The organism is Hazenella coriacea, assembly GCF_004341825.1.
Classification (GTDB): Bacteria; Bacillota; Bacilli; order Thermoactinomycetales; family Thermoactinomycetaceae; genus Hazenella; species Hazenella coriacea.
Genome location: NZ_SMAG01000008.1, coordinates 1 through 57671, shown reverse-complemented (window position 1 = coordinate 57671; position 57671 = coordinate 1). Strand labels below are relative to the sequence as shown.

Genomic DNA, 57671 nt, shown 5'->3' with positions numbered 1-57671 from the left:
CCTTCGTCAATTTCCCGGGAAATTTGTCAGCTAGGTTGGACAGATCTTGTCATCACTTGTTGAATCGCCGGTCCTATAGAGAGTAGTAGATCCTTTGCTGCTATACTATGAGCTTCACCAGAAGCCCATTCGGCCGCTTTTCCATGAAGATAAACCCCCATAGGAACTGCCTGATCTGCAGGAATTCGCTGTGCTAATAATGAACCGATCATTCCAGTTAGCATATCTCCAGAGCCTGCTTTTGCGAGAGATGGACTCCCTGTTACATTTAGCAATTAATTGCCGTTAGGAAAAGCAATAATTGTATAGCGACCTTTTAACACAACAATCGCTCCTATTTTTTTCGTCAGCTCCATAGTTGCTTGAGGTCGAGCTGATTCAAAGGATGAAATGGTTGTTTGTAACAAACGTGCACATTCTCCGGGGTGTGGAGTACATACCGTTACAAGGTAACGGGAGCGAACCGAATGAAACAAAGGATGGTCAGCCAAAATATTTAAGGCATCTGCATCGAGGAGTAAAGGGACATGCACTTGTTGAAATAGTTCACCTAACCACTTTTCTTCCCCATCGAACCTCCCTAGTTAATCTCTCCTCGTTCCCCACTAACCATAGATCTACGATCCATCCCTGAAAATGTAGATAGCGTGTAGCACCCCAACCATCGCCTCCATTATTGCCTGTTCCTAACAAAACAACGACTCGCTTCGGTTCTGGAAAACGCTTCATCACAGCTTCTGCAACTGCTTTCCCGGCATGATCCATCAATATCATCCCAGGCACACCCATTTGTTCAATCGTATATTGGTCGCATTGGCGCATTTCGTGGGCTGTGACTAAATACAAGAATGTCCCTCCTAACTGCGTTATATATGTATGTCCACAAAGAATCGCTTATGCAAACTTATCAATCTGTTCAATCACTGCCATCGCTAATGCTACTTGTTCACTATGAGAAATGGAGACATGAATTTGTACCACTTTGTTATGATATAAACGTTCAAGTGCTTTTTCGGATAGCTTTCCATGGGGGGCTCCTTTTTCAGTCACCCAGATATCAATATCTTGAAAAGAAAGGAATTTCCCAATCCCTGTCCCACATGCCTTAGAAATTGCTTCTTTGGCTGCAAATCGTCCAGCCACATATTCCAAGCGGCGCTTTTCGCTTTGTGGTAGGCTTTCCATCTCAGATTCAGTTAAAATTCGTTTAGCTAAGCGATCGATCCCTTTCTCTCTGATCCGACCTAGCTCGATAATATCTGATCCAACTCCAATAATCATTTTAATATCTCCCCTATTTATAGATGATTTCATGCCAACTGCTTATGTCGGTAGTGACGATGAGACATTGATCCCCTATAATAATTATCATTCTCAATATCTTCAAATGAACTTTATAACATGTCATAGCTCTTTAAAAACTATTTTCTTCAATAATTAGATGGAGGTTCAACAAATATGGAATCAGGAAAAATACTCCTTACTTTAGGTTTTGCTTTATTAGGTGGTACAGTTGGACATTTTCTAAAAATCCCTGCTGGTGTCATGATTGGCTCTATGGCTGGAGTAGCGGTTGCTAATATTGGTGGAATCCCATTAGAAAAGTTCCCTAATTGGACATTTTTTATCTTACAAGTCATCTTAGGAGCAAGCTTAGGCATACAGATTAACCGAAGTACTGTAATGGAGATCAAATCAGCTTGGGCACCCTCACTCCTGATCGCAGTCATGACCATCGTATTTGCCATTGGAGTAGGCTGGATGATTGGCAAGGTTACTGGCTGGAACGGAATGACTAGCTTTTTTGCAGCCGCACCAGGAGGAGCCACCGATATGGTTCTACTTGCACATGGCACAGATGCAGATATTCCAAAGGTTTTAGCCCTACACATGGTTCGCCTTGCCACCGTCATCTTGTCAATTCCGATCATTTTAAAGTTTTTTGCTCGTTAAATCGGGTATATCTCTTTGGCAGGATTTTAACATCTTTTTGTCTATTCCCTTCTTCTAATGGAAAAATGGTATAGTAAAGTAGTAGATCTCAGATTGGAGGAAGATCCTATGTACGTCGTCAATAACCGAATTGACATTGCTTCTCCGGAACAACTCACTGTCTTAAAAGAGAGATTTGGCAACTCCAAGAACTCCATGAAGCAAGTCCCTGGCTTTATCTCCTTCCGACTTTTAGAAGCGGAAGATGGTTCCCATCTAGTTGCTGAAACCACATTTCAAGAGAAGCAAAACTTTCTTGACTGGCTCCAAAGTGAACATTTCAAACACGCTCATGGCGGAAAAAGTGGGGAAGAAAGCAGACCCAATGCAAACGTTTCCAGCTACTTTGTCGCTGTTCAATCTTAGTGGCTATTCTCCACGGGGGAGCTTTTTATATGAAGCTCTCCTATGGGAGAATTGATCATAAACTTCTCTACATTTTAAAAAAACATAAAAGGAGTTGAACTTCATGGATGTGAAAATCGCTCTATTTATTCACGTCGTTTGTGTCGCTACCTGGTTTGGTGGTACCGCATTCATGGCTATGTATCTACGTGATTCTATTCGTTCTAACAGCTTGGAAACCATGTCTTACTCCCTAGGTAAAGCACAGCGCTGGAACCTTATGATGATGATTCCAACTGCAGTACTCGTTCTGGCTACTGGGATCTACATGCTAATGCAATTTGCGAGTAAAGATCAACTATGGATTGTTGTTAAAGAACGTTTTGGAAGCTTAGTCATTGTACTATTCATTGTACTTATCGCTTTCTATGGTAAAAAACTTCTTAAAAAAGTACAAGCAAGTGGCATCGATCTATCCAAAGCTCAAGCACATGTTAAACGTTACATCCTCATCCACAATATTTCTCTTTTGTTCATGATTGTACTTATTTTCTTTGTAACTGTAAAAATCGCTTAAAGAAGCGTATCGTCGTGCAAACTTAATAAACTTATCTGGCAAGAATCTATGTTATTGTTCAAGTAGATGCTTGCCTTCTTTTTTATATCAGATGGAGGATTTTTATGCTTGATTTTTTTGTCTCGTTGTTCAAAGAGTGGGGCTGGCTTGCTATTCCGATCAGCCTCCTCGTTAACACAATCATCAATATCATCGGCTTTATCCCTTCTTTATTTATAACAACAGCCAATGTGATTGTCTGGGGACCTTGGTTGGGTGGATTTCTTTCATGGTGTGGAGAAATGCTTGGCTCGATCATCGCTTTTATGGGATTAAAAAAAGGGATTCACAAGAAGAAATTGAACAAGCACGAACAGTGGAAATGGGTTCAAAAAATCAATTCCTTTTCACCTAAACAGCGATTCCTATCCATTCTGTTAGCCAGATTGGCACCTTTTATTCCTACTGGTGCTGTTAACATCACAGCGGCTATTACTCAAACCTCACTACTCACTTTTGTCCTAGCAACTGCGATCGGCAAAATTCCATCCCTCGCCTTAGAAGTGCTGATCAGCTATGATATCATCCATATACAAGAAAACTGGTTTCGCCTCACCATCACCCTAATTTTGATCATCATTGGTTATTTCCTCTTTCGATCCAAGGGGAAAAAAGAAACAACCACCTGAGAAAGTTTTGTTCCAAGGTGGTTGTTCTTAATCATAAGAAGACCCTAATGACGGTGTATGGATGAGTGACTCATATCAACAATTATTTAACAGACAATTTTTTTACGTGAGAAAAAGAATAAAAGTCCACCAACAACTGCAACAGCCAAGCCTATCAAAATCATCATTGGATATTTAGTTGCAGTATCAGGTAAGGAAAATCCCTCTTTTTCTTCTGGTTGTTGAGTTCCTTTATTATCTGGATCTCCGTTACTAGTATCTCCATTGCTAGGTGTGTCTCCATTAGGATTGTCTCCGTTGCCAGGTGTATCCCCATTACCTGGATTGTCTCCGTTGCCGGGGGTTTCTCCATTACCTGGATTGTCTCCGTTGCCAGGAGTCTCTCCATTACCTGGATTGTCTCCGTTGCCGGGAGTCTCTCCATTACTTGGATTGTCTCCGTTGCCGGGGGTTTCTCCATTACCTGGATTGTCTCCGTTGCCAGGCGTATCACAAGGTCCAGAAACAGTGATAGTCCCACTCCATAGCTCTCCCTTACCAGGATGCCCTTCACGCTGGTAAGCCTTAAACATATAGTTTCCTGCTGCACCATTTGGATTGGTGGTTGGATCAAACTTCAATTGAAAAGATTCACCTGATTGCAAAGGAGAAATTTCCCCTTCAGCTACGATTTGACCTGATTTTGGATTGCCAGAAGCGATCCAATATACCTCATACTTTGAAATTCCTTGCATTACTTTAGAACCAGATCCATTTTGGACTTCCGCCCAGATTCCTTCACAGTTTCCACCTTCTGAAATAAAGCTGAGCGAACTCTTATCCCAACTAGCACCACCTTTTTGTGCATCTGGATTTCCCTTCGCCCCCACGAACGCAGGACTACTAAGTACAAGTACAAATACTGAACACAAGAGTAACCATTTATGTAATAGATGTTTCATCTGCTCTCCCCCTCATCTTATAAATTCGAGAAGGGGATTCATATTTCGTGTATCTAAAATAAAAAAGTAATCTTTTGAAATGACTTTCTATTATGAAGTAATGATCAGATATCACTCAAACAAGGCAATCACACCATTTTTACAACATGCTCTTTAAAATAAAAAACCCTTCTTCAGAGAGTTATTGAAGATCTCGAAAAAGGGGATTGATCATAAGCTGATTGATTATATTTCATAGTGTGAAGCATTGATTACTTCATCAAACCATCCATGATGGAAATTTCAATAGTTACTATACTCTGTTATTCTCTTTCGGGATTCAAATCACAATCTTGCAAAGGAATCACTTGGGTTCTTTTTACAAGCTTATATCCGAACCATAACAATAAGAAAATCGGAAGCCCAATATAAGAAACTAATATTTCATACCAGAGAATCGAGTCTCCTACAAAAGCTGAGGTGTTTTGTCCTAAAATCACGATTAGGCAGAGAATGAATGCAAAGATTGGACCAAACGGAAACCATTTTGCTTTATACACAAGCTCATCTAAGTTCCGTCCTTGAGCCGCAAAGGCACGACGAAATCGGTAATGGCTGATGGCAATTCCCACCCAAGCGATAAACCCGGATAAACCAGAGGCATTGAGTAACCAAACATATACGCTGCCTTCGCCAAATAAAGACGAAAGGAAAGCTGTCATCCCCACTAAAGTAGTTAAGGCTAGTGCTGCCACAGGAATCCCTCTCCGATTAACTCGGGCAAATATTTTAGGTGCTTGTCCTTCCTTCGCCAATTGCCATAACATACGGGTAGAAGCATACATGCCTGAGTTTCCTGCCGATAATACTGAGGTCAAAATCACCGCATTCATCACAGATGCTGCAAAAGCTAACCCTGCTTTTTCAAATATAATTGTAAATGGACTCTTCGCAATATCTTGAATCTCACCGCCCGCTAAATTTGGGTTGGTATAAGGGATTAAAAAGCCGATGATCACAATCGCCAAGATATAAAATAAGAGAATACGCCAGAAAACTTGTCGAATCGCACGTGGTACTGTTTTACTTGGCTCTGTACTCTCTCCAGCGGCCACCCCCACTAACTCCGTTCCTTGAAATGAAAAGCCTGCGATCAAAAAGATACTGAGAATAGCAAACCATCCACCCTTAAATGGAGCTTCTCCCACTGTGATATTTTGGAACCCTACTGCTTGTCCACCCATAATTCCAAAAATCATGAGAACCCCAACAACGATAAAAATAATGACAGTAGCCACTTTGATAAAAGCAAACCAATACTCTGATTCACCAAAGCCTCTAACGGACAAATAATTAAGTCCAAACATGAATCCTAAAAAAAGCGCACTCCATAGAATGGAAGGAGAGTCAGGAAACCAAAATTTCATGACCATCGCTCCTGCGGATAGCTCTACCGCAATCGTGATTGCCCAGTTATACCAATAATTCCAACCTAACGCAAATCCTAAAGCAGGATCGACAAATCGCGTGGCATAGGTGCTAAATGAACCTGATACAGGCATAAAGGTAGCCATTTCTCCTAGACTGGTCATTAAGAAGTAGACCATGATTCCAATCGCTACATAAGCAGCTAAAGCACCACCAGGTCCTGCTGTTTGAATCGCTGATCCACTTGCCAAAAAAATACCGGTTCCGATCGAACCACCAATTGCAATCATGGACAAATGGCGTGATTGTAGCCCACGTTGTAATTGGTTTCTTCCTGTTTCACTCATAAAAAAACACCTCTCTTAGTTTTGCGAGGTGGTTTGGGAAAATAAAAATACCGCCATGACAGACAAGACGGTATGTAAACACCCACACCATACCTTCGCTGAAGATAGCTCATCACGTCAATCAAACGTGACAGTTCTGTCCCTATTCGAGAACAGCCCCAACCCATCTCAAGCAGAGAACTTAGATGGACTTCGGCGATTTATCCTTTCTGTGTGGGATCTTTGGTGTTCTCCGCACCTTCTCCAACATACTCATAAAAACCGCGACCTCTACCTCACCGAGATCGATGAGGGTTTAATATTCGATTGATTAAGCATTATTATACTTCGATCATGATCATGATGCAATCGCTAAATTTTGGATAGATGGAGATCATTTACAGCCAGATCACGTAAAATCATAGAGTTAATATTAAAAGGGAGCTTAAAAGAGATTCCCTGATATTTAAAATGTGTTTTCTTTAGATATTCCGTATAACTACCCGTAATCCCAAACCAATCCATTGGGTCCTTGAGATACTGCTCGAAGATTAACTTAGTCGCATATCCCTTACGTAACACTTTATGAACTGTTCCCTGTTTCCATTTAGGAACATGTTGATATATTACCTTTTGAGGTTGTTCAAAATAGTCAGGGTACATCCGATGTAAGGTGAGATCATATAAGTATTTATGGAAACGTAATTCCACTGGAACACTTAAAAAGAAATCCATGATCTCATGATCCCAAAGTGGAACAGCCCATTCTTTCCCGAAAAACTCGTACGTACGTAAAGAATTTAAGATGAATTTCCCTTGCCGTTCTTTCATACCCCAATATTCATAAGCGGAACTTGCTTGCTCTCGGTCATTAATAGGAACTTGTATAAGTGAGCGTCTGATTTCCTCAGCAACCTCATCCAAGACTCCTTTTTGTGACGGCTCCCATAAACGATGATGTTTTTTCATAATCTGTTCTACCACATCATCCACTTGATAATTCTGTTCAATAGTCAAGTTAACAGGTATATGTCCACCAGATACAAAGTCACCAGTATGACCAGGTATGAAAAGTAAAGGTTCCTCATGCTTTTGCACCATCTGGTAAATAGCTGGCCAATCTTGTAAATGAGGGATAGATGTATAATTAAATGCATAATCCTTATACGCATTCCATGAATCAGAATGATACCATTTTAACCAATCCGACTTAGAGTAAGCATAAAATTCCCAAGGGAATCCTAAGCGATCAGCGATTTCTTTACTTTTAAGTGCTTCGGCATTTTGAGGTTTTCCATATGTAAAACTAATGATCGGTTTCACATCAAATTCTTTGAGTAATAGTGCTAAAATCCTTGAGTCTTTCCCACCACTTAGAGGTAGCATGACTGTCTGTCCTGATAAACGTTGATAAATACGTTCAAAGACACGATGGAATACTTCTGTTAACTTTTCCACACCACTTTCCTCATCCATCTGGGGATCCACTTGATGAAGATATTGGAAATAAGTATGTTTAGTTAATTGCTGATCATAAAATCGAAGATATTGACCTGCTTCAATTTGAAATGTGTCAGTTAGTAATGTTTTTTCATTCGCTACATAACCAGTGAGAATCCACTCGTAAATCGCTGTTGAATTCAACTTATGTTTTTGATTTTGAAGAGAGAGATGGTTGGTTAACATCCAATCGCCAGTTGCATCTTGTTTATAAAATAAGGGGATTGAGCGCTTTCGATCAACGATCGCAACCGTTTGGGTACCTTTTTGCCAAATGAGAGCAAACTCACCATTCCAAGACTGAATGATCTCAGGGGTAAAGTCTTCCTTTTGAAATAGATTAACTATATTTTCTTTATGATAAAATTGCCCATGGTACATAAATGTTCCTGCAAACCAAACGTCTTGACCTTCAACTTCAATATGATTAAATAAATCCCCCTTCATTTGAACCTGTACCAAACTCCATCACCTCTACAGTTTATACTTCAATAGCTCCATTTTCTGTTTACGATCTATCAACTAATGATCCACAGTCCTAGATGAAGAGACTGTGGATGATCATCACTAGATACAAAATTTTGGAACTATACCTATTTTAATTCACTTTCTCAAATGGTTTGTACTATTTTTTCCTGCCCCCATACTTTTCCGTATAACTGAAGCATCCGATTTGCATTCTCTTCCCAATCATATTCCTGACGAACATGGTGTGCCCCTGCTTCTCCCATACGAAGACGAAGCTCTGGATCTTGAATCAATCGTTCTAATGCAGGTACTAAATGTTTGGGTTCATTATTAGGGATAATTATGCCTGTTTCTCCGTCCTCCACAACTTCAGGTAAACCACCTACCTGAGTCACAATGACTGGAACCCCACATGCTTGTGCTTCAATTGCGGCAACACCAAAACTCTCACTATAGGAAGGAAGGACAAAAATATCCATTTGATTCATATAATGGACCACTTCTGAGTTAGGAACTCTACCAGTAAATGAAACTTTATGTTCCACACCTAGTGAACGTGTCAGTTCTTCATATTCATTGCGTTTGGGACCATCACCAACAATAAGTAATCGAACCTGAGGATAAATCTTTTCAACTTCTGCAAAAGCTTGAATCAGCTTGGAAATTCCATAAACCTCATGTAATCCTTTGGCAATTCCAATAGTTACAATTTCATTACTTTTGACTAATCCCAAGGGTCTAAACCATTTGGTATCCACACCAAATGGAGTGATCTCCATAGATTTACTTGTGTATTTACTTGTCTCCCTTGCCATATCCTCACTTGTCGAACAAATGAGATCCGCTTTACTTAAAGCAGTTTGAACCATGTAACGATTTAATCGCCCTTTTGTAGGAAATTGATAAATATCTGTTCCCCATACTGAAACAACTAACGGTTTATATTTCGTTAATGCAGCTAAAAAGCCATAACTAGAAACATAGTGAGCATGAAAAATATCAGGTTGTTCATTAGCCAAAATTTTTTTAAGAGCAAATAAACTTGTTGGGTAAGACAGTTTTCCAGGTAATAATTTTGGCAAAGCCAAGGTAGGAACTTCTTCTGCATGTTTTTGCGAAAAGTGATCAGCAAATGTAACTACTTTTACTTCAATACCTTGTCGCTGATAAAACAATGCCCACTTATGTGTATGAATAGAGTTACTGGCCGCAAATAAAAGGATTTTCATTACAGATCCTCCTGTAGTAACTCTTGATAAACTGTTTTAGCACGTGCAATCCAAGAGTGGCGTTCAGCAAAACTTCGTTTTATTTCTTCCACATATTTTGGCTGTTGTTCAATCATTGTTTGGATCGCTTTAACAAGATCATCTACATCAGGTTTACAAATAACCCCATAAGGTCCAGACTGGATGATCTGGGTCTGAGCTTTGCATTCGGTAGCGATAATTGGTAATTCGTTAGAAAGATATTCAAATAATTTAAAGGCAACAGCAAAATCATTATATTTATTTGGAATAAAAGGGATGAAACCTACATCAGCTGATTGATATTCTTCTTGAAGTTCAGATCCGCTAATGTGTTTTACATTCACATATAAATTCGAGATTCGCTCTCGCAGTTCTTTGGGCAAAGATTGATATTCTTGCTCTCTACAAACTATGGTTAACCCAAATGGAAGTTTCTGTTCTTGAACTTGTTCCATAGCTTGAATCAGTATTGGAATTCCAGTATCTTCACGAATCCCACCTACATAAATCCCACGCAGTGTATGGTCCTTAGAAGGTCGCTTATGGATGATGACCTTTTTTCCCCCTGGTGGAAGTGCTACTTTAGGCTTTTGAATGTTGACATAAGGAAACATAGGTTCACTTGGCAAAAAAATAGTTTTCGCATAAGTTTGATAAAATCGCTCTTCCAAACGATAAATCATCTTCATTATCGCTTTTTTTACACCTTTAAGAGGATAAATTTCATCAAACTTCCAATAAGCATCTCTATAGAACACACCAATGGGTACTTCTTTACTTTTTAAAAACCGAAACACTTTTAAGTCAATCAATGGCTGTTTAGGAAAATGCCCTGAATCAGTTAACCAAAGCGGGATGGTTTGGTTTTCCATATAGCAAAAAAGTAAGTCATTTAAGTCTCCAGACTTTCGTAAACGGTCAAATTGTTGTTCTCTTTCTTTGGAATCCCCTGTAATGGTAATCACACGAATCCCTTCTTGTTCTCCCCACTCTTCAAAAGCATGGATCATTTCAATCGGTCTAGATTTCGAAGCGCTATCTACTTTTTGGGCTAAAGAGAACGGATAATAGACTAATAAGCTTCCCACTTTCATTCCCTCCCTTTTGCATCTGCCGTATAGCGACTCCAACTGTCACGCAACGAAATAATTAGATAGGAACCAGCCACAATCAATGTTAATAAGATCCAGATTGGATTAACAAGCAAGTCGGAAAATCCTCCTACCAATGCCCTAGGAATATTTACTATGAAAAATGTAAATAAACTAATATAAACGGGATGTTTTGGAAGACGTAAAAAAATGATATACAAGATCTGAATCATAGCTGCAATATAAATCGTACCAAGGATTACTCCTGCTACTCCAAATGTAGCATAAGCCTCACCTACATACAGTGTATTCAAAACCCCAGCGGTCCCTTCTACTACTTTTTCTGGGAAAAGGTCTTCCATCAATACACGTGCAGAACGAACAGGATCTATTCCATAAACCTCTAAGATCGATTCAGGTAATCCTTTCTCATATAAAAATGGATATACATCACCGTAACGATCTACATAAACATACATGGGAGCGATTTGCGTCAATATAACCCGACCAATAGGTCCTGTTGAATACGATAGAAATTGATCGGAACCTTTCACACCTAACGTGGAATACATTAATAATAAATATGAAATGACAGCTCCGACTAAGACTAATAATAGCTTTGGATTTAATCGAGTTTTACCTATATACATTCTAACTAGAAGGAACATAGCAAAGTAAAAGATAACCGGAGACTTTTGAAAATCATAGATGTTAATTAAGATCGCTCCAATAAATAGGAGATAGAACAGAATACTCCATTTTAAATCCTTGGTTTTCACCTTATATATATAAGCGATTAGCGATAAAATCGGGGTTAATGCGATCGCAAAGATATTCCGGATAAACACATTTCCAGTAAACCCTGATTTCGCTTCAATCCGTAGTACAGCTAAGTCAGTAGAAGAGTTAAATAATGCAGCAAAGATCGGAACCTCTTCAATGTGAGCAAATGTATAAATAATCGAGCCTAGACTGAGAAAGGTAAGACCAAGAAATACCCAGAAAAACTCTTTTTCCTTCCCTTTACTTGAAAAACCGTGATCAATCTCTTTGTTCCAATATAAATCAAACTCTTTATTTGCACGGAATCCTAGAAGTTTAGAGACAAGGAACATGACACAAGGAAATAGAACCATAACAATACAAACAAATGTAAAACCAATGATTCTTGACTGCTCTGGAAAAATTAATTTAGCTATGATATAGGATTCATCTATTTCTAACACAATCAGTAGGGAGCCAATAAAACTAGAAACAAGGAAAGAATAGTAAAAAATAATTGAGTGTAAGTTTAATTTAGTTAGTGAAAGTGTACCTGAAGCCTTTTTAAAAAAGTAGATAGAAAAACCAAGAACGATCAACCAGATCAGTACATAAAACACCATTCTTCCCTCCTACTGATAATTTAAGTTCACTTCACTGTAAACGAAAATCTCGGTCAATTCGGCTGATCAATAGTGTAACCAATAGATAAGCAATAGGAATCAATTGATAATATCCTGCTAATTGAGGATTTACTTGGATATATGTTAAGCCAGCTAACGCTATGCAAGCCTGAATGAAGATAAAGAGGAGTTTTCCTGTAGAGACAGGAATGTAATATACCTTTTGACTTCGATAAAAGATATAAGCAGTAGCAAAGACATAAGTAAGTAGATTGGCAATAATCGATCCCCATAATCCCAATAACGGTATCATTGTGATATTCAGTACGAAGCTAATCACGGCTCCTAAGCCAAAAGCGTAGGAGATCTGCTTAGTCTCTTTCTTAAAGAGTAATCCACTAGAGATAATCAGATAGTAGAAGTTAATAAAGGTAGCCAGAGATAAAAATCCGACATAAGGATAAGCGGCATGGAATTTTTCATTCAAGATTTGAATAATCCAAGGCATACATAAAGCAACAATGAAAATCCCTACAACTCCAACAGCAAAGATGATGATATAAATTTTAGCAAACATCTGCTCACTATTTTCTTTATTTTTCAATTGCATGGAGTAAGGACGCCAAGCCATTTGAATCCCATAGGTAAGCAATGAAATCATCGAAGCAAAACGAAAAGCCATTTCATAAATTCCTACTGCCTCTGTCCCCTCTGGGTGTAAAGCGGCTAAAAGAAAACGATTAGAGTTGCCAATTACCCAGAAAGCAATTGAAGCAGGAACGAGTGGTGCAGAGTATTTAAGGATATCGCGTAATACTTCTTTATTAAAAGTAATTTTGAGATATTTGAGGGCTGACTTTCCACACAAAAGTAGAACAACACCAACCCCAATCAAACGAGCATAGAAAATACTATCAAGTGAATGAGAGGCATAGACTAGCATCAAATAAGTGAGTACAGCAATAAGTCCCATCTTTAGGATGGTAAAAACAACTACTTGTACTGATTTCATTTCGTATCGCAATACGGTTAATACTAGGACAATGATTGTATCTGCCAACAAGGTAAACATACTTATATTAAGGGCATGGATAAAGGAAAGAGTCGTTTGTGAAGTAGTTAAAACTCCGGTTTCTTGTAGTAGACTCATCAGTGGGGATCCAATCACCCAAACTAAAAGAAGAAGAACTAAAGCGATGAACAATCGAAATCCCATCACATTTCGAACATATAGTAACTTACGTTCCATATCTTTTTCTTCAAAGTAATAAAAAGCTAACGCTGAGTCTGTTCCAAAAATGATAAGGAAAGTGAACATGGCGATTGTGGAATCAACCGTTCCCACAATCCCCACTTCACTCCGATCCAAATATTCACTATACAAAGGCATCATTATGAAAGCAATTAGCTTTGTACTAAGACTCATAAAAGCATATAATACAGAGTCTCCTAGAAAACGTTTTAACTTTGCAAACAAGGTCACCGCTCCCTACTTCTACGGCTGTTGTCTTATTCTTTCAGTGAAGGATAGTGCTTTTTGGCATCATCAATATATTTCCAGAATACTAGTACAAGAATCATCACCACAAAACTAAGTGCAAGCGCAACAGCTAGATTTGAAACAATAGGTGAGCGCTGTTTGGTTACTGTAGGTTCAATCGTATAACTAGGTGCTTCCAGATAAAGAAGATCTATATTAATCACTTGTGCACTATCTTGGGCTCGTGATAGTTCTTTTTCATTTTCGATCAATAATTCACCAGTCACTATATCAGCCGGATTTTTATCCACTTTGGAGCGATAAAATTCGGTTGCTTTGCTTAACTCCTCGATCCGCTTATTCAAACCCTCAATCTGCTTTTTATACATATCAGAACGGTTTGTATATAGTGCTTGCAGAGAACCAAGATAAGCGTTAGACACCTTCTCAATATTTTTTTGTACAACTTCTTGATCTCCGCCAGTTACTTGTAAACGAACCTGCCCACTTTTAGGTACTACTGCTTGAAAAGAAGACTTTATCTTTGGATCTAATTCTTTTTTATAACTACCTTGAATAATATCCGGATTAATTAATGAATCTGTGGTAATACTCCCAACTGCGACAACAGCTTGACCTGTGTATACACTTGGCTGGAGAAGCCCAAAAAGTAATGCTCCAATCACAAAAACTACAGGAATGAGTAAAAATATCTTCTTTCGTTTCCAAAAAAATAGCAAGTACTCAAAAAAGATATAGCGATTTTCTTCTTGCAATTGCTCGTTTGACACAATGACACCAACCTTTGCTTCAGTGAATTGAATGAAAAACGGGACTTATTAAAGATCCCGCTGCTTATGTTTTATTTTATAGAGTTTCATTTTTACATAGAGTCATAGAATAACAAAATACACTCGTCTAACATAGCTTATAAACCTGAAAATATCAAGGGCTCTCCATCGATTCCAAGCCATTTACAAACACTATTTTTTTGGCTTTACCCTCTATATATACTATTCGTTTATGAAGTTGAAACTTAGTGTAGTCATTCTTGACAATAAATTGAATACCGTTTATTTACATATAAATAATTGGATAACAAAAATATGGTGACTTGAAATATAAAACATCCCTAACTGACAACAAATATTCATCATTTTTCGAATTAAATTTCAATTGATTTGGTATGATGGATTTGAAATAGTATTTCTCTTTGTGAAGGCATAACAAAGGGGGGCAAAAAATGATGATCCGTTCCAAGTGTACCAAGTGTGGCAAAAGTGATTGTGGTGGTTGCTAGTAGTCATTTGAACCAACTAACTTCATTTAGAAGTTAGTTGGTTATTTTTATACGATATTCCTTCTAATAAACAAATAATAATGACGGTTACCATAAGTCTTTAATCTCTGTTCCATCCTCATGAAACTTTAATTTTTTTACATCTAATTTTTCGGGGAAATCTTTCCATTCAGTATGAGTCTCAACTATTTTCCAATTAGAGCCCAGCTTCTTGAATTTATAAATATTCCAAGACCAGTCACGATGAGTAACTTTATAGTAATAACTCTGATCCTTACCCAGTGCTTCTTCAATGACTTTTAGTTCACCTGGATCTTCCTTTCCAGTACTATTCCAATCAATCTTGTTCCACCAAGATTCCCCTTCAGAATATTTCTTTTTCACTTCAGGTGTTATGTAAGTTTGAAATTCCTGATAATCCTTATCCACCTCGGCTTGTAAAGCTTTTTTTGCAATTTCTGCTGGAGTTACACCATTTACTTTAGGAGCACTAGGCGAGAAATACTTTCTATATTTTTCTTTAGCCACTGTATCAGCTTTTATGTCTTCTTCCAGTATTTCTTTAATCAGGTTTTCATGAACAGGAACATCCACTGTCTTTTTGATATTTGTAGCATAAAACCTCGTTTTTCGGATCTTTTCAATCTCTTCCTCTGAGAGACCACGTTCTTTGAGATGTTCACCTTTATAAGTAACACCTTTTGATTTGTATAAACTTAAGAATTCATCAGATGCATCATTTACTACTTTCCAACCTCGTGGGGTTCGAACAATTTTATATGGAAAATTAAACAGCGAATCATCATCTGTATTTTCAAACTGATAAAAGAAAGTATTATCATCAAACTTATATTCTGTTAATTTATAATCTGGCTTGATCGAATTCTGATTTTCGGGACCGAAGTCCTTTTTAAAATTAAGATCTTCAACTCCATGTGTGACTTTATCTAGTAACTCTGGCCCAACTAAAGCCATTTGTCTACGTAAATTCTTTTGGATCTTCGCCGTTTGATAAAGAACAGCTACTTGATCTGGAGTCATTCCATTGATAACATCCCCTTCCGACTTCTGTAGATTAGCTTTTTCTTCTGCTTCAGTTGTACATCCAATCAGTAACATACTAATAGTAGCGATGAGTAGCCATGTAGATAATCTTTTCACTACAGATCCTCCTAATTTTATAATTACTTATTATAAGTTATTTCAAATGGTAATTGTTTGAAGAGATTATATTAAACTAAATATTAAATCAAAACAAGCCTGTGAGACTTACGTACATGGTCACACAGGCTTTAGATGCACTATTGAGATGGGAATTGTGGTTATAATCGCCATTTATAGTTGTGTTTTAAGCTGTTGGATTGATCAGATAAACATCATATAGGATTTTTTTAGATTTATTTCTATGAAAATAACTAATCTATCATTTGATTTAACGAAACGATACAATAATCTCCCTGATCAGTATTGATATAGTAAAGATCATGTCCATCAGCTTTTTTTTGCTTCCGCGGAATTAGTTTACGGATCGACTTCCTTGAAATATATAAGCCTGTGATCTTCTGATTTTCTAACATCCAAGTCATGACTACTGCATCTTCATAAATCCCTTTGTCAAAGTATTGAATGTGAAAGTATCTTCCCTTACTCTCTTTTAAGGTTGTAAATTCGCCTGTGTGCTCGTCAAGCTTCCCTTCTTTAACAATCACCAGGTGATTTTTAAAAGATAATAAATCGTGGGTAATGATTCGATGCTGCTGTCGATCTGGGTCTAAGAACAAGCCAACTTCTTGTAGTAAAGCTTTAAGAGATTTGATCATAAAGTGTCACCTTTATATACGATGAGTTGTTATTATTTAGAATCCGCTTTGATGATACAATAGTCACCATGAATCGTGTTGATCCAATAAGCAACCTGTCCATCTATTTTTCTCTTCTTGCGATACAACTTTAATATCGAATCATCATGGATATATCTGCCTACAACCTCACCTGAATCAAGAACCCAGCTCAAGATTAAACAATCACTATATGCTGGGTAGATGACCTGAAAATGTCTCCCCTTCATTTCTTGGGAAGAAATAAACTGACCTGATTGATCATCGATTATCCCTTCTCTAAAGATAACCGAACTATGTAGAAACTGATATCTCTCATCAAGATCAAAGGCAACTTTGACATGTTTTTGAGTACGTTCACATTCAAGGATATCGAAAATGAAACTAAAGCGGTCTAAGACTAAGCTTAAAGGACGAAAAAGATAGCTATTGATAAAGTCTAACAGCCAGATGAACACAAATAATCTCCTCCGATGGTGTGTTGAAAATGGAAGGATATGCAACATTTTTTATTTTAGGTGAAGATGGACATTTTGAAAATAAGGAGGATTAGTATAAATCTTCTTTTCATCAATAGCATTCATCTAAAATGCCTGTAAGACTTATGTTACATCGTCACTTTCCGAAATTACTTCTCCTTACAAAAAACATTTAGGTTACATCGAGCAAAAAGAGTATTGGCCCGCCTAAACCTATCATTTTCACATAAATATTCTAGTTATGTATTATAGATATTTTTCAATCTGATCTATTCGACACAATCCCTTTAAGTCTCGCTAATGTACTTTTACTCTACTTTCGCTCCCAGCGAACGTGCTACTTGGATCGCCTGAGCCACATCAATCCGTGCATTCTTTATATTTAAGTTTTTCATATCAATCCCCTCTAAGTTGGCTCCTCGAAGATCAGCTCCGCTAAAAGAAGCTCCACTTACATTTGCATAAGAGAGGTCAACATTCTGTAAGTTCGACTTGGCAAAGTCACACTGGTACAGATCGGCTTCTTTAAAAGATACCTCCGACAAATCACATTTATATAATCGTTGATGACGCAAAACAGTATACGACCAGTCTCCACCTTGAATGGAAACACCTGTAAAATCAGCCTCATCAAAGTTAGAGCCCGTCATTTTACAACCTTCAAACTTCGCCACAAAAAAATTAGTTTTCCCAAATCGACAATTAGTAAAAGCGGATGCCCGATGAACCGAGCTATTAAGCGCAGAATTGGAAAAATCGCAATCGATAAAATGGCAGTTTTCTGTCTCGAGCTCCTTCAAATCTGCAAATTTAAATTGACACCGAATAAACTGACATTGACTTAAATGGAGTACAGGTAATACCTGAGAACTAAAATCTTCTTCAATAAACTCCTTCTTCACCCATTCATGCAAAATCCTCGCCCTTTCCTTTATGTGATACGAACGTATTCTAGGATTGTAGTCATCAAAACCTACATCAATCAAACGCCCCTAAAGAAATAAAAAGAGGTGACAACAATAAAATAGTTCTGTTTATTCTGTTTTCAAGACTTAACATGATGACACTCCATTTTAAGAGATTTGTCTTTGCTCTATAAATATATTGCCAGTACCTAAACTATTCTTCTTAATCCTTTTCTTTCCAATTTAGATAACTCTTTGCCACATTAATTAAGTCCGTCAGATATAGATCTGGGTATTTTATATCTAATTCATCTAAACAGTCAATATACGATTGACTCTGTAAGTTGTACGCAATCTCTTCAAAAACTTCACTAATTAAAAGAAGTTCATCTTTATTACATCTCTTTAAAACTTTTATTGTCTCTTCAGTATTAATACTTAGAGCATCAGTTAATTTATCTCTACACTTCTCAATTTCAAAGTCATTCTCATCATGTAATGATGCTCTTTTTTCCAATATCCTTTTAACATCATTTATATACATATCCTTTCCTGCTTATTAAGGTTGTCTTGTTGTTGGAAACCAAGCTTGATTTATCCCTATTCTTTTAGATAGTGTCTTATGTAAAGGAACTTTTCGCTATTGTAATTTCTTATTGATCATTATTCATTGACTCTTTTGCATATAGGATATCATCTTCCATGTCGATATCAGGAGATTTTTCTTGTAACTCCAAAAGACAATCGATAAGCTTTTTACTTTGAAACTCAAATGATAGATCCTCAAAGATTTCACTTAGCCAATATAGTTCCTCTTTACTACTACTGTTGAATAGAGAGATCGTTTTCTCTTCATTGTCCTTTAAAACTTCCACCATTTCATTCCATATTTCTTGAATAGCAGGGTCATCGGGATGTAAATCTTTTCTTCTTTGAATGAGTTGACTAATGATTTCTGTAGAATCCATTTTATCGCCCCAAAGTCGTTTTAAGTATTAAGAGATAAATCTTACTACGGATTATCAATGATAACTTGAGGTAGATTTGCAGAGATGATCTCAATGACTTCATTTGGAGTGATAAACACATAATGCTCAACTTTATTCGATTCATAAATACCGGAACTGTCTTCAAGAAACCAACCTAAATAGTCTGAGTGTTTTACTTTAAACAAAGTCCATTCGCTGTAGAAAGCTGTATCATAATGTTGATCTAAGTAATATAACTTTTTAATTAAAGAACCTTCGTCAGTATTCCTATAAGATAATACACCCTCTTCAAATTTAAATACAATTTTCTTTGTGTCTGTTAAAGGTTCAGCCCCATCCAATTTCCCATCAACTCTAAATCAAACCCAGTTCAGTTTGTTCTAAGATTATAGACCACCAATTCTCTTCATTCTCTATTGCTTTAGAGTCAATCCTTTTGTATTCTTTGTTTATTTGATCAACGATTTTACAAGCTTCTTCATCCGTAGCATCCTTAAGTGCTGGTAGTTTCTTTTTATAGATCATCATAAACTGAAGCAAGTTGGTAATACTTGAGTTGACAAACCTTGTTGGATATTCAGCCTGTTCATCTATTGAAATAATTTGATCAGAATCTGGCTCTATACAGATCTTGGTACCGAAATCATCTCCAATGGATACAATCTGTTTACTCTCATAAGCCAGTTCCAGTATTTGATCATTTCCATAAAAACTGATAAAAAAATCATCTTGTACTGGTAATCCTATGGAAGTAAGAAATAGCTTTGTTTCTTCTGATAATGGAAATTTATCAATTGTCTTATGATGGATTTTTTCTAATGACTCTCCCCAAAAACCAGTGATTTCCTTGAGCGTTTTATCCAAATTACTCACTCCTATCAATCTAATAGCTTGTTTATAGCATTTTTCAAAGCTTCTATACCTCTAGTACGAGAATCTTTATCCCCATATTCAAAACTATAAGTTACAACAGCTTCAGGAAATGTATTTTGTAAAAACCTCTTACAATACCCACCTGGAACTGAGCATGGTTCAAGTTCAGAATAAATTCTAGTGACTTGATTAGTAGAAACCCCCATATTAGCTAGTTCCTTCGCCACTAGTCTTTCAGCATGCCCAACTCCCCTCTTACTAGCCATAGCCAGAATTTTTAATTCCCTATCTTGTACATATTCAAAAACTGCCACATTTCTTGCTGTGTAAATATTATTGGTACGTCTATAATTTATAACAACCTTACTTAAATCAGTGCTACCGTATTTGATCTGTCCTGTTTCATTAGATAAATCCTCTTCAACTTGTTTTACTTCTTTAGTTATCACTCCGTTCCCTGAAGACCTCGCTCCCAAATACTCCCTTAACACCCCAACCTTCCGATCAATTGACACAACAGCTTTTCCTTGTTTCGCCGCCATTAATTCTTGTTGTTGAAAACCTTTGATACATTCTTGAGCCGCTTGGCAAAACCCTGCAAACAATCGTTCAAACTCTGCCAGTTGTCGTCTTGCTTGTTCATAAGAAACGGGATCTTGGCACATCTAGAGTTGCTTTTTGAGTTCAAAATGCTTTTGTTGCAATTGGTCATGGTTTTTCTTTAAGTGGAGTTGCATCTTCTGAGCTTCTACGCTCATGTTTTTACTAAATTCGGTCAGTAAGTGCTTAAACTTCCCTAATGCTTCCAAAGAAACATGGGCATCCATCGCTTCACCTACTTATGTAAATTACTTGATTAGGTATTTAGTGCGATTATTGTTGTCACTTAACGCTTACTGTTTAAACGAATATTCGTATATTATGTAATATTAGAAATAAAAATCAGAGAGAACAAGAGACATATTTTTTCACCTGAACCGATATTTTCATTTAATTTTTTGAAATAATCATTATTATAACTTGGAAATGTTGTCCCAATATGTTAGTTAATGATAAAGTAAATTATATTTCGTTTAATTAATCTTTTTCAGTTATTGCATCTAATGTTCAGGTACGATCTGATGGAGTGGGGGATTACGTTTGGAATGGGAAACAAAAGATATTGATGGAACCAGGCATATTATAATTCCTAAGAGTGAACATGAAGTTACAGAGCAGACATTTGCGCAAAAACATCCAATTATCACTAACTTATTACAAGCTGAATTAGCAGTTGCTTTTTTAATCATTTCATGGTTTTTGATTAATCTATTTTACCAAATTGGCTACCTTTTGAAATGGAATATCCCAATGAATTATCTAGAGATCGATTTATTACTAAGTGCAAATCCTATTGTAGTATTGATTTATATTACTATCGTTAGTCTTTTTTTATTTTGGTTTTTAGCGAAAAAACCATTGTCCATATTAAGAGAAGTTCCTGACGGACCTTACAACTATAGAAAATTAACAATATCTATTATTGATACTGCACGGTATTTATTTCAGTTGTTAGCTGGGATTGCTATGATTGTGTCACTCCTTATTATTGCTTATAAATCGATGACTTTATTATTATCTAATCAAACCCAGTATACTCAAGAAAATACCCTCTCATTTTTTCAATGGGTTGGTTTGTCATATATCATTTTCACGATCACTACACTGGTTGTTAAAATTCCTCTTCCTCAACAGCTTAAGCCCTATACAAAAACGATCTTTAAGTTTTTATTAGTAAATTTATTCATCATGAGTATAATTATTGTACCTTTTTATATTGGCTATTGTTTTGACTATACATTACACAAGGTTTATTACAATGGGAAAGAAAGTAATCAAGTTTTGATCAACCGATATAGAGATTATTACTTAATTGGCTACCATGACAAAGTCCATTTATATCCATGTTTTGAATTAGTTAAATTAGTCAATGACGAAAAATTGAGTACCATCCATACATTCTCTAAAGATAATACTTCAAAATCATTAGGATATATCGAAGAAAATGTTGTGATATCCAGTAATCAAGAAAAATTAAAGTCATATAAGGGCTCTCATCCTATCAATTTTTCATATCTTTGTTCAAAGCAACTAAAGGAATGAAGTTAAATAAAAAAGACTTGAGATACCAAGTGGGATCTGAAGTCTTTTTCACTCTAAAATACGCTATCAAAAAATGATAGACTTGGTTTTGCCACCATAAACCATAACATAAGAAGTAATAGAGCAATGTAAATAATAGTAGAACGGTGCAATCGTTGAGTTAATGAATCTATATCAGCATCAGGTTTTTTAAATTTTTTCAGTGTGGGAGAAAACGCACGAGCGAGAAAAAATAATGAACTGACCATGATCAGGATCGTCATCATAATCCAGGGTGTTTTCCATGTCCATCCGCTATTCATGACTAATAAAATCCCTGACACTACTAAGACATGACCTGCATGTTTTGCTAATCGCACAGTGAAGCTGAATGAATCTAGATAAGCTTGGATGACTTCGGACGAAGATGCCTTTTGGATTCTTTTTATGATCGGAAACAGGATAAAAAAGGGTCCAATCGATAAGATGGCACTTATGACATGAGTATAAAGAGTAATACGATAAAGAATATCCATTTTTATGTTCCTTCTACATTAGTAAATCATGGTTAGTTTTTTCATCTATAGTTATTACGCTTGAATTTTAATGATAATTATATCTGTATCTTCGATCGCTTCAAGTTGATGCTTTTCCAGTGGATTCATATATAATAATATCTCATTTGTAAGTTCAGTTGTTTCATTTTCAACTTGAAATAAAAGCTTCCCACGTCTTACGATGACGAGAAGGTTTTCTTTTGCATGATGCTCGGGAATTTTCTCTCCTGTTTTAAGTTGAAGATTCATCACTTCTGCATTCTCCAGTTGAAGAATTCTTTCGATATGTTTAGCCTTTAAGTCTAACTGATTCTTGGTTGTAATAGTCTTCAATGGTTATCCACCTCCGTTTATTGTATCCAGCTAGGATCTCTCTTCAGGAAATATTATAGTCAATAACTGAATAAACAGATGTGATTCAAATCACAATATCGTCCATGTTCTCCAGATTGTAAAAAGCTCGCCATCAGTGACGAGCTTCATTAAAGAAACGAGCCTATTTCAAACCTTTTTTCACTTCTTTTACCATTTCAGAAACCGATCCAAGCCCTCCTCCAGAGAGATACCAGTAGTTCGGGTCTAAGTAAATAATCTTCCCCGATTGATATGCTTTCGTCTTTTTAACCAACTCATTTTCCACCATTTGCTTCGCAGAGGATTGTCCACCTACTACAGCTCCACGGTCAATCACGAATAAATAATCCGGATCTTTTTCTACGATATATTCAAAAGAAATACTTTGACCATGATTCGAAACTTCAATTTTATTGTCGGCAGGAGCGAGTCCAAATTCATCATGGATCAGACCAAATCGTGAGTTCGGTCCATAAGCACTCACTTTACCATCATTGGCTAGGATAATTAAGGCTTTCTGATTACTTGCAGTCGCTTGATCTTTGAGCTTTTTCACAGATTCATCGATTTGGGTGAGCTCTGCTTCAACAGCTGCTTCTTGATCAAATATTTTTCCTAGTGTTTTTGCATTATTCTTAAATGAGTTGATATAGTTAGCTGGGTCTACTTCTAAATCAATCGTAGGGGCAATCTTTTTAAATTCATCATATAAACTTGCCTGTCTACCAGAAATAATAATTAAATCTGGTTGAACTTCAACGATTTTCTCAAAATCAGGCTCTTTCAAACTTCCTACATTGACGTACTTATCATTTTTAAATTTTGAAAGATAAGTTGGGATATTGTTTTTAGGTAAGGCGGTTACCTCAATTCCTAATCGCTCCAAAGTATCCAGTGAACCAAAATCAAAAACAACCACTTTCTGAGGTTTTTTCTTTACTTTTGTTTCCCCTAACTTGTGCTTAATGACTATCTCTTCACCTCCCGTTGCCTCCGCTTGACTTGGATTTTCATTCGAACTACAGGCTATGGCTACCACAGCTAAAACTGCAACCATTAACATGAGAGAAAGCTTTTTAAACATTGTTCTCCTCCTCAAAATATAGAAAATTTATCACTCGTTAGATTCAGAGTCTGAAAAGGGTTCCGCTGAAGAGCAGCACAAAGTCATTTTACCCAAAATTCCGACTTGTTACTTATGGTCAATGATTAACTTGTTTTTTTATCTCGACTTAGCAGAGAAACACTGACCCGATGGCTTTTAGACCCACTTAGATAAGATCTATAACAGGATCCCCACCTAGTAGTGGGCAAAATTCTGCCTAAGTAGTATTTTCTAAGTCTAAGAGTAATAAAAACAAAATCTATTCTCATTTACCTTTTCAATCCTGATTTCCATATCATAAATATCTTTTAAGACATCTTGAGTAATGATCTCACCAGTTGAACCTTCTCTGATTACTTTCCCATCCTTAAGCGCAACAATCTGATCTGAATAACAAGAGGCAAAATTGATATCATGGATCACAATCACGATCGTCTTCCCTAATTCATCCACCAACCGTCTTAAGATCTTCATAATTTGAACAGAGTGCTTCATATCTAAGTTATTTAATGGTTCATCGAGAAAAATGTACTCTGTATCCTGAGCAATGACCATGGCAATATAAGCTCTTTGTCTTTGTCCTCCACTAAGTTCATCCAGATATTTATGCTGGAGCTCGGTTAACTCCATATAACGAATGGCTTCATTCACATGCTCTTCATCCTCATTGGAGAGCCTCCCTTGTGAGTAGGGAAAACGCCCAAAAGAAACAAGCTCTCGAATGGTCAGACGAAGGTTGATATGGTTGGATTGTTTGAGAATCGATATTTTCTTAGCTAGCTCACTACTTTTGTATTGGCTGATCTTCTGCTCATCAATATAAACTTCACCTGTGTCTTTTTGAATCAGACGACTCATGATTGATAATAAAGTACTTTTGCCTGCACCATTAGGACCAATCAATGAGGTGATTTTACCTTTTTCTATTTGAATAGAGACATTCTCTAGCACGTTTTTGTGTCCGTATTTTTTTGAAACACTTCGTACTGCTACCATGATCGAGTCTCCTTTAATAGTAGATAGATAAAATAACCTCCACCCACAAAGTTAATAATGACACTCAGTGGTGTAGAAAAGCTAAAAACTCTTTCCACGATCAGCTGTCCTCCCACAAGGGCAATGATGCTGATTAAGATCGAACCTAAGATTAAATATTGATGTTGATAAGTCTTGTAAAACTCATAGGTCACATTCACGACTAGTAATCCTAAAAATGTGATTGGTCCTACCAAGGCCGTTGAGATGGACACAAGGATCACGACAACAACAAGTAACCTTTTCACAACATAATCGTAATCGACACCTAGATTGATCGCCTGTTCTCTGCCCAGCGCTAGTACATCGAGATATTTCATAAATCTTAAAAAGTAAGCGGTAACAACGATGATCAAGAGACTGGCGACCCATAAGATCTCTGTATTGATATTGTTGAAACTGGCAAACATTTTGTCTTGAACGACTTGAAACTCATTGGGATCAATCAGTATTTGCATGAAAGAAGATAAGCTTTGAAATAAAGTCCCAAAAATTAGCCCAATCAATAACATGAAATAGATATTTTGCTGTTCGCTCTTAAAGATAGCTCGATAGAGTAATCCAGCAAACAAAATCATTAAGCTTACAGACATTAAAAAGTCTACATGATTATTCATTCTAGTTATGGTGGTAGCTCCAAATATAAATATGACAACGGTTTGAATCAACAGATAGAGTGAATCTAAGCCCAATATACTCGGAGTAAGAATTCTATTATTTGTGATCGTCTGAAACACAACCGTTGAAAAAGCGATTGAAGCTCCCGTTAAAATGATCGCAAGTAGCTTGACACTTCTTCTTGGCAAGATGTATTCCCAACTATTCCCTATGTCGATCAATAAAAATATGGATATCAATCCCAGAACAATGATTGTAAGAAGCCCCGTTTTCGCTTTAATACCCATACTTTTTTCTCCTCATCAACAGATAGATGAAAATCCCACTTCCGATCACTCCAACAGTTAGACTAATCGAAATCTCATAGGGATAGATGATGATTCGACCGAGAATGTCGCAAAACAATACAAATACTGCTCCTAATAAAGCTGTGTGAGAAAGATTTTTTTTGAGATGATCCCCCTGATAGATCGAGACTATATTGGGTATGATCAAGCCTAAAAAAGGGATCATTCCCACTGTGAGTACTACCGAAGATGTGATTAAAGCTACAATGATCAGTCCTAGATTTACCACATACTTATAGTTGAGTCCTAAATTCTTGGCAAACTCCTCCCCCATGCCTGCAACGGTAAACTGATTGGCAAATATGTAAGCAATCACTAGCAATGGGACACTGATCACCATCAATTCATATCGTCCTTTCATGATCATCGAAAAGTCTCCCTGTAACCATGAGGACATATTTTGAATTAAGTCATATTTATAGGCAATAAAAGTCGATAGTGAGCTAATCATATTTCCCAACATCAGTCCAACTAGCGGTATAAAAATAGCGTCTTTAAATTTGATTCGCTCAAGAATCTTCATAAATAAGAGAGTTCCTAGTAACGCAAATATAAAAGCGACGATCATTTTTTGCAGAGGACTAGCCGTCGTAAAGAGCAGTAACGACACTAAAATTCCCAGTCTTGCCGCATCCATAGTTCCAGCAGTTGTTGGCGAGACGAACTTATTTCTACTGAGCTGCTGCATGATTAAACCACATATGCTCATGCTCATGCCTGCAATAATGATACTGATTAATCGCGGAACTCTACTCACTACTAAGATCTGGGCTTGGTCTTGGCTTAACCTAAAAAGGTCTAAGGGAGAAACTTCTCTAACTCCAATAAACACGGAGCATAGTGACAAGATGATTAGTGCGATGAATAAATATCTTCTTTTCATAACCCACCTATAACCTCATTAATGATAACGATTATCATTCTCGTTAATATACTATACTTAAGCTCTGCTTTTCGTCAACCCTTAATTGAAAATGATTTTCATTTTTAAGGATAAAAAATAAGGACAAATTCCTTAAATTAAATTCCTAAGGGATTTGTCCGTTCTTGATTGGATAAGCCTACTTTTGATTTTGACAGCCCCAATCCCGACTACATCATTGAATATCTACCTTTTTAAAGTAGAGAAGCGTTGCGATCAATCCAATGAGAGATGCAATCAGAATCGCTATATACGAATATTCTGGGGGATACTCTGGTACAAACGCACTGTTTGCAATCACATGTGCAGCTGTCCAAGGAAAGATAGCGATATATTCTGAGTCTGCAACCAATATATTTGCCATCGTAATCACAGCCGTAAAGATGATGGTGGGAACAAAGTTTTTAAATAGAAAGGTGACTAGCATAGTTGGCATCGATAAGAAGAAAAAAAGGCTACCTCCAATAAGATATTGTTTGAGTGATTGTAATAATATAGTTCCACTCAAACCTTCAAACTGTCCGATGAGCCCCAAAATGAGAGTAAGCCCCCACATCACCAAAGTTAATCCAATAATCCAGATCAATAGCAATGCTAATTTGCTTGCAATAATACTTTTTTTTGACACAGGGATCGTTAACAAATTTTTTAATGTGTTTTCCGAATACTCTCGATTAAAAAGATAAGCTGTAATTACTCCATAGAGAAGCGTTCCCATGAGCATCAGAACATACATATTGGTATTGTAAAAAAACACCGAAAACAAAATAGGTTCATCAGGTTTTTTACTTTGTATGTTTAAAAGACTGATAAACATCATGATGGGGGCTGAGGCTGCTCCGATCACACTCACTTGAAACAATTTGGCTCTTTTCAGCTTTAAGAGTTCTGTATATAACAAATTAACCAATGGTCCCACCTCCAATCAACTTAACAAAGTAATCTTCTAAATTATCTTCACTCATGGCAATTTTGGTTACTTCAATCTCATTTTCTACAAATACCTTGTTCAGCTTTCCCTGCTCCCCTAAGTGGGAATACACACGAATATTTCCTTTTTCATGAACTTCATAATCACTAATATGAAAGTGTTGTTCTAAAAGCAGCGCTGCTTTATTCTCGTTAGATACTTGAAACTCAAGGTATTTGCGATTTCTTTTTCTAAGCTCATGGACAGCCACCTCTTCTAGTAGCATCCCTTTATGAATCACCCCAATATGATCAGCCACTTGTTCAATTTCGTTAAGAATATGACTAGAGATCACAATGGTTACATTCTTTTCTTCACATAAGTCGACGAGAAAATTTCGCATTTCTTGTATACCAATCGGATCAAGACCATTGATCGGCTCGTCCAAAATCAGGAGCTCAGGCTCATGCATAATGGCAGCTGCAATACCCAAACGTTGCTTCATCCCTAAAGAATATTGAGATACTAGTTTCCTCGGTTCTTTGTCAAGACCTACTCTTGAAAGTGCATACTGTACGGCATCGGAACGATGAACTCCTCGTAGACGTGCTAAGATGGTGAGATTTTCAATTCCTGTTAGATTTTGATAAAACCCTGGTGTTTCAATTAGTGAACCTACACGAGAGTAAACTTGTTTTGCATGTCTCTGTACGTTCTTTCCGAAAATTTTAATTTCACCTGACGTAGGTTTTACTAAACCCATAATCATACGTAAAGTAGTTGTCTTTCCTGCACCATTTCTCCCCAAAAGCCCATAGATCCGCCCTTTAGGAACATGAATATTAACAGCATTGACAGCTATTTGGCTATCAAATTTTCGCGTTAACACCTTTGTTTCTAAAACCCAATCATGCATTCAAATCGCTCCTAGTCTTGCATTCTATACTTAAGTAGTATCAATGGCGTATTGATTACCCATCTTCGATCACGCCGAAGCTTGGTGTTCATCTCAAGTTCATGCCTTAAGAGATGAAAGATTGTCTCCTCACTCTGGGTAAATGACATGACTGTCTATATCTGTATTCTATTAGGTAGTTCTGACATGGAGCTTACAGACTTCTTACTTTTTCTTACTTTTCGGTAGGGAGATACGTACACACGTTTTCTTATAAGGAGTGCTTTCCATGGAAATGGTTCCATTCATTCTCTGTACTAGCTCTTTGGCAATCGCCAGCCCTAATCCATGTCCTTTCGTTGTCCTTGAAGAATCTCCTTTATAAAGTCGCTCAAACACTCTCGATATCTCTTCACGAGAAAGCCCCGGTCCTTGATCCCACACCTCAAAATAAACATCGTTCACCCCAGTCCATGCTGAGACACCTATATCACCATGACGCCCACCATACCGCAAAGCATTTTGTAATAAGTTACCCAAAATGCGGATCAAGGCCAGCTGATCTCCCATGACAAAATATTCGTCATCGGGAATTTCAACTTCTAATCTCACATTTTCTTTCTGTAACCTTGGAAGCCAACCGATTAACTCACTACGCAATAGCTCGAGCAAATCAATCGGTTCAAAAACAAGCTCCATCTCGTCCGCATCGAGTTGAGCCATCATAAAAAGTTCGTCTATATACTCTTTCAGTGTATAAGCCTTGTTTTTAGCAATTTGTAAATATTCATCTGCTTCTTCACCAGCTGTCCCATCACAAATTGCATCTAAATATCCTAACACGGAGGTCAATGGCGTTCGCACATCATGCGAAAGATTAGTCAACAACTGCTTTCGTGCTGTTTCAATTCGCAAAGCGTTGATTTTATCATTCTGATAAGAATCCACCAATTGATTGATTTTAAAAACCAAAGGGGCCATCAGCTCTTTATCTCCCACATGAATTCTACGATTTTCATTCCCGGCAATGATCTCTTCTAAAATATGCAGAGTCTCGTGAATACGAACCCGACTCCGCCGTTCTCGATCTAGGAAAAAAGCAATCACTAGAACTAGACAGATAACAAACCAGATACTCTCACTACTCATTGCCTGCATCTCCATTAAATTTATAGCCCATCCCCCAAACAGTTAAAATATACATGGGGTTCCTTGGGTCTGGCTCAATTTTTTTGCGCAATCTTCGGATATGTACCATGATATTGTTATCATCGTAAGCATATTCGTCATGCCATACATTTCGGTAGATTTGTTTCTTAGTAAAAACCTGTCCCGGATGAGAAGACAAAAAGTAAAGCAAATCATATTCTTTTCCCGTTAACCCAAGATTTTCTCCTTTATATGTAGCACGCATATGTGTAGGATCAATGACAAGATCACCAAAGGTCATGCAACGTGGCTTTGGAGTAGCAGCCCCCAATACCACATATCGTCGAATTAACGATTGGACTCGTGCCGTTAACTCAGACAAGCTAAATGGCTTCGTGATATAATCGTCTGCACCCGATTTCAGCCCCAAAACTTTATCCATCTCATCACCCTTAGCGGTAAGCATTAACACAGGTGTATTTTTCGTTTTTCGAATGTGAATTAATGTAGAGATCCCATCCATCTCTGGCATCATAATATCTAGTATGATCAAATGATAATCCTGTTTTTCAGTCAACTTTAATCCTTCTCTTCCGTTATAGGCTACATCCGCCTTATACCCTTCTGTTTCCATATATTTTTTAAGTAATCGACATAGCTCCTGATCATCATCAATGATTAAGATATTCGCTTGCATCTTCATCCCTCCCATACTTATGGTTATTTTAAATTAATGATTTCTCCATATCTAACATTGATTTAAAACTAAGACTTTCATAAACTTTTCTAGTCCTAGAACTTAACCATCACCGAGTTCGGTGTGACCCATGGTCTTTGAGCCATGAACAAACTTCATCCATCAATTGGGGAGCTAATCCATTATATTCCGATGCTATGGCAAAGTATAAACAGGGATGATCCAACCAAAAAGAGTTTGCTCCTCACTTAGAGTCTGTCAACCTCCTCCTATCCTTAAAAGTAAAAAAACACATAGTCCTATGCAGACCCTCATGTGTTTTTTACTTAAAAATATAAGTATCATCATTCGTCTAACTTTTTAAGAAATACATAACTCACTTCTTCATAATTCATTTTTTCTTTGTAAAAACGATGTGCATTTTTTCGTTGTAATCCGCTAGATAATGAGACAAGATGATAATCATTAGCTAAGGCCCACTCATGAGTAAATGTAAGTAACTGTTCCCCATATCCTTTAGATCTTTCATTCGAATCTGTAACAAGGTCACAGATCCATATGAACCGCCCATTATACAATGTAACCATGGGCATAAATCCAATCACTGCTTTGATGTTGTTTTCTTCATACAATCCCCAAAGTTTATACTCGTTTTCTTCTTTAGCTTGATGCACCAAGGAAATATATGTCTCTTCATTCAAATGAGTACGTAATTGTTTCATGACTGGAAAAGCTTCTTTCCAATCATTTTCTGTTACTAGCTCTTTGATTGATATCTGATCGTATTGTAACATTTCAATCTCTCACCTTTCACACTGGTGTAATCTGGAATAATTTCATTATAGCGAAGATCTCCCTCTTGTGTACATGATCATCCATTCACCCCGTGAACAAAACAACGAATCGCTTCCAACTCGATCCGTCCTAACTCTCTTCCCAAGTGTACTGAAAGAGCAGTAACCATGTCTTTTTCTACACCATTTTTTTCGGTGGTCAGTTGACAAAGCAATCGTAATAACTGCACATACCCTTGAAATTGACTTTTGGATAACGGGAGTTCATGCGATAAAACATATATATTTGCGTCATAGGATTCAAGTTTATCCAAAAGTGATAACACCTGGTCGACTGTATATCGCGGTTGTTCCGCGTACAAGTCTGGATATAAGCAATCACCTAAAAAAAGAACCTTTTCTTCCTTAACAAAGATTACTGATGAATCGCTAGAATGATCTCCACCCACATGTTCAACCAAGCAATGAATATTTCCTAGATCAATCTCGAGCTTAGATGGAAAAGTAATTTCTGGAGTAACAATCGATATTTCACGATTAGGTCCATACTCCTTTTTGATCATTTCAGCACAAAATGAGCTTTCAACACCCTCTTTCACCCTTTGATCCAAATCTTCATCCGCCCAAGTAAAGGAAACTAACTCTTCTAGTTTCTTCTTTGTAATTTCATGTGCAATCATTAACACATTCAATCGACTTGCACCAAAAGAATGATCCCAGTGCCAGTGCGTCAAAACACCCATATGGATATTGGTGATTTCATGTTTAGAACATTCATTCTGAAATAAGTCTGCATGGACTGGCGAATTCCCCGCATCGATCAAGAGCGTTTGATGCTCCCCACAAATGGCTGCGAGAATGGGGCGATCTGTCTCCGCATCAGGGGTCAAGTAAAAGATCCGATCAGTCAATCTCTGCAAAGTTGACTCTGTCATTGACTAATCCCCTCCCGGTCTGTGTCCTTTTTGGTTACATCTAATAAATGATTAAATATGCGCAAAACTTCCTTCAAATCCTTTAATGGTACCTTTGAATAATATTTCTGCACAAGCAATTCATCGATGTTCGTTAAGACTGAAGCATATTCCTCGCCACGTGTTGCTAACCGGATCAGTGACTCCCTACGGTTTTCTGCATTGATCTGGCGTTCAATTAATTGATGATCTTGTAACTTTGCCAATACTTGACTCACTGCACTTTTAGAAATGTGAAAGTGATGGGCGATTTCCTGTGCTGTCACAGGTTGATGACGAATGATATAAAACATGATGAGCTCTTGCTGTGGAGAAAGATGAAAGTTCTTCAATTGTTGTGCCTCAGTTACTTCTTGTGAGACTATGTTTTGATATCTTTCAAACGCTTGATTGATCTGATCAACCACTTTTATGTATTCGTCCAATCCAATTACACCTCTGTATTCAGTTTAGTTAAGTTAACTAAACTAAATGTAGTCTATTTAAAATAGATTGTCAACTCGGATAAATTACTTTTTCTAATTTCGTTAGCCTAATAATCAAATTTTCACCAATAAAAAAGTATTTATAACACACGAAAGTATAAGTATAATTTAACTTAAGCTTGTAGATTGACAGTTAAAAGCAAGATACAAGCATCAGGAGTATTGACCATTTGATTGTTCCTATGAGGAGGACATGATCATGAAAAGAATGAACACACTAATTGCAGTGATTTTTACAATTCTTTTCGTTTGTCAAACGGGTAGCATTCAAGCTGCATCTGGAAAAGCAGATAAAGAACTGGATGTAGATGAGCTTTTTAAAGGTATTGATGGAACAATGGTTATCAAAGATTTAGACACAGATAACCTCTATATTTACAATCCGGATCGAAGTAAGCAAACATTTACTCCTGAATCTACTTTTAAAGTCCCCCATTCACTCATCGGATTGGAAGAAAAAGCTATAATAGATGAATATGAAGTAAAAAGATGGGATGGAGTGATCAGAGAGTTTGAGACTTGGAATAGGGATCATTCATTAGCTTCTGCTATGAGATATTCAGCTATTTGGTTTTATCAAGACATGGCAAAAGATATTGGCAATGAACGGATGCAACATAACCTCACTAAAATGAACTATGGCAATAAAGATATATCAGGGGGATTGGATACCTTTTGGCTAGACAGTAGCTTGAAAATTTCCGCTCAAGAGCAGGTTGAATTTTTAGAACAACTGGTTGAAGAAAAACTCCCTTATCAAGAACAAAATCTTAAAACAGTTAAAAGAATAATGATTAACGATGAGCAAAATGAATATACGCTGTATGGAAAAACAGGGACAAGATTGTCTGATCTAGGCCTAGGCTGGTATGTAGGTTTTATTAAAACAAAAAATAAGACTTGGGTATTTGCTACAAATATAGATGGCAGTGGAACAATAGCAAAAAATATTACGATCGATTGTTTGAAGGAAATGAAAATCATCCCAACAGAGATTAAATAAAAAATAATCTTCCATTCATGAAACTTGTGCTCGATGTTCAATGAGTACAAGTTTCTTTGATTGGTTGAATCAATAAAAAGAGCCTGAACTAAATCAGACTCAGAACAACAAAACGATTTTATAACTGGACTAGTTGGATCAGGTTACCACAAGTATCATCTAACACAGCAACCGTTACAGGCCCCATTTTTGTTGGCTTTGTGTGAAAAACTACTCCCAAACTTTTCATTCTGTTGTACTCTTTTTGAAGATCCCCCACTGTAAATGTTGTAAAAGGGATGCCATCCTTAAATATAGATTGTTGGTACACCTTAGCTGCGGGGTGCTCATTGGGTTCAAGGAGGAGCTCAATATCATCTGGACCTTCTGGAGAGACCACAGTGAGCCATTTAAATTTCCCCGCTGGTAAATCATTTTTTTTAACAAAACCCAAAACCTCTGTATAAAACTGGAGAGCTTTTTCTTGATCATCTACATATACACTGGTTAAATTGATCTTCATTGAGAACATCTCTTTTCACTCATTGTTTAGAGACCACTTTTGACATTTTTTCATTTAGAAAGAGGTGGTTTCATTGATAGAATGCCCATTATTGTAGATGGTCAATTCGCTCTTTGACAATCATTCCGAAGTAAGGCATATGAACCAATGATTGTGTTATTTTGTAGAGCAATATAAAATCGCGGTAAATCGCTTTTGGGGTCACAGGAATGAGCCATACTTTCAAATACCACAGATACTTCTTTTGATCACTATAGCCACTCAACACTGTATTCTCATAGTTGAAACTTGTAAATATGATTCGCCTGACTTTGAAAAACCGATTTAGGTGTCCACTTCAGTAAACCATTTCTTACTGAGGTTAAAATAGGATTGTCTGCTTGTGCGACTTTCCCAAACATCATGGATTGGTTTGATATTTTCTCGATTCTTTTCCTTCGATGTATATCATATTCTTCAAAGGCTTGACGGAAATCTGTATATTTTTTCATACACTCGGCAAGTACTCGAGTATCCTCGATCGCTTGGCAAGCTCCTTGTCCCATATTAGGTGTCACTGCATGAGCGGCATCCCCAATGAAAATGACACGATTCAGATAAAAACGCTGCATCGGAACAATATCCACGATATCACGGTGAATTATTTGATGACTTTCCGTATTTTTCAACAAACTTGGGATTGGCTTATGGTAATCTTTAAAATGGTCGTACAAATCATTCGGGGTAAAATTAGAAAGTCGAGCATCATTCGCTTGAGAGTTAATCAAGGCGTACCAATAGACTTGATTCTTCGGTAGCGGCACTATACCGAAACGACCTTTCGTTCCCCAAGTCTCAATAAAGTCCTCCGATAATTCAGGAATACCATCTGAAGAAATAACGCCACGCCAGCATGTATACCCAGCATACCGATAAAAATTACCCGTAAAAAGTTGCTTTCGAACAATAGAATGAATGCCATCAGCCGCAACTAGGATCGTGCCTTCTGCTTCACTGCCATCATGAAATGTGATTCGCACGTGATGATCATCTTGTTCAATTTTAGTACACTCTTTTCCCCATACGACAGTGTCTGGTTGGAGAACAGAAAGTAACAGGTGGTGCAAATCTTTTCGGTGAATGGAGTACATCTTTTGAAAACCAGAGGGGATCGATAAATGTGTAAGTGTCTGTCCTTTGTCCGATAACAAGTGGAAACCATCACTTGCTTTTCCAGCACGGACAATTTCATCAGCCATTCCAAATGGCTCAAGTGCCTGTAATGCATTAGGAGCAATGATGATCCCCGCCCCCGCTACTGTCGGCTCTATGCTTCTCTCGTAAACTTTTGCCTCGATCCCTATCTTTTGCAATGCGATGGCTGCACATAGACCTGCGATTCCACCACCGACGATAATAACTTTATGTTCCACGATTCTACCTCCATCAATGATTACTACCATCTGATGATCCTAGCTTCCAATACCTTCCCACACCACATCCAAATGTTGTTGAAAGAGATCACTGATCTTTGAATTCTGGTCATGTAGCGACCATGACATCATGGTATGAAAATAGATGCTAACAATCGTAGAGGCAATGACCTCTGAATTCCAATGATTGCTCAGTTTTCCATTTTGTTTTGCATGGTCGATCATTGCAACTATACTTTGCTTCAGCTGAAGAATGCTTTTCGACTCGTTCTCAATCAGATAAGCAGATTTCATAATTTCCAATACAGCAAGCTTCATAAGCTCACCATGCTCTGTAAACCGAAGTAATAAATCGCTTAAAACACGCTCAATTTGCTCTTTGGGGTGTTGAATCCCCTGATGCCTTTCCATACTTCGGTTGAATAATTCGATTTGGGACTCTCCTAAATACAATAGAATCTCTTCTTTTTTGGAAAAGTAATTAAAAAAAGTTCCTTTAGCTATTCCACAAGCAGAAGCAATCTGTTGTACTGTTACATTTTCATATCCTCTCTCTTTAAAAAGCTGTACCGCTTGTAAAAAGATTTGCTCTTTTAATTCTCTTTTTCGAGTTTCCCTTAACATGAAGATCACCTCCCAATAAAATGACCACGGTCATAATATGACTATGGTCATTTTATTGCACTCTATTGATCTTGTCAACTCTCAGTTTGTTATCGTATCTTTTGCCTTCTGGTTTAAACCTCATTCTGTGATTGGAATGATCTTATTGTGCTGGATCGGTGAGGAGAGGACTATCAATGTGGTTGAATCTCCATACACCCCCATTGAATTAATTAAAGCTTCTAGTGATTGTAGTGATTCAGTTACTACCTTTACCAAGAAGTTATATTGTCCACTAATTCTATGTAACTCCATAACGTCAGGAGTGCTTTGGCAATAATCGACGAAACTCTCACATCCTTTTGTGTGGAATAATAGATAGGCTGTGATGTGTTTATTCACTTTATTAGGAGAAACAATAGCTCGATAATGGTCTATAATCCCCTTTTCTTCCAATCTCCGCACTCTCTCTGTAACTGCAGGCTGTGATAATGCAACAACTTTCCCTAGTTCAGTCATTGAAATTCTGGCATGATCTTGAAGAACCATCAATATTTTTTTATCTAGATCATCCATATCTACAGATCTCCTTTGTTTTAAATACAAAACAACAAAAATAAAAGGATATTATAAGTAAATACATCCTAATAACTTTAATTTCTTATGTTCAATATACCCTATCCCATATACGATTAATTCTAAGGAATCAGTTTAGTCAAAGGAGTGAGTTGTATGGAACAAAGTCATTTATTAGACCCCGTCCAGATTGGGAAATGGAACCTTCCCACTCGTATTGTCATGGCCCCCATGACACGTAGTTTTGCAGATGATAAAACGGGGGTAGTAGGTTTAGATGTAGTTGAATATTATCGTAAGCGAGCTGCGGATGGAATCGGATTGATTATTACAGAAGGTATCAATCCAATCCCTAGAGCGAAAGGTACCTTTGGCGTCCCAGGGATCTATACAGAAGATCAAATTAAAGCTTGGAAAAAAGTAACCGATGCTGTCCATCAAGAAGGGGGAACGATTGTAGCACAGCTCTGGCATGTAGGTAGGCTGACACATCATGAATTAACAGGAGGATTTCCTCCTCAAGCTCCTTCTAGAATTAAAGCTGAGGGTCTAGTTCACCGATTGCATAAGCCCTATGAAATGCCAGAAGAGATGTCCCAGCCTGATATCCAAGAAGTGATTGAACAACACGCACAGGCTGCACGAAATGCTATGGTTGCAGGATTTGATGGTGTTGAAATTCATGGAGCACATGGCTATTTGATTGACCAATTTAATTCAGACGTCACAAATAAACGGAAGGATCAGTATGGCGGCAACCAAGCACAACGCTTAACCTTCATGAAAGAGCTATTGTCAGCAGTCATAAAAGAAGTAGGTGTAGAAAGTACAATTATCCGCTTCTCTGAACTAAAAGACGATCTGCCAGAATATAAGTGGAGTGAGCCTGAAGATGTGATAAAAACATTTATTGTAGCCTTTCGGGAAGTCGGGCTTAAGATCCTCCATCCATCGACCAACCATTTTGCTGAGATTATCGCAAATGGAATGACTTTGCATCAGTTAGTACGGAAATATTGGGATGGAGTTATTATCGGAGTTGGCAATTTAGATGTAAATTTAGCATCTCAAGCGATTGCAAGAGGCACTATTAACTTAGCAGCATTTGGTCGCCCTTTACTGGCAAATCCCGATTTTGTTCAACGGATTAGGCAAAATAACCCCCTTACACCTTACGATGCCAAGCAGCATTTAGGAGCTTTAGTTTAATGGATGGAAGAGAAGGGTGTCCCATAGTCGAAATTAATATGATGAGACACCCCCTTCTCATTCGTAGCACCCATTAGACACTACGGCCATAATTGCTTTTTCACCCATTCATTTTCTGTTAATTGATATATAACTCTTGTGTGTTTCCGATTTTCATCTCCCTGCCAAAACTCTACTTCCTCTGCTTCCACTCGATATAGAGTCCAATAAGGATCGATCTGATGTGGATTTCTTTCCAACTGATCTAGTTGTTTAGTAACGGCTTCTTCTAAATCGTCCTGTTCATCTAAAATGGAGCTTTGTTTTCCTATCAAAGCAATTGCCCGTGCGACCTTTCCCCGTTGAAGGAAATCCCTTGCACTTAATTCATTACCCATATTCACTGCCATTCCTCGTACTCTCACTTGCCTTCCGATTACTGGCCAATAAAAAGTTAAAGAGACCTTTGGATTCTGTAGTATTTGCAATCCCTTCTTGCTTTTTGAGCTAGACGCAAAATACCATCCATATGTGTCAAAATCTTTTAAAATCAGTACACGCGCATCTGGAAACCCATTTGGATCAATGGTTGAAAGGGTCATGGCATGAGGTTCAATCTCTCCTTGATCAAGGGCAGTCTGAAACCAATCCCCAAAGAGAATATGAGGAGCCTGAGGAAGATGTTCTGTATGAAAGGGTGGGAAAGGTCCGGAAAGGGTTTTTAACCCCCCAAATATTTTTCCTATTCTTTTCATGATAGTCTCCCATCTACTTTTTAGTGAATTAAATAACATAGAGAAACTATAACATGTACCTAATTAAGCTCATCAAGAAAATTTTTCATGACTTTGTAAAAACCATCTAAATCACAAAGATGGACATCATGACCACAATCCGCAAAAACTTCAAGTTTTGTATTGGGTCTTTGTGATTCCATAAGTTTAGCTTGATTCAAGTCTAATACAAAGCTTTGTAAACCATGAATGAGTAAAATTGGACAAGTAGAAGATAACCAATCTCCCCACCAGTCCCCATTGATCTTTTGTTGGGAAACTTTCATCCCTTGTACATCAAAACGAAATCCCCACCCTTTCTCATCTTCAAACACACTTTCTAAAAAATAATCGAAGTGTTTAATTCCGATCTCCTTAAGTTTTTTGCCTAGCTCTCTCAATGAAGAACTACGATTAGGGAACTTTTCAACCAAGGATAGATCGCCATGAATGACTGCACCAACATCCTCTACAATTACAGCTTTGACAAGTTCAGGATGGCGAGCAGCAAACTGATAAGCGTTCACTCCCCCTAAAGAATGACCTAATATAGTTACAGGTGCTCCTCCTAACTCCTGACAAATCAAGTTAAGAATATCTGTTATGTAGCTTTCCCGAGAGTAGTCCTTGTCAAGGGGGTGATCACTCCAACCGTGTCCACGTTGATCTAAACTAATCACTCGCCAATTTTTGAATCTAGATGCTATTTCTGAAAAAGTTCTAGCATTACCAAAGTGTCCATGTAACATAAGCAGGATATTTTCACTTACACCGCCAAAATCAAGATAAGAAAGCTTTATACTTCCAGATTGAAAATACCTTCTACTTGCTATACCATTCTTGAATGAATGAATCATCTTATCTCCTCCTTATATGAATTAATCAATTTCCCTTACAATAATGATCTTATTGTACATTACAATAGTGACAAACGATGTCATGTTTAGATGGAGGGATTTATGTCTAAGGCAAAAAGATTAAATGAAATGATAATGATGGTTAATCGCAAGAAAAGATTTACTGTTGGAGAATTAGCACTAGAATTTGAGGTATCCAAAAGAACTATATTGCGAGATTTACAAGAGTTGAGCGAGATGGGTGTACCCTTATATTCAGAAGTAGGACCTCATGGCGGTTATCAAGTCTTAAAAGAAAGAATTCTTCCTCCCATCGCATTTACTGAAGACGAAGCGGTAGCTATATTTTTTTCGATTCATGCATTAAGGCATTATATTTCTCTCCCATTTAATATTGAGTATGAATCAATTAAAAGAAAATTTTATCTAAATCTTTCTGGAGATCTTCGAGATACCATTGATCAAATGCAAGATAAAGTGGATTTTGTAACAACACACCAACAAGAACACATCCCATTTTTAAGACAGCTATTAGATGCAGCCATTCAACAGGATGTTCTTATCATCCACTATGAGACAAATGGAGACTCCCACTTAAGAAAAATCCAACCGATTGGGATATATGCCAAGGAAGGAAAGTGGTATTGTCCATCTTATTGTTTTCTTAGAAAAGATTATCGAGTTTTTAGATGTGATCGTATAAAATCTGTAGACCTCGATGGAAATAACGATCCCATTGATCTATCAAATATCAGCTTAAAGAACCGCTTTTCAATCCTTAATAGAAATAAAGAAATATTAGAATTGCATGTAGAGTTAACTGCAAAAGGAGTGGAACAATGCAGTTCCATTGAATGGCCCCATATATATTTAAGGAAAAGAGAGGATGGTTCAGGATTTCTAGAAGGATTCATTTCAAAACATGATGTCAATTTTTTCTCCAATTACTTTCTTTCATACGGGGAAAATGCACGGATACAAAAGCCTTTTGAGTTAATCGCATCAACAAAAGAAAAACTAATTAAAATTTTAGACCAGTATAGCGAATCTAGCTCCTGATTATCTACATGATCTTGTCAGACCCTATTATAAAAACAGAGCAACACTCCCTAAAATAGCGTTGCTCTATCGACTTGCTCCGCAAGAATACTGTAACAAAAAAGATTACACTCTGATTACCTCCGAAAATACATTTCCTTTGCTTCATCGATTGAGGTCACATCACAAAGCTTTTCGATATCTTCGTAGTTATGACTAATCATTAAAATCGTACATTGCTTCAGTCAGATTATAGTCTTACTCTATTTTGATCGTAATTTCTTTAAAAAATGAAATGCTTTGGTTAGTTGCTATTATCAACCTTCTTATGAACTGGAGTAAAGTGTTCGCAATGACTTTGACAAAGGTATTCTTTTAAAACGAGGTATGTTTATTATTGACCGGATGTTCAATCAATAATAAAATAAGGGTGTAATTGGTAATCCATATTTATTCGGAATGGGGGAGTTCTGAATGGATCTTTATTATGAGGTTCATGGTAAAGGGAAGCCCGTAATTCTTCTTCATAGTGGTGGAGCAGATCTAAGAGATTGGAAGTATCTTGTACCCCTTTTATCCAAACATTATCAGGTGATTGCATTTGATGGACGGGGTGCAGGCAAGTCTCCATCTCCGATCACACCCCCCAATTATGTAGAAGACTTGCTGAATCTGCTCAATTACTTTGGACTTGAGAAGGCAACGGTCATTGGTCACTCGATAGGCGGGCAAGTCGCTACCGATTTTGCATTGGAATATCCAGATAAAGTATCCGAACTTGTGTTGATTGCTCCTGGATTATCAGGATTCGATTTATCCGAAGAGTTTAAAGAATGGATGCAAAAAATCAATGAGGTTTTTCCTAACAAAGATCGAGTAATTGAGCTTGCATTTGATGCTCCATCGTATCAAATCGTGATGTCAGGACCACATCGAGATTTGATGCTTGACATGTTTAGGCACCATTTACAGAAGACTTCTGAGTGGAAAACTTTTGAATCGATTTGGCCCCAACCTCCAGCAAACAATCGATTAGATCAACTGAAAGTGAAGACCCTATACCTCATCGGTGATCATGAAATTCCAGATAACATTCGTATTAAAGAGCAATTCCGACAACAAGTTCCCGATATACGTATTGCTACAATCCATGGTGCAGATCATATGCCTACGTTAACTCATCCACATGCTTTGTATGAACATATCACTCGTTTTTTGGGGGACTAAGAGATTCTATGCCACGTACACCCGAAGAAAGTGAACGCATTCGACAAATCACAAAAGAAAAAATTTATCTGGCGGCGTTGGAACTATTCATTCAGCAAGGATATCACGCAACATCTATTAGCGAGGTATCCAAACAAGCGAACATATCTAAAGGGCTGATCTATCATTACTTTAAGGGGAAAGAAGATCTTCTTGCGACAATTATTGAGACTAGGATCAGGGAAATAACGGACGTCATGGAGCAGGCACTCGCTAAAGAAACACCGACAGAACAAATTCGATCCATCGTAGAGGGTGCGATGGATCATGTATGGAAAAAGCCTGAAGCACATCAATTCTTTCTTCATATGCAGACACAACCAAAGTCCGACCAAGTATTAACTAAGTACAGTCAAATGCTAATCGAGGAAGCCGCTAGACAATTTGAACTACAATGCAAGATTTTTGAAAAGCTTGGAGTGAAAGAGCCCGTCAAACGTTCCTTATACTTTTCATCTTCACTACAAGGAATTATGTTAATGATCTCCACGTATCCACAACAATTTCCGATCGAAGAAATCAAAAAACAAATGATCCAAGAGTTCTGTACACTCGAAGCGTAGAGCATTAATGATATCCACCATTTTTTGTTAGTAAATGCATGATAAGTTTGCCCTTTAATGGAGAGCAAAATAAAGAACCACTTGTATCAATTATCAATATTCATCGTTTATAAAGCTTAATAAAAGCTAAGATCGCAACAATCAATGATTAGACTGCATAACCCATTGTCCTTTCAATTTCAGATGTTCTTTTTCTTTTAGACATAAAAAATCCCCCTTTGTTAGTTAAAGGAGGGATCGCATTACATATTTTTCAAGAAGTTTGATAATCTCTATGACTCTTCTTCAATTAAGTCTGCTATTTGCTCTATATTCTTTTAACAGAAAAAAAATAAAGAATTCCACCGACCATCCAGTATGGCTCCCAAAAAATTAACCTCCAAAACGTTGCATATGAGTCTAAGTCAAATTCTAGAATATTAAATGTACTTAATGTAATTGTGGTGAAATTAAGAAGACCATACAAGAATAATAAGATTCCTATAGCTTTAGTCGCATAATAAAGCATTTTTCCCATTATAGAATTCTTCCAGCGAATAAGTAGCATCAACAGTAAAATTAAACCGAGTAATTTAATGAAACCCGTAAACCAAAGAATTGCGACGAACGAACGTGAAGGATTTAGGGCCATCTCGTAAATAGATCCTCCTAGGGATCTAACCCCCAATAGGCCACCCATTGCCCAATAAAAACTCATTCCTGAAAAAATAACTGTCCAAATACTGCCCATCACTATAAACCAATAGTTCTTCTTCACTAAAAACCTCTTTCTTGTTTAAAGTTTTCCTATTAAATTTAACCTCTAACACTGACAATATTCGATCCCATTAATCATCACAGCAAATAATATCATAAGTAGCCCAATAGCTTACAGATGATCTATAGGCAAAGGTTCCATATCTACAAATTTTTCATACCAACTATTTAAAGGGATGTGTGCACCATTTTCTACATCTAACGCTTTTATTCTAAGAACAAACATACCCCCTCTTTCGAAAATCCTGATTAAAGGTTCATATACACTTAGATATTTACTAGCTTCTGAATGTTTGTCGGCATATTTTGCTAATTGTATATAGTATTCAACTACCTTTTTTTATATATACTATCATCTAAAAATTCTGGGGCTTCTTTGCAATAGTCCGAAAGGTCTACTTCTCCATCCACATCACCGAGTAGTTTTGCTATATTTGCAACCAGCGGTACTATTGGTTTGATTGATTCATCCTTAAAAACAATCTCCTCAAAAATTCATAAGCTAAGTCAACATCTTCTTTTGATCCATTTGTACCTACTCGATCCCATTTCACATTATTGATTCTATCTATAACCTCATTCAGAACCATTCTTCCCACCTCATAGTTAATATTTAATAGGTTTATCTATATGCATATCTATAATCGTATCTCAGAAAACTAAGAATTAATATCCCAGTACGAAGATATCATCTATTCATAATCCCCCACTACAAACTATGAAATAAAAAAGCACCACAATGTAAGAACTCTCTTTTATTGTTGTATAAAGTGTAAATATTTCTTTGATGGACCCCTATAATGATCCCAGACGATTAAGCCTGTTCAACATTTCTGTTCTCTGCATTACTAAATCTTTCTTTTCAGTTTCTGGTAGTCATTTTTCTAAGTCGTCCATATTGAATTGTTCTAGTTCTTTTTGTATCTCTTTTAGACGGTCAATAGAATTTATCCCTTTAGATAACAATAATTTAGTCAGTTCGATCTTCATTATCATATTCTTACTGGATGTATGGCTATACACTTGTGCACAACCGGCTGTCACAGTATCAAAAAAAAGAACCGATTTTCCCTTATCTAAGGAATCATCAGCTTCTATCTGTTATTAGAATCTCAACTTTTATTGAATTTAGAAGTCGTGATTATGAGGAAATGCTTAAATCCCTTTTCCTCCTCTTGGTACAAGAGTATTTATTCTCTCCATTCCTGCGATAATTGGTTTCGCACGTTGGATTAATGTTTGAGTCGATTCCAATGATAAAGAGGCTTGATGAGCACTCTCATTACTCCAGATCTCATAAACAAATACTGAATTTGGGTCATCATGAGATACATTGACAAGATAGATCTCACAATTATCTAGTGTCTCCATAGATCTTGCTGCTTCTAACAAAATTTCCACCAATGTGTCTCGCTCACCTTCTTTTGCGATCAGCTTCCCAAACAATCCAAATTTACTCATTTTGATTCCCCCTCGTTTTCCATTCATATATTATTAAAGAGATTCGATAGTATAGGTAAGTTACCTGTAAATGACAAACCAATTTTTTAAAAAATCAACACTACACAGTGAAATCCACATTTTACAGCGGATAAAAAGAATCTATTTTTATAGAAAGTTTGATCATCCCATTGAACCTTTTTTAACATAGGTCCCTTTTAATTAAATAAGAAAAGGAACTGATGTTAGCCAGTTCCTCACTTAAGTTAATATTATTTATGCTCACTTATATGCAACCATTCATCACTACTATCAACTAATTGCTGTAATTCATTTAAAAATTTGCTTGCGTGATATCCATCACAAACCGCGTGATGTACTTGTAATGAAATAGGGAGCAAAATTGTATCCCTTTGTTTGAATAGGAGGCAACTTTCACTGTTCTCATAATTACACATCCCTCTAAATGTTAAGAACCACGCAAAACAGCCTGGACTCGAGGTTCCAGGCTGTTTCTTTATTGGCTTAATGTAAGCAAGTAGAAGCCATAGTCTGTCTGCGTACCAGGATGTCCGATCTGCCTAAGCATGGCTGTGACATTCCCGCGATGATATGTTCCGTGATTCACGATATGTTGAATGTAATCCACATAACGGGCTTTAAACTCCCCATATGGGCACATCGCTTCAATGTCTTCATGATTCGTGATATACTCCCTAAAACTATCACTCAGTTCGATCATCATTTGATTAAGCTCTTCAATACGCTTGCCTTTTGTTTCGGCTACCAATCGATCCGTTGATTTCTTTAATTCCTCAAAATATGTGGCTGACAAGTCAGTGACTCCTCCTTTGGAAAGGAACGTCAACCAATTGTAATCGGCCTCGTAGATGTGCGTCATTGCATCGTAGATCGTTGGAAACACACTTTTAATCTCCTTGTGATATACCACTTCGGAAATGTCTTGTAAATGTGCGCATACCTTCTTGTTAGCCCAAACATGATAATCATACTGCTGTAAGACGTGTTGCTTCACTTGTTATTCACCTCTCAATAGGGAATCACGCAGTTTATGGGCAGCTATGCGCAAGGCCCCTCATGAGCTTACCCGTGAACACGATTTGTTTTCATATCAAACGCCACTGATCTTCATTTAAGTATATTTAATCTGAATTTTTAAATGATGTAAATTGGTTATGTTTTCAGGTATCTAAATGTCCTTAAAAACAACTAATGGCCTCGCCCACTGATCACAAAAGACGAAGCCATTGGTTGTTTTTACATCAAAAAATTAACTATAGATCAGTTCTTTTTTGCTTAGACCAAGCGTCTGCGCTGTTGAAGTAAAAATTTCTTGGTAGAGTTCTGGGTTTTCCACAAGTGACACACCATAAGAAGGAATCATTTCTTTTATTTTCGGCTCCCACCCTTTCATTTGTTGTGGGAAGCATTTTTCCAATACTTCAAGCATAACGTGAACAGCAGTAGAAGCACCCGGAGAAGCGCCAAGCAATGCAGCGATCGAGCCATCAGCGGCGCTAACAACTTCCGTGCCAAATTGAAGGGTTCCTTTACCCCCAGCTTCCGTATCTTTGATCACTTGTACACGCTGACCCGCTACTACTATACTCCAATCCTCGCTTTTGGCGTTTGGAATAAACTCACGTAATTCTTCCATGCGCTTTTCATTCGATAACATAAGTTGCTGGATCAGGTATTTTGTCAATGCCATCTCTTTTACGCCTGCTGCCAACATAGTCAAGACATTATTCGGTTTTACGGAACCGATCAAATCAAAATTTGAACCTGTTTTTAAGAACTTTGGTGAGAAGCCAGCAAACGGTCCAAATAACAATGTTTTTTTGTTGTCGATATATCTTGTATCAAGATGCGGAACAGACATTGGTGGAGCACCCACCTTAGCTTTACCGTATACTTTGGCATGATGCTGTTCTACAACTTCCTGATTGTTACATACCATAAATAGTCCGCTTACCGGAAACCCTCCAATATGTTTTGACTCGGGAATACCGGTTTTTTGTAATAAAGGTAGACTTCCACCCCCACCACCGATAAAGACGAATTTTGCAGTATGGTATTCGATATTACCGCTATTGATATCTTGCACTTTCACTTCCCACAAGCCATCGCTAGTACGTTTCAGATCCTTAACACTATGCTTGTAGTTGATCTCGACGTTTTTACTCTGTAAATGGTCAAACAATATGCGTGTTAAAGCACCAAAGTTGACATCTGTTCCAGAATCAATTTTTGTTGCCGCAATCGGTTCATTCGATGTACGACCTTCCATGATCAGCGGAATCCATTCCTTCAGCTTTTCAAGGTCATTGGTGAATTCCATCTCTTGAAACAAGGGGTTTTTTGACAGCACTTCAAAACGTTTTTTCAAAAACGTTACATTTTTTTCCCCTTGTACTAAACTTATATGAGGGATTGGCATGATAAAGTTCTGTGGATTTCGAATCAGATTGCTGTTTACAAGATATGACCAAAATTGTCTTGAAAGCTGAAACTGTTGATTAATTTTTATTGCTTTGTTAATATCTATAGATCCGTCAGATTTTTCGGATGTATAGTTAAGCTCGCACAATGCAGAATGGCCAGTACCCGCATTATTCCATTCATTAGAGCTCTCCTCTCCTGCACTTGCGAGTTTCTCAAACACTTTGATTTCCCATTCAGGTGCTAACTCTTTCAGTAATGACCCCAAAGTCGCGCTCATGACTCCAGCGCCAATTAAGATAACATCTGTTTTTCTCTGTATTTTACTCATTATAAACTTCCTCTTCCCCTATTATATTACAAATAGTAGGCACTCCTGCTATAGATATCACAAATAGCAAGGCGCCATAGGAACACACCTTTTCAGCCTCAATTATAACTATATCATAGTCTATTATAGTTATTTATAGTTCGAAATATATCCTATCAATGATCCTATGATTTCTAACGATCCAAATCTAGTTAAAATGTCAGAGTTCCGTCCACAAGACCTTAGAACACATAAAACTTGCTAGGGTTAAGAATTCGTTTGCTTCCATATATTGTTTTGGAATAAAGTTGGATTAAAAACTGTTCATATATGCCTAAACTTATTTTAAGGTCTGTTATGATTGAATTCCCATCATGTTTTTACATTTGGACATAAAAACACCCCCTTTAGACAATCAAATCTAAAGGGGTAAACAGAGTGCTTTTAACGAAACAACTCGATTCGAAACTGTACAACTTTATTTCAAATCCACAACAGATTGTTCAAACAACCTACGTATTACTCAACCGTTACACTCTTAGCCAAGTTTCTTGGCTTATCTACATCATATTCAAGTGCCACACAGGTATAGTAAGCGAGTAGTTGCAATGGAACCACCGTAAGCACAGGTGCTAGCAGATCAATCGTCCGTGGGATGGTGATTACTTCGTCTACAGATTTTTGTAGTTCTTGATCTCCTTCGACAGCGATGCCCAATACATAAGCTCCACGGGCTTTGACTTCTTGGATGTTGCTGACCATTTTGTCAAAGATGGAGGATTGGGTGGCGAGTGAGATCACTGGGATGCCTTCTTCGATCAGTGCCAAGGTTCCATGCTTGAGTTCTCCAGCCGCATATGCTTCTGAGTGGATGTAGGAGAGCTCTTTCAACTTGAGTGATCCTTCTAAGGCTACAGCATAGTCAAGTCCACGTCCTAGGAAGAATAGGCTGGAATGTTTGGTGATCGACTGAGCAAAGGCTTCTACTGTTTTTTCTTGTTGTAAGACTTCTTCGACTTGGGTTGGTAGCTCAGTGAGATGACCCACGATTTTTGCTAATTCTGCTGCTCTCTTGTGTCCACGTACTTGAGCAAAGTAAGTACCGAGCAAGTAGATGGCGATTAACTGGGAGATATAGGCCTTGGTAGATGCTACAGCGATCTCAGGACCTGCCCAAGTGATAATCACATCATCAGCTTCACGAGCAACAGAGCTTCCCACTACGTTGGTAATCGCAATGACACGAGCACCTTGTCGTTTCGCTTCGCGGAGAGCGGCTAAGGTATCAGCGGTCTCACCGGATTGGCTGACAACAACAACGAGTGTGCGATCAGTGATGATCGGATTACGGTAACGATATTCAGATGCTACGTCACATTCCACTGGAATCCGCGCGAGATCTTCGATCACATATTTACCAACCAATCCAGCATGATAAGCGGTTCCACATGCGACAAAGTGAATCTTTTCGATCTGAGCAATCTCTTCGGTAGACAATTTCACTTCGCTTGAAAGATCGACAACTCCATCTTTGATCCGACCCGCCAGAGTATCCCGAATAGCTTTAGGTTGTTCATAGATCTCTTTCATCATGAAGTGGTCATATCCACCTTTTTCAGCAGTAGCAATATCCCAATTCACACGCATCGAATCACGATGGACTGGAGTTCCGTCTACTCTCATCAAAGTGACTTCATTTGGCTCTAGTACAGCCATTTCACCATCTTCTAAGATATAAACATCGCGAGTATGTTTTAGGATCGCTGGAATATCTGAAGCGATAAAGTTTTCTCCTTCACCGAGTCCGACGACTAATGGACTCGCATAACGAACAGCTACGATTTTGTCAGGTTCGTTTTCGCTCAGAATTCCGAGTGCATAGGCACCATCCAAGCGTTTGATCACGTCTTGCACCGTGGATACAAGATCCCCATTCCAACATTCAGCCAATAACTTAGCAACGACTTCAGAGTCCGTTTCAGAAGTAAATGTATGTCCTTGGTTGATCAATTCTTCTCTCAGTTCAATATAGTTTTCAATAATCCCGTTGTGAACGACTACAAAGCGTCCCGTTTCGTCCACAAAAGGATGAGAGTTTTCATCGGATGGTTTCCCATGAGTAGCCCAACGGGTGTGACCAATGCCTAAAGACCCTTTTAACGGATTAGCTTCTAAGATGTCTGCGAGATTGGCTAAACGACCTTTGGCTTTATTCACACCGATGGTTTCCCCATTATAGACAGCAAGCCCCGCCGAGTCATAACCACGATATTCTAACTTGCTTAAGCCCTCTAGCAAAATATTTTGAGCTTGCTTCGGTCCGATGTAACCTACGATTCCGCACATATTATGTTACCCCCTAAAAAAGTAAAGGAATAGAATATTTGTTCCAGTTTCTCTTTTTTTATCTAGTGTATTTTTGTCTGATTTTCTCTACGTCCTGTCACAAGTTTTGTACAACAAGTTACCTTGTTGGTTTGTCTTGTGACCCCACGGTTTGGACGCACAACCGGGAGGTATCCGCCGAGCATTCGATCGCCTCCACCTCGTCAACTGCAAGGTTTGATCCGGTCATCTTGCAGTCCTGGCGCTTTTACAACAAATAAAAAATAGTAAATCTTTATTTTATTGCTTTCTTTTTCAACTCCTTTAAATAAATCAAAATTTTTCATTCATGCTCTTATGCTATTCAAAAATAGCAAAAAAGTAAAGAGCGATATCAAAAAAGATACCGCTCTACTCATTTTACCCTAATTGCTTTTGAATTTCATCAGCAATTTGTTCCACATACTCTTTTAATTTTCCTTCATCAGGACCTTCAGCCATTACACGAATGAGTGGTTCGGTACCAGAAGGGCGCACTAGCACTCTGCCTTCGTCTCCTAGCTCTTCTTTTACCTTCTGGATGGCGGAGAGAATCACTTCATTGGAATCCCAACCCTGTTTATCTTTCACTTTTACGTTCAGTAGAATTTGAGGATATTGGGTCATTTTTTTACTGAGACCACTTAATGTTTGTCCTGATTCTTTCACAACCCTTAATAATTGCACAGCTGTTAACATTCCATCTCCAGTTGTATTATGATCTAGAAAAATGATATGTCCAGACTGTTCGCCACCTAAGTTATAACCGCCTTCTCTCATCTTCTCCATGACATAGCGGTCACCGACTTTGGTTTGTTCCGTATGGATTTCCATCTCTTCAGTTGCTTTAAAAAAGCCTATATTACTCATCACTGTTGTCACGATGGTATCTTCTTTTAAGATGCCTCTCTCTTTTAAAAACTCACCACAGATGCACATAATATAGTCACCGTCGATCAGATTCCCTTTTTCATCCACAGCGATTAAACGATCTGCATCTCCATCAAATGCTAATCCAAGATGTGCCTGTTTTTTTAATACTTCTTCTTGCAGGCGTTCAGGGTGAGTGGAGCCACTCTCTACATTAATATTCACCCCATCTGGATTCACATGAATAGCTGTTACATCCGCTCCTAGATCTCTAAGTAGGAGTGGAGCTAGTTCATAGGCTGCTCCATGAGCACCATCTACTACGATATGCATCCCACATAGGTCTGTATCAATCGTTGATTTTAAATGTTCTAGATATACATATACGGATTCATGATCTTCCGAAACTCGGCCAATCTTTTCTGCTGTTGGTCGGGGTAGATCATCTTCTTTTTCTAAGAGAGCCTCGATCTCCGTTTCTGTCTCATCGAGTAATTTATATCCGTCAGCTCCAAAAAATTTGATTCCATTATCCTGGAACGGATTATGTGATGCGGAGATCATCACTCCTGCATCTGCTTCCAAATGACGTGTAAGAAACGCCACCCCTGGAGTGGTAACGATGCCAAGTCGAACCACGTCACACCCAATTGAAAGGATTCCTGCAATCAATGAGGCCTCCAACATTTCACCCGATAACCGAGTATCTCGCCCAATCACAACCTTGGGGTGTTCTTTATCTTTAGTCAGTACATAGGCTCCGCAACGTCCTAATCGAAATGCTAATTCGGGTGTTAACTGGCTATTCGCTACGCCCCTTACTCCGTCTGTTCCAAAATATCTACCCATACCACTTTTCTCCTCCTCATTGATAAACCAAAACCAAACAAACCTTAATGTGGTCGTAATTCAATTAAAGCTTTTTGATCCGTTTGTCCCACTGCTTGGATAAAGGAAGGCATTCGGAAGCGGATCGGTACCTGATGCTTTCCTGCTGGCAGATTAGATACGTCTACATATGCCTGAATATCGCTCGTACCTATCTGGACTAACTGGTTGGGTGCACCTGAGAGAGAAACATTTAATTGTCCGTTTGACGGCGAAAGGATGACTGCGTCTAGCCCTTGACCAACGCCTGTTATTTGGATGGGTACTCGGTCCACTTTTTTTATGCTCGCAGGAACCATTTTAACATAGATCTCTACTTGTTTGGGCTCTACTTTCGTTGCTTCTCCCCGAATGGGAACAGGGATTTGAAAGGTTCGATCAGTCACGACATTGGAAAGATCGAGACTTGGTCCAACATAATATTCAAGTGCATCAATATAGCTTTGTGTCCCATAAACAGTGACCTGATCAGTGCTAGGCTTAATACTTTCAATGGCATATCCAGTAGGTGGATTCTTACTAACATCGATCTGAAGCGGCACTCGTTTATAGGGGCTATTAATGGCAATATCTACTTCGGCAACTTCTGGAAAGATCTGCACTTTAGGCAATGGACCATTCTCGCCATACACTTGTAATTTTACTTTTTTCTTGATAGAAGTCGTAGTTTCATCCAAATTGATAGTTGCCTTAACAGTTTTCACCTGATCCAAACGAGATTCAATCCCCCTCACCAATACTTTTGATGGATTTGGGATCGGAGGGCTTACTTTATAACCATCAGGAACTTTACCAACTAAATTGACTTCTACCGGCATTTCGCGTTGTAATTTTTCTTCAAGTTCAACATTAATTGTTTCAGGAATCACTTTATAACGAACTCCGTATGGAAGTCCCTCAACTTTGACAGGGATCTGATCATGTTTGCCAGATCCCAATTTTGTCAGATCCACATAAACACGATATGAAGAAGGTAAATGTTCCAGTGCATATTTGTCCCCTGAAAGAGTAAGCTCAATCCCGTTCGTCATTTGAATGAGTTCAAAACGCTCTCGGTCATATTTGGGGTAGATCTGTACATTTTTAATTCTTGTATCAGCTAGAGTATCCGTAGGATCAGGAAAAGAAGCTTCTGTAACGGTTAACCACATGACAATTGCAATACCTACAGAAATGAGACGGAGGACAGTATCATTTTCTAACCATTTATTCATCCTTTACCTTCCCCTCCTTTTCTTTACGAGCCCAGAATACCTGTGTCGTTTTTTCAGGAGGTTTCAGCTCTTGATAAAGTCTAGTGACAAATTCTTCTTCGTTCATCCCTCTCTCTAAATTCCCATGGGTCGCTAGAGAGATATGACCTGTCTCTTCTGAAACAATAACCACCACTGCGTCTGAGATTTCACTCAAACCAATCCCCGCTCGATGCCTCGTTCCTAATTCTTTACTGATAAATGGGTTTTCAGATAAAGGAAGATAACAACCAGCAGCCATCAATCGACCGTTACGAACGATCACCGCCCCATCATGCAAGGGGGTATTGGGTAAGAATATATTTTTCAGTAATTCGGAGCTTAATTTAGCCTCCACTTGAATCCCTGTTTCAATATAGTCAGAAAGACCTGTTTGACGTTCCAATACAATAAGCGCTCCTATATGTCTCCTTGACAAATGAGAAACTGCTTTTGAAACTTCACCAACCACTTTAGCTGCGATCTGATCTTCAATCTGTCTACTCCTACCGAGAAAGCCTCCTCTTCCCAATTGTTCCAAGGCTCGGCGCAATTCTGGCTGGAATATAATAATCACGGCGATGACACCGACAGAAAATAAATTTTGAATTAACCATTTTAATGTAGACAAGTGAAAGATATTGCTTATCAACCAGATCGCGATCAGTACAGTGATTCCCTTTAATAACTGAATGGCCCTAGTTCCACGCAATAACACTAATAATTGATACATGATATAGCTGACGATTAATATATCAACGATGTCACTTAGATATCTGGTTATTGTTCCATCAAATAATTGCATGAGCGCCTCCAACAAAAATCAATCCTTTATTATTATGCTACCCAAGGAGCACTGGGAAACATTTTATTATTCTTTAAAGAGAAAGTTGTAAAATCACCTGTTCCATCAAGTTGTGTCTATTGAATCATTGAAAAACAGCCAAGCAGCTCATACAATGAATCTTTCATTCACTATTCTGATGAGTATAGTCCAACTTTCACGCACCTGATCAGCTTGATGGCATGAATATAAAGTCACCATCAGGACGAAAAAAGCTCCATATGTTGTTCTATTGCTCTATATTCATAAGACATCAAATAATAGTATATAAAAAAAGAATAAGACCAGACAGGATCTAGTAATTAATAGTATTTTTCAGTAAATATACTTCCCAAAGCATAAAAAGCTTCCTAATGAGAGGAAGCCTAGTTTTCAACCTAACGAACTCCCTATTAACCAGTTGATAAACATCTATTGCAATTCGGGGCGTTAATAGGGAATTGTCCAAAAATAGATTGATTTTGTCGTTCCTCTTTTGGGATCATCTTTTACTTCACTCATACAAAAGTGAGTCGTGAGTTTCCTGCCCTTTCATTTTCCTATGATGTATACACTATAGTAATCATTTGCCTAATTCCTTGATGCTTATTTGTTGCAGAGGACTAACTTTAGATGCTATCTCCTTATCACGCATTTTTTGTTAAATAATCCCTTCTCAGCAAACAGAACTTCGCAATCCAGAAGGTATGATCCACACTAAAAGGTCAGTTTTATCTCTTCTTGTGATTAGAACAAACCATTCCATTCCCCATTGCAAGATTGCACCTGGGTTGTCGTAAAGTTCATTTCTATCTATTTTTTATTATGCCATATTTTCGGGATTTCTCTCAAACCAAGTTTATTCACCAAAAAACGTAACCAATAAAATTGGTTACGCTTTCAATAAATGACTGTATACATAACTTATAATACTTTTTTACCAAACACAGATCCCATCAATGCAACAGCAACTTGGGCCGTATGATTCTCACGGTCTAAGATTGGATTAACTTCTACGAATTCTGCTGAAGTGAGGATCTTTGATTCAGCTAGCATCTCCATAGCTAAATGACTTTCTCGATACGTCATCCCACCCGGTACAGGAGTTCCCACTCCCGGACAATCATTGGGATCTAATCCATCTAAATCAAGACTAAGATGAACTCCATCCGTTCCATTTGATGCAATGGTGATTGCTTCCTCCATCACTTTAGCCATACCAATCCGGTCGATCTCATGCATCGTAAAAACCTTAATACCCAGTTCACGAATTAACTGACGCTCTCCCAAATCTAATTCTCGAGCTCCAATAATCACTGTATGTTCTGGAAGAACTTTAGGGGCAAATCCACCAATCTGAACCAGATCCGAATGTCCAAGTCCTAAACTAATCGCTAAGGACATTCCATGAATATTTCCAGACGGGGAAGTCTCTCCAGTGTTTAAATCTCCGTGGGCATCAAACCAGATGAGTCCAAGTCGCCGATAATGTTTAGCTACACCAGCAACTGTTCCAATCGCCATACTATGATCACCGCCAAATACTAGCGGAAAACGACCCTTTGTCACTACTTCTGACACTGTATTTGCTAGTTCTTCATTCACATGTCTAATCGCATCTAGATATTTTAAATGTGGATCACCGATCTTGATTGATTCAGGACTGGGCACATGGAGATCTCCCAAATCCTCTACCTCATAGCCCAAGTCTATAAGCATCTGTTGAGCTAAAGCATAGCGAATAGCACTTGGTCCCATATCTACTCCACGACGCCCTTGTCCTAAATCTAAAGGCATTCCGATAATTGATATTGGTTTTTTTTTCATAAAAAAAACTACTCCTTTAATCAAAAACTAAACGACTTTATTTTAACATAGCACTATTTTACCAACAAAAATAATTTGGGTTTGATTGGAATATTTATTCAGTTACAGGTATAAACTCCCCAAGATAACCCAAAATATTTATCCATCGATCTATTTATCAGAAAATGTAAAACAAGAAGTGGAGATAGAAAAGATGGGTACTTTCGCTTTCAAATGATTAACTAAAAACGAAATGGCTTTTTATTACAATATGTATAAAAATTTTTTATACACAAACTTTATTGGACAAGTTATACATACAAAAACAAAGTTGAGCATCCTTACCTTGCTATGAGTTTTTTACAAACAAAAAACCCCCAGAAATTCTCCTGGAGGTTTTTGCTACTCGTCTTTAGTCAAGACAAGGGAATAACTCTTGAACTTGACACTTTCGTATACATAGGATTTTACCTGAATGGTGAGCCATGAAGGACTCGAACCTTCGACCCTCTGATTAAAAGTCAGATGCTCTACCAACTGAGCTAATGGCTCGTACTATGGCGGAGCTGACGGGATTCGAACCCGCGATCTCCTGCGTGACAGGCAGGCATGTTAGGCCTCTACACCACAGCTCCACATGGTGGACGGTGACGGGATCGAACCGCCGACCCTCTGCTTGTAAGGCAGATGCTCTCCCAGCTGAGCTAACCGTCCATATAAAAAGGCTAGAATACAACTCTTCTAGCCACAAAACTTCGTTATGGTGACCCGTAGGGGATTCGAACCCCTGCATGCCAGCGTGAAAGGCTGGTGTGTTAAACCGCTTCACCAACGGGCCATGCTGGAGCTTCCTACCAGGCTCGAACTGGTGACCTCTTCCTTACCATGGAAGCGCTCTGCCAACTGAGCTAAGGAAGCATGGCTCCTCAGGCAGGACTCGAACCTGCAACCTACCGGTTAACAGCCGGGCGCTCTACCATTGAGCTACTGAGGAATATTGGAGCGGGTGAAGGGAATCGAACCCTCGCAAACGGCTTGGAAGGCCGATGTTCTACCACTGAACTACACCCGCATCTGGAGCGGAAGACGGGATTCGAACCCGCGACCCTCGCCTTGGCAAGGCGATGCTCTACCCCTGAGCCACTTCCGCATATAATTTCACCTAAATGGTGAGCCATGAAGGACTCGAACCTTCGACCCTCTGATTAAAAGTCAGATGCTCTACCAACTGAGCTAATGGCTCATAGTTTGGCTGGGAGAGTAGGGTTCGAACCTACGCATGACGGAGTCAAAGTCCGTTGCCTTACCACTTGGCTACCTCCCAAGATATTTGGTGGAGGGAGTAGGATTCGAACCTACGAAGGCGAAGCCAGCGGATTTACAGTCCGCCCCATTTGGCCACTTTGGTATCCCTCCATATTTGGTGGACGGTGACGGGATCGAACCGCCGACCCTCTGCTTGTAAGGCAGATGCTCTCCCAGCTGAGCTAACCGTCCATGAATGGAATTAGTCTTCTCTATTAAATTACTTGGTGACCCGTAGGGGATTCGAACCCCTGCATGCCAGCGTGAAAGGCTGGTGTGTTAAACCGCTTCACCAACGGGCCGTTCTGGAGCGGAAGACGGGATTCGAACCCGCGACCCTCGCCTTGGCAAGGCGATGCTCTACCCCTGAGCCACTTCCGCATACAATCTCACCTAAATGGTGAGCCATGAAGGACTCGAACCTTCGACCCTCTGATTAAAAGTCAGATGCTCTACCAACTGAGCTAATGGCTCATAGTTTGGCTGGGAGAGTAGGGTTCGAACCTACGCATGACGGAGTCAAAGTCCGTTGCCTTACCACTTGGCTACCTCCCAAGATATTTGGTGGAGGGAGTAGGATTCGAACCTACGAAGGCGAAGCCAGCGGATTTACAGTCCGCCCCATTTGGCCACTTTGGTATCCCTCCATATTTGGTGGACGGTGACGGGATCGAACCGCCGACCCTCTGCTTGTAAGGCAGATGCTCTCCCAGCTGAGCTAACCGTCCATGAATGGAATTAGTCTTCTCTATTAAATTACTTGGTGACCCGTAGGGGATTCGAACCCCTGCATGCCAGCGTGAAAGGCTGGTGTGTTAAACCGCTTCACCAACGGGCCATGCTGGAGCTTCCTACC

At 38.1% G+C, this 57671-nt stretch carries 59 protein-coding genes, 19 tRNA genes, 2 pseudogenes and 1 riboswitch; of the genes and pseudogenes, 10 read left to right on the top strand and 70 right to left on the bottom strand.

The window, feature by feature from the left end:
* Nucleotides 1-26: 26 nt before the first annotated feature.
* From EDD58_RS15175 to acpS, 3 genes and pseudogenes are all read right to left on the bottom strand, one after another.
* A pseudogene (locus EDD58_RS15175) lies at nt 27-533 on the bottom strand (ADP-dependent NAD(P)H-hydrate dehydratase).
* A gap of 13 nt (nt 534-546) precedes the next feature.
* A complete protein-coding gene (locus EDD58_RS12320; protein WP_131926021.1) occupies nt 547-846 on the bottom strand; it encodes an NAD(P)H-hydrate epimerase in 300 nt (99 codons plus the stop codon).
* Nucleotides 847-894: 48 nt separating this feature from the next.
* Entirely contained in the window at nt 895-1281 is a 387-nt protein-coding gene (gene acpS, locus EDD58_RS12315; protein WP_131926019.1) for a holo-ACP synthase, read from the bottom strand.
* A 177-nt stretch (nt 1282-1458) separates the two neighbouring features.
* On the opposite strand from acpS, the gene EDD58_RS12310 reads away from it, so the two are divergent.
* The 4 genes from EDD58_RS12310 (at nt 1459) to EDD58_RS12295 (ending at nt 3582) form a co-directional block, all read left to right on the top strand.
* A complete protein-coding gene (locus tag EDD58_RS12310) occupies nt 1459-1953 on the top strand; it encodes an AbrB family transcriptional regulator (protein ID WP_131926017.1) in 495 nt (164 codons plus the stop codon).
* Nucleotides 1954-2010: 57 nt separating this feature from the next.
* The gene (locus EDD58_RS12305; RefSeq protein WP_131926015.1) at nt 2011-2358 is read left to right on the top strand and encodes an antibiotic biosynthesis monooxygenase family protein; all 348 of its coding nucleotides are present in this window, start codon (nt 2011-2013) and stop codon (nt 2356-2358) included.
* 103 nt (nt 2359-2461) lie between these two features.
* Nucleotides 2462-2914 (top strand): hypothetical protein, encoded by a 453-nt coding sequence (locus EDD58_RS12300; RefSeq protein ID WP_131926013.1) that lies wholly within the window; start codon nt 2462-2464, stop codon nt 2912-2914.
* Between the two features lie 104 nt (nt 2915-3018).
* Nucleotides 3019-3582: a TVP38/TMEM64 family protein gene (locus tag EDD58_RS12295; protein WP_131926011.1), complete on the top strand. Its 564-nt coding sequence runs from the start codon at nt 3019-3021 to the stop codon at nt 3580-3582.
* Between the two features lie 86 nt (nt 3583-3668).
* On the opposite strand, the gene EDD58_RS12290 is transcribed toward EDD58_RS12295, so the two are convergent.
* The 18 genes from EDD58_RS12290 to EDD58_RS14945 form a co-directional block, all read right to left on the bottom strand.
* Nucleotides 3669-4523, bottom strand: a complete 855-nt coding sequence (locus tag EDD58_RS12290) for an LPXTG cell wall anchor domain-containing protein (protein WP_131926008.1) — start codon at nt 4521-4523, stop codon at nt 3669-3671.
* Nucleotides 4524-4825: 302 nt separating this feature from the next.
* Nucleotides 4826-6277: an amino acid permease gene (locus EDD58_RS12285; protein WP_131926006.1), complete on the bottom strand. Its 1452-nt coding sequence runs from the start codon at nt 6275-6277 to the stop codon at nt 4826-4828.
* A gap of 97 nt (nt 6278-6374) precedes the next feature.
* Nucleotides 6375-6558, bottom strand: a riboswitch (Lysine riboswitch).
* A gap of 70 nt (nt 6559-6628) precedes the next feature.
* The gene (locus EDD58_RS12280) at nt 6629-8218 is read right to left on the bottom strand and encodes an asparagine synthase C-terminal domain-containing protein (protein WP_131926004.1); all 1590 of its coding nucleotides are present in this window, start codon (nt 8216-8218) and stop codon (nt 6629-6631) included.
* 149 nt (nt 8219-8367) lie between these two features.
* Nucleotides 8368-9453 (bottom strand): glycosyltransferase, encoded by a 1086-nt coding sequence (locus EDD58_RS12275; RefSeq protein ID WP_131926002.1) that lies wholly within the window; start codon nt 9451-9453, stop codon nt 8368-8370.
* Nucleotides 9453-10568, bottom strand: a complete 1116-nt coding sequence (locus EDD58_RS12270; RefSeq protein WP_243648736.1) for a glycosyltransferase — start codon at nt 10566-10568, stop codon at nt 9453-9455. Before EDD58_RS12270 ends, EDD58_RS12275 begins: the two co-directional genes overlap by 1 nt.
* A complete protein-coding gene (locus EDD58_RS12265; RefSeq protein ID WP_131925998.1) occupies nt 10565-11947 on the bottom strand; it encodes an O-antigen polymerase in 1383 nt (460 codons plus the stop codon). The genes EDD58_RS12270 and EDD58_RS12265 overlap by 4 nt, the downstream gene beginning before the upstream one ends.
* Before the next feature lie 34 nt (nt 11948-11981).
* Nucleotides 11982-13427 carry a lipopolysaccharide biosynthesis protein gene (locus EDD58_RS12260; RefSeq protein WP_131925996.1) on the bottom strand — a complete coding sequence of 482 codons (1446 nt, stop codon included), beginning with the start codon at nt 13425-13427 and terminating at the stop codon, nt 11982-11984.
* A gap of 32 nt (nt 13428-13459) precedes the next feature.
* A complete protein-coding gene (locus EDD58_RS12255; protein ID WP_165875967.1) occupies nt 13460-14221 on the bottom strand; it encodes a Wzz/FepE/Etk N-terminal domain-containing protein in 762 nt (253 codons plus the stop codon).
* 596 nt (nt 14222-14817) lie between these two features.
* The gene (locus EDD58_RS12250) at nt 14818-15891 is read right to left on the bottom strand and encodes a hypothetical protein (RefSeq protein WP_131925992.1); all 1074 of its coding nucleotides are present in this window, start codon (nt 15889-15891) and stop codon (nt 14818-14820) included.
* A gap of 254 nt (nt 15892-16145) precedes the next feature.
* Nucleotides 16146-16550 carry a hypothetical protein gene (locus tag EDD58_RS12245; RefSeq protein ID WP_131925990.1) on the bottom strand — a complete coding sequence of 135 codons (405 nt, stop codon included), beginning with the start codon at nt 16548-16550 and terminating at the stop codon, nt 16146-16148.
* A 32-nt stretch (nt 16551-16582) separates the two neighbouring features.
* Entirely contained in the window at nt 16583-17026 is a 444-nt protein-coding gene (locus EDD58_RS12240) for a hypothetical protein (protein ID WP_131925988.1), read from the bottom strand.
* A gap of 329 nt (nt 17027-17355) precedes the next feature.
* The gene (locus EDD58_RS12235) at nt 17356-17949 is read right to left on the bottom strand and encodes a pentapeptide repeat-containing protein (protein ID WP_165875966.1); all 594 of its coding nucleotides are present in this window, start codon (nt 17947-17949) and stop codon (nt 17356-17358) included.
* A gap of 226 nt (nt 17950-18175) precedes the next feature.
* Entirely contained in the window at nt 18176-18469 is a 294-nt protein-coding gene (locus EDD58_RS12230) for a hypothetical protein (protein WP_243648735.1), read from the bottom strand.
* Between the two features lie 136 nt (nt 18470-18605).
* Nucleotides 18606-18920 (bottom strand): nucleoid-associated protein, encoded by a 315-nt coding sequence (locus tag EDD58_RS12225; RefSeq protein ID WP_131925982.1) that lies wholly within the window; start codon nt 18918-18920, stop codon nt 18606-18608.
* 44 nt (nt 18921-18964) lie between these two features.
* Complete coding sequence (locus EDD58_RS12220; protein ID WP_207903304.1) at nt 18965-19282, bottom strand: hypothetical protein; 318 nt, start codon at nt 19280-19282, stop codon at nt 18965-18967.
* A 13-nt stretch (nt 19283-19295) separates the two neighbouring features.
* Nucleotides 19296-19805 carry an SUKH-4 family immunity protein gene (locus tag EDD58_RS12215; protein ID WP_165875965.1) on the bottom strand — a complete coding sequence of 170 codons (510 nt, stop codon included), beginning with the start codon at nt 19803-19805 and terminating at the stop codon, nt 19296-19298.
* Nucleotides 19806-19819: 14 nt separating this feature from the next.
* Nucleotides 19820-20479, bottom strand: a complete 660-nt coding sequence (locus EDD58_RS12210; protein ID WP_131925978.1) for a nucleic acid/nucleotide deaminase domain-containing protein — start codon at nt 20477-20479, stop codon at nt 19820-19822.
* Entirely contained in the window at nt 20480-20641 is a 162-nt protein-coding gene (locus EDD58_RS14945) for a hypothetical protein (protein ID WP_165875964.1), read from the bottom strand.
* A 313-nt stretch (nt 20642-20954) separates the two neighbouring features.
* Between EDD58_RS14945 and EDD58_RS12205 the strand changes: the two genes are divergently transcribed.
* Nucleotides 20955-21956: a hypothetical protein gene (locus EDD58_RS12205; protein WP_131925976.1), complete on the top strand. Its 1002-nt coding sequence runs from the start codon at nt 20955-20957 to the stop codon at nt 21954-21956.
* Between the two features lie 53 nt (nt 21957-22009).
* Here EDD58_RS12205 and EDD58_RS12200 read toward each other — a convergent pair whose 3' ends face one another.
* From EDD58_RS12200 to EDD58_RS12140, 13 genes are all read right to left on the bottom strand, one after another.
* The gene (locus EDD58_RS12200; RefSeq protein WP_207903305.1) at nt 22010-22465 is read right to left on the bottom strand and encodes a DUF2269 family protein; all 456 of its coding nucleotides are present in this window, start codon (nt 22463-22465) and stop codon (nt 22010-22012) included.
* A 60-nt stretch (nt 22466-22525) separates the two neighbouring features.
* Nucleotides 22526-22825: a cupin domain-containing protein gene (locus EDD58_RS12195; RefSeq protein WP_131925972.1), complete on the bottom strand. Its 300-nt coding sequence runs from the start codon at nt 22823-22825 to the stop codon at nt 22526-22528.
* Between the two features lie 163 nt (nt 22826-22988).
* The gene (locus tag EDD58_RS12190) at nt 22989-23930 is read right to left on the bottom strand and encodes a siderophore ABC transporter substrate-binding protein (protein WP_207903303.1); all 942 of its coding nucleotides are present in this window, start codon (nt 23928-23930) and stop codon (nt 22989-22991) included.
* Between the two features lie 258 nt (nt 23931-24188).
* Nucleotides 24189-24947 (bottom strand): iron ABC transporter ATP-binding protein, encoded by a 759-nt coding sequence (locus tag EDD58_RS12185; RefSeq protein ID WP_131925970.1) that lies wholly within the window; start codon nt 24945-24947, stop codon nt 24189-24191.
* Nucleotides 24941-25891, bottom strand: a complete 951-nt coding sequence (locus EDD58_RS12180) for an iron chelate uptake ABC transporter family permease subunit (RefSeq protein ID WP_131925968.1) — start codon at nt 25889-25891, stop codon at nt 24941-24943. Before EDD58_RS12180 ends, EDD58_RS12185 begins: the two co-directional genes overlap by 7 nt.
* A complete protein-coding gene (locus tag EDD58_RS12175; RefSeq protein ID WP_131925966.1) occupies nt 25881-26834 on the bottom strand; it encodes an ABC transporter permease in 954 nt (317 codons plus the stop codon). The genes EDD58_RS12180 and EDD58_RS12175 overlap by 11 nt, the downstream gene beginning before the upstream one ends.
* A gap of 214 nt (nt 26835-27048) precedes the next feature.
* Entirely contained in the window at nt 27049-27783 is a 735-nt protein-coding gene (locus EDD58_RS12170; RefSeq protein ID WP_131925964.1) for an ABC transporter permease, read from the bottom strand.
* Nucleotides 27776-28699, bottom strand: coding sequence for an ABC transporter ATP-binding protein (locus EDD58_RS12165; RefSeq protein WP_131925962.1), 924 nt, complete (start codon nt 28697-28699; stop codon nt 27776-27778). The genes EDD58_RS12170 and EDD58_RS12165 overlap by 8 nt, the downstream gene beginning before the upstream one ends.
* Before the next feature lie 204 nt (nt 28700-28903).
* Nucleotides 28904-29827: a sensor histidine kinase gene (locus tag EDD58_RS12160; protein ID WP_165875963.1), complete on the bottom strand. Its 924-nt coding sequence runs from the start codon at nt 29825-29827 to the stop codon at nt 28904-28906.
* Nucleotides 29820-30524: a response regulator transcription factor gene (locus tag EDD58_RS12155; protein ID WP_131925957.1), complete on the bottom strand. Its 705-nt coding sequence runs from the start codon at nt 30522-30524 to the stop codon at nt 29820-29822. Before EDD58_RS12155 ends, EDD58_RS12160 begins: the two co-directional genes overlap by 8 nt.
* A gap of 344 nt (nt 30525-30868) precedes the next feature.
* On the bottom strand, nt 30869-31318 hold the full coding sequence (locus EDD58_RS12150) for a GNAT family N-acetyltransferase (RefSeq protein ID WP_131925955.1): 450 nt from the start codon (nt 31316-31318) through the stop codon (nt 30869-30871).
* A 77-nt stretch (nt 31319-31395) separates the two neighbouring features.
* Nucleotides 31396-32253, bottom strand: a complete 858-nt coding sequence (locus EDD58_RS12145) for an MBL fold metallo-hydrolase (RefSeq protein ID WP_131925953.1) — start codon at nt 32251-32253, stop codon at nt 31396-31398.
* Nucleotides 32250-32717, bottom strand: coding sequence for a MarR family winged helix-turn-helix transcriptional regulator (locus EDD58_RS12140; protein WP_131925951.1), 468 nt, complete (start codon nt 32715-32717; stop codon nt 32250-32252). Before EDD58_RS12140 ends, EDD58_RS12145 begins: the two co-directional genes overlap by 4 nt.
* 268 nt (nt 32718-32985) lie before the next feature.
* On the opposite strand from EDD58_RS12140, the gene blaOXA reads away from it, so the two are divergent.
* Nucleotides 32986-33780 carry a class D beta-lactamase gene (gene blaOXA / locus EDD58_RS12135; protein ID WP_424321673.1) on the top strand — a complete coding sequence of 265 codons (795 nt, stop codon included), beginning with the start codon at nt 32986-32988 and terminating at the stop codon, nt 33778-33780.
* A gap of 118 nt (nt 33781-33898) precedes the next feature.
* Here the strand turns inward: blaOXA and EDD58_RS12130 are convergent, their stop codons facing one another.
* The 5 genes from EDD58_RS12130 to EDD58_RS12115 form a co-directional block, all read right to left on the bottom strand.
* The gene (locus EDD58_RS12130) at nt 33899-34282 is read right to left on the bottom strand and encodes a VOC family protein (protein ID WP_131925947.1); all 384 of its coding nucleotides are present in this window, start codon (nt 34280-34282) and stop codon (nt 33899-33901) included.
* 88 nt (nt 34283-34370) lie between these two features.
* Nucleotides 34371-34547 (bottom strand): hypothetical protein, encoded by a 177-nt coding sequence (locus EDD58_RS14940; protein WP_165875962.1) that lies wholly within the window; start codon nt 34545-34547, stop codon nt 34371-34373.
* Nucleotides 34548-34557: 10 nt separating this feature from the next.
* A complete protein-coding gene (locus tag EDD58_RS12125; RefSeq protein WP_243648733.1) occupies nt 34558-35694 on the bottom strand; it encodes an FAD-dependent monooxygenase in 1137 nt (378 codons plus the stop codon).
* Nucleotides 35695-35733: 39 nt separating this feature from the next.
* A complete protein-coding gene (locus tag EDD58_RS12120; RefSeq protein ID WP_131925943.1) occupies nt 35734-36318 on the bottom strand; it encodes a TetR/AcrR family transcriptional regulator in 585 nt (194 codons plus the stop codon).
* A gap of 120 nt (nt 36319-36438) precedes the next feature.
* Complete coding sequence (locus EDD58_RS12115; protein ID WP_131925941.1) at nt 36439-36873, bottom strand: Lrp/AsnC family transcriptional regulator; 435 nt, start codon at nt 36871-36873, stop codon at nt 36439-36441.
* Nucleotides 36874-37029: 156 nt separating this feature from the next.
* Between EDD58_RS12115 and EDD58_RS12110 the strand changes: the two genes are divergently transcribed.
* A complete protein-coding gene (locus EDD58_RS12110) occupies nt 37030-38082 on the top strand; it encodes an oxidoreductase (protein WP_131925939.1) in 1053 nt (350 codons plus the stop codon).
* A gap of 80 nt (nt 38083-38162) precedes the next feature.
* Here EDD58_RS12110 and EDD58_RS12105 read toward each other — a convergent pair whose 3' ends face one another.
* Together EDD58_RS12105 and EDD58_RS12100 are read right to left on the bottom strand one after the other, a co-directional pair.
* A complete protein-coding gene (locus EDD58_RS12105; RefSeq protein ID WP_131925937.1) occupies nt 38163-38816 on the bottom strand; it encodes a pyridoxine/pyridoxamine 5'-phosphate oxidase in 654 nt (217 codons plus the stop codon).
* A gap of 59 nt (nt 38817-38875) precedes the next feature.
* Complete coding sequence (locus EDD58_RS12100) at nt 38876-39691, bottom strand: alpha/beta fold hydrolase (protein ID WP_131925935.1); 816 nt, start codon at nt 39689-39691, stop codon at nt 38876-38878.
* Nucleotides 39692-39793: 102 nt separating this feature from the next.
* On the opposite strand from EDD58_RS12100, the gene EDD58_RS12095 reads away from it, so the two are divergent.
* The 3 genes from EDD58_RS12095 to EDD58_RS12085 all read left to right on the top strand — a co-directional run bounded on the left by EDD58_RS12095 (nt 39794) and on the right by EDD58_RS12085 (nt 42558).
* Entirely contained in the window at nt 39794-40750 is a 957-nt protein-coding gene (locus tag EDD58_RS12095; RefSeq protein ID WP_131925933.1) for a helix-turn-helix transcriptional regulator, read from the top strand.
* Nucleotides 40751-41203: 453 nt separating this feature from the next.
* Entirely contained in the window at nt 41204-41956 is a 753-nt protein-coding gene (locus tag EDD58_RS12090; protein ID WP_131925931.1) for an alpha/beta fold hydrolase, read from the top strand.
* 8 nt (nt 41957-41964) lie between these two features.
* Entirely contained in the window at nt 41965-42558 is a 594-nt protein-coding gene (locus EDD58_RS12085) for a TetR/AcrR family transcriptional regulator (RefSeq protein ID WP_131925929.1), read from the top strand.
* 307 nt (nt 42559-42865) lie between these two features.
* Here the strand turns inward: EDD58_RS12085 and EDD58_RS12080 are convergent, their stop codons facing one another.
* From EDD58_RS12080 to EDD58_RS11935, 29 genes and pseudogenes are all read right to left on the bottom strand, one after another.
* On the bottom strand, nt 42866-43288 hold the full coding sequence (locus tag EDD58_RS12080) for a DUF3995 domain-containing protein (RefSeq protein WP_243648732.1): 423 nt from the start codon (nt 43286-43288) through the stop codon (nt 42866-42868).
* A 1181-nt stretch (nt 43289-44469) separates the two neighbouring features.
* Entirely contained in the window at nt 44470-44775 is a 306-nt protein-coding gene (locus EDD58_RS12070) for a putative quinol monooxygenase (RefSeq protein WP_131925925.1), read from the bottom strand.
* 251 nt (nt 44776-45026) lie between these two features.
* A pseudogene (locus EDD58_RS12065) lies at nt 45027-45176 on the bottom strand (CatA-like O-acetyltransferase); the annotation flags it as partial.
* A gap of 95 nt (nt 45177-45271) precedes the next feature.
* Complete coding sequence (locus EDD58_RS12060; RefSeq protein WP_131925923.1) at nt 45272-45790, bottom strand: DinB family protein; 519 nt, start codon at nt 45788-45790, stop codon at nt 45272-45274.
* 255 nt (nt 45791-46045) lie between these two features.
* Nucleotides 46046-47548: a malate:quinone oxidoreductase gene (locus EDD58_RS12055; RefSeq protein WP_131925921.1), complete on the bottom strand. Its 1503-nt coding sequence runs from the start codon at nt 47546-47548 to the stop codon at nt 46046-46048.
* Nucleotides 47549-48046: 498 nt separating this feature from the next.
* Nucleotides 48047-49873 carry a glutamine--fructose-6-phosphate transaminase (isomerizing) gene (gene glmS, locus EDD58_RS12050; RefSeq protein ID WP_131925919.1) on the bottom strand — a complete coding sequence of 609 codons (1827 nt, stop codon included), beginning with the start codon at nt 49871-49873 and terminating at the stop codon, nt 48047-48049.
* 399 nt (nt 49874-50272) lie between these two features.
* Nucleotides 50273-51610, bottom strand: a complete 1338-nt coding sequence (glmM, locus tag EDD58_RS12045) for a phosphoglucosamine mutase (RefSeq protein WP_131925917.1) — start codon at nt 51608-51610, stop codon at nt 50273-50275.
* A gap of 44 nt (nt 51611-51654) precedes the next feature.
* Nucleotides 51655-52863, bottom strand: coding sequence for a CdaR family protein (locus tag EDD58_RS12040; protein WP_131925915.1), 1209 nt, complete (start codon nt 52861-52863; stop codon nt 51655-51657).
* The gene (cdaA, locus tag EDD58_RS12035; RefSeq protein ID WP_131925913.1) at nt 52856-53686 is read right to left on the bottom strand and encodes a diadenylate cyclase CdaA; all 831 of its coding nucleotides are present in this window, start codon (nt 53684-53686) and stop codon (nt 52856-52858) included. Before cdaA ends, EDD58_RS12040 begins: the two co-directional genes overlap by 8 nt.
* Nucleotides 53687-54628: 942 nt before the next feature.
* Nucleotides 54629-55531 (bottom strand): arginase, encoded by a 903-nt coding sequence (gene rocF / locus EDD58_RS12030; protein WP_131925911.1) that lies wholly within the window; start codon nt 55529-55531, stop codon nt 54629-54631.
* A gap of 455 nt (nt 55532-55986) precedes the next feature.
* Nucleotides 55987-56062 (bottom strand) — tRNA-Lys (locus EDD58_RS12025).
* A gap of 6 nt (nt 56063-56068) precedes the next feature.
* Nucleotides 56069-56145: transfer RNA gene (locus EDD58_RS12020), tRNA-Asp, on the bottom strand.
* A gap of 3 nt (nt 56146-56148) precedes the next feature.
* Nucleotides 56149-56224, bottom strand: a tRNA-Val gene (locus tag EDD58_RS12015).
* A 47-nt stretch (nt 56225-56271) separates the two neighbouring features.
* Nucleotides 56272-56348, bottom strand: a tRNA-Glu gene (locus EDD58_RS12010).
* Between the two features lie 4 nt (nt 56349-56352).
* A tRNA-Thr gene (locus tag EDD58_RS12005) sits at nt 56353-56428 on the bottom strand.
* Nucleotide 56429: 1 nt separating this feature from the next.
* A tRNA-Asn gene (locus EDD58_RS12000) sits at nt 56430-56504 on the bottom strand.
* A gap of 4 nt (nt 56505-56508) precedes the next feature.
* Nucleotides 56509-56582, bottom strand: a tRNA-Gly gene (locus tag EDD58_RS11995).
* A 3-nt stretch (nt 56583-56585) separates the two neighbouring features.
* A tRNA-Gly gene (locus EDD58_RS11990) sits at nt 56586-56660 on the bottom strand.
* A 17-nt stretch (nt 56661-56677) separates the two neighbouring features.
* A tRNA-Lys gene (locus EDD58_RS11985) sits at nt 56678-56753 on the bottom strand.
* 6 nt (nt 56754-56759) lie between these two features.
* A tRNA-Gln gene (locus EDD58_RS11980) sits at nt 56760-56834 on the bottom strand.
* 7 nt (nt 56835-56841) lie between these two features.
* Nucleotides 56842-56926: transfer RNA gene (locus tag EDD58_RS11975), tRNA-Tyr, on the bottom strand.
* A gap of 5 nt (nt 56927-56931) precedes the next feature.
* Nucleotides 56932-57007 (bottom strand) — tRNA-Val (locus EDD58_RS11970).
* A 33-nt stretch (nt 57008-57040) separates the two neighbouring features.
* Nucleotides 57041-57117 (bottom strand) — tRNA-Glu (locus EDD58_RS11965).
* A gap of 4 nt (nt 57118-57121) precedes the next feature.
* Nucleotides 57122-57196: transfer RNA gene (locus tag EDD58_RS11960), tRNA-Gly, on the bottom strand.
* 17 nt (nt 57197-57213) lie between these two features.
* Nucleotides 57214-57289, bottom strand: a tRNA-Lys gene (locus tag EDD58_RS11955).
* 6 nt (nt 57290-57295) lie between these two features.
* Nucleotides 57296-57370: transfer RNA gene (locus EDD58_RS11950), tRNA-Gln, on the bottom strand.
* Nucleotides 57371-57377: 7 nt separating this feature from the next.
* A tRNA-Tyr gene (locus EDD58_RS11945) sits at nt 57378-57462 on the bottom strand.
* Between the two features lie 5 nt (nt 57463-57467).
* Nucleotides 57468-57543 (bottom strand) — tRNA-Val (locus EDD58_RS11940).
* A 33-nt stretch (nt 57544-57576) separates the two neighbouring features.
* Nucleotides 57577-57653, bottom strand: a tRNA-Glu gene (locus tag EDD58_RS11935).
* Nucleotides 57654-57671 lie beyond the last annotated feature (18 nt).

Excerpts from the sequence above, each read along its gene's own strand:
- acpS (WP_131926019.1), bottom strand. The coding sequence starts at position 1,281 with ATGATTATTGGAGTTGGATCAGATATTATCGAGCTAGGTCGGATCAGA.
- EDD58_RS12310 (WP_131926017.1), top strand. The coding sequence starts at position 1,459 with ATGGAATCAGGAAAAATACTCCTTACTTTAGGTTTTGCTTTATTAGGT.
- EDD58_RS12305 (WP_131926015.1), top strand. The coding sequence starts at position 2,011 with ATGGAAAAATGGTATAGTAAAGTAGTAGATCTCAGATTGGAGGAAGAT.
- EDD58_RS12300 (WP_131926013.1), top strand. The coding sequence starts at position 2,462 with ATGGATGTGAAAATCGCTCTATTTATTCACGTCGTTTGTGTCGCTACC.
- EDD58_RS12295 (WP_131926011.1), top strand. The coding sequence starts at position 3,019 with ATGCTTGATTTTTTTGTCTCGTTGTTCAAAGAGTGGGGCTGGCTTGCT.
- EDD58_RS12290 (WP_131926008.1), bottom strand. The coding sequence starts at position 4,523 with ATGAAACATCTATTACATAAATGGTTACTCTTGTGTTCAGTATTTGTA.
- EDD58_RS12285 (WP_131926006.1), bottom strand. The coding sequence starts at position 6,277 with ATGAGTGAAACAGGAAGAAACCAATTACAACGTGGGCTACAATCACGC.
- EDD58_RS12275 (WP_131926002.1), bottom strand. The coding sequence starts at position 9,453 with ATGAAAATCCTTTTATTTGCGGCCAGTAACTCTATTCATACACATAAG.
- EDD58_RS12270 (WP_243648736.1), bottom strand. The coding sequence starts at position 10,568 with ATGAAAGTGGGAAGCTTATTAGTCTATTATCCGTTCTCTTTAGCCCAA.
- EDD58_RS12245 (WP_131925990.1), bottom strand. The coding sequence starts at position 16,550 with ATGATCAAATCTCTTAAAGCTTTACTACAAGAAGTTGGCTTGTTCTTA.
- EDD58_RS12225 (WP_131925982.1), bottom strand. The coding sequence starts at position 18,920 with ATGGATTCTACAGAAATCATTAGTCAACTCATTCAAAGAAGAAAAGAT.
- EDD58_RS12210 (WP_131925978.1), bottom strand. The coding sequence starts at position 20,479 with ATGTGCCAAGATCCCGTTTCTTATGAACAAGCAAGACGACAACTGGCA.
- EDD58_RS14945 (WP_165875964.1), bottom strand. The coding sequence starts at position 20,641 with ATGGATGCCCATGTTTCTTTGGAAGCATTAGGGAAGTTTAAGCACTTA.
- EDD58_RS12190 (WP_207903303.1), bottom strand. The coding sequence starts at position 23,930 with ATGTTTAAAAAGCTTTCTCTCATGTTAATGGTTGCAGTTTTAGCTGTG.
- EDD58_RS12185 (WP_131925970.1), bottom strand. The coding sequence starts at position 24,947 with ATGGTAGCAGTACGAAGTGTTTCAAAAAAATACGGACACAAAAACGTG.
- EDD58_RS12180 (WP_131925968.1), bottom strand. The coding sequence starts at position 25,891 with ATGGGTATTAAAGCGAAAACGGGGCTTCTTACAATCATTGTTCTGGGA.
- EDD58_RS12175 (WP_131925966.1), bottom strand. The coding sequence starts at position 26,834 with ATGAAAAGAAGATATTTATTCATCGCACTAATCATCTTGTCACTATGC.
- EDD58_RS12165 (WP_131925962.1), bottom strand. The coding sequence starts at position 28,699 with ATGCATGATTGGGTTTTAGAAACAAAGGTGTTAACGCGAAAATTTGAT.
- EDD58_RS12160 (WP_165875963.1), bottom strand. The coding sequence starts at position 29,827 with ATGAGTAGTGAGAGTATCTGGTTTGTTATCTGTCTAGTTCTAGTGATT.
- EDD58_RS12155 (WP_131925957.1), bottom strand. The coding sequence starts at position 30,524 with ATGCAAGCGAATATCTTAATCATTGATGATGATCAGGAGCTATGTCGA.
- EDD58_RS12150 (WP_131925955.1), bottom strand. The coding sequence starts at position 31,318 with ATGTTACAATACGATCAGATATCAATCAAAGAGCTAGTAACAGAAAAT.
- EDD58_RS12145 (WP_131925953.1), bottom strand. The coding sequence starts at position 32,253 with ATGACAGAGTCAACTTTGCAGAGATTGACTGATCGGATCTTTTACTTG.
- blaOXA (WP_424321673.1), top strand. The coding sequence starts at position 32,986 with ATGAACACACTAATTGCAGTGATTTTTACAATTCTTTTCGTTTGTCAA.
- EDD58_RS12130 (WP_131925947.1), bottom strand. The coding sequence starts at position 34,282 with ATGAAGATCAATTTAACCAGTGTATATGTAGATGATCAAGAAAAAGCT.
- EDD58_RS12120 (WP_131925943.1), bottom strand. The coding sequence starts at position 36,318 with ATGTTAAGGGAAACTCGAAAAAGAGAATTAAAAGAGCAAATCTTTTTA.
- EDD58_RS12115 (WP_131925941.1), bottom strand. The coding sequence starts at position 36,873 with ATGGATGATCTAGATAAAAAAATATTGATGGTTCTTCAAGATCATGCC.
- EDD58_RS12110 (WP_131925939.1), top strand. The coding sequence starts at position 37,030 with ATGGAACAAAGTCATTTATTAGACCCCGTCCAGATTGGGAAATGGAAC.
- EDD58_RS12105 (WP_131925937.1), bottom strand. The coding sequence starts at position 38,816 with ATGAAAAGAATAGGAAAAATATTTGGGGGGTTAAAAACCCTTTCCGGA.
- EDD58_RS12100 (WP_131925935.1), bottom strand. The coding sequence starts at position 39,691 with ATGATTCATTCATTCAAGAATGGTATAGCAAGTAGAAGGTATTTTCAA.
- EDD58_RS12095 (WP_131925933.1), top strand. The coding sequence starts at position 39,794 with ATGTCTAAGGCAAAAAGATTAAATGAAATGATAATGATGGTTAATCGC.
- EDD58_RS12090 (WP_131925931.1), top strand. The coding sequence starts at position 41,204 with ATGGATCTTTATTATGAGGTTCATGGTAAAGGGAAGCCCGTAATTCTT.
- EDD58_RS12085 (WP_131925929.1), top strand. The coding sequence starts at position 41,965 with ATGCCACGTACACCCGAAGAAAGTGAACGCATTCGACAAATCACAAAA.
- EDD58_RS12080 (WP_243648732.1), bottom strand. The coding sequence starts at position 43,288 with ATGGGCAGTATTTGGACAGTTATTTTTTCAGGAATGAGTTTTTATTGG.
- EDD58_RS12070 (WP_131925925.1), bottom strand. The coding sequence starts at position 44,775 with ATGAGTAAATTTGGATTGTTTGGGAAGCTGATCGCAAAAGAAGGTGAG.
- EDD58_RS12055 (WP_131925921.1), bottom strand. The coding sequence starts at position 47,548 with ATGAGTAAAATACAGAGAAAAACAGATGTTATCTTAATTGGCGCTGGA.
- glmS (WP_131925919.1), bottom strand. The coding sequence starts at position 49,873 with ATGTGCGGAATCGTAGGTTACATCGGACCGAAGCAAGCTCAAAATATT.
- glmM (WP_131925917.1), bottom strand. The coding sequence starts at position 51,610 with ATGGGTAGATATTTTGGAACAGACGGAGTAAGGGGCGTAGCGAATAGC.
- EDD58_RS12040 (WP_131925915.1), bottom strand. The coding sequence starts at position 52,863 with ATGAATAAATGGTTAGAAAATGATACTGTCCTCCGTCTCATTTCTGTA.
- cdaA (WP_131925913.1), bottom strand. The coding sequence starts at position 53,686 with ATGCAATTATTTGATGGAACAATAACCAGATATCTAAGTGACATCGTT.
- rocF (WP_131925911.1), bottom strand. The coding sequence starts at position 55,531 with ATGAAAAAAAAACCAATATCAATTATCGGAATGCCTTTAGATTTAGGA.